This is a genomic window from Sulfurospirillum oryzae (assembly GCF_025770725.1).
Classification (GTDB): Bacteria; Campylobacterota; Campylobacteria; order Campylobacterales; family Sulfurospirillaceae; genus Sulfurospirillum; species Sulfurospirillum oryzae.
In genome coordinates, this window is record NZ_JANZKZ010000001.1 from 519,045 (window position 1) to 576,715 (window position 57,671).

At 39.1% G+C, this 57,671-nt stretch carries 59 protein-coding genes and 1 tRNA gene (2 of these 60 cut by a window edge); 17 read left to right on the forward strand and 43 right to left on the reverse strand.

The features are described 5' to 3' along the window. Positions 1–946, reverse strand: the 5' portion of a protein-coding gene (locus tag N0B29_RS02520; RefSeq protein WP_263832113.1) for an EAL domain-containing protein. It extends 359 nt beyond the left edge of the window; 946 of the gene's 1,305 nt are visible here — the first part of the coding sequence; it begins with the start codon at positions 944–946; its stop codon lies beyond the left edge, outside the window. 164 nt (positions 947–1,110) lie between these two features. Here N0B29_RS02520 and N0B29_RS02525 point away from each other — a divergent pair, with 164 nt between their 5' ends. Continuing rightward, on the forward strand, positions 1,111–1,467 hold the full coding sequence (locus tag N0B29_RS02525; protein WP_263832114.1) for a hypothetical protein: 357 nt from the start codon (positions 1,111–1,113) through the stop codon (positions 1,465–1,467). Here the strand turns inward: N0B29_RS02525 and N0B29_RS02530 are convergent. Further along, on the reverse strand, positions 1,464–1,835 hold the full coding sequence (locus tag N0B29_RS02530; protein WP_263832115.1) for a hypothetical protein: 372 nt from the start codon (positions 1,833–1,835) through the stop codon (positions 1,464–1,466). The genes N0B29_RS02525 and N0B29_RS02530 overlap by 4 nt on opposite strands. A gap of 43 nt (positions 1,836–1,878) precedes the next feature. Continuing rightward, on the reverse strand, positions 1,879–2,007 hold the full coding sequence (locus N0B29_RS02535; protein WP_263832116.1) for a hypothetical protein: 129 nt from the start codon (positions 2,005–2,007) through the stop codon (positions 1,879–1,881). Positions 2,008–2,164: 157 nt separating this feature from the next. On the opposite strand from N0B29_RS02535, the gene N0B29_RS02540 reads away from it, so the two are divergent. From N0B29_RS02540 to N0B29_RS02555, 4 genes are all read left to right on the forward strand, one after another. Then, positions 2,165–4,006, forward strand: a complete 1,842-nt coding sequence (locus tag N0B29_RS02540) for a PhoX family protein (protein WP_263832117.1) — start codon at positions 2,165–2,167, stop codon at positions 4,004–4,006. Positions 4,007–4,118: 112 nt separating this feature from the next. Next, positions 4,119–4,697: a DJ-1/PfpI family protein gene (locus N0B29_RS02545; protein WP_263832118.1), complete on the forward strand. Its 579-nt coding sequence runs from the start codon at positions 4,119–4,121 to the stop codon at positions 4,695–4,697. 53 nt (positions 4,698–4,750) lie between these two features. Then, positions 4,751–4,969, forward strand: a complete 219-nt coding sequence (locus N0B29_RS02550; protein ID WP_263832119.1) for a VOC family protein — start codon at positions 4,751–4,753, stop codon at positions 4,967–4,969. A gap of 316 nt (positions 4,970–5,285) precedes the next feature. Further along, positions 5,286–6,494, forward strand: coding sequence for a hypothetical protein (locus tag N0B29_RS02555; protein WP_263832120.1), 1,209 nt, complete (start codon positions 5,286–5,288; stop codon positions 6,492–6,494). Here the strand turns inward: N0B29_RS02555 and N0B29_RS02560 are convergent. After that, positions 6,491–7,255, reverse strand: coding sequence for a dimethylarginine dimethylaminohydrolase family protein (locus N0B29_RS02560; RefSeq protein ID WP_263832121.1), 765 nt, complete (start codon positions 7,253–7,255; stop codon positions 6,491–6,493). The genes N0B29_RS02555 and N0B29_RS02560 overlap by 4 nt on opposite strands. Before the next feature lie 108 nt (positions 7,256–7,363). Here N0B29_RS02560 and N0B29_RS02565 point away from each other — a divergent pair, with 108 nt between their 5' ends. Beyond that, the gene (locus N0B29_RS02565) at positions 7,364–9,730 is read left to right on the forward strand and encodes a phosphoketolase family protein (protein ID WP_263832122.1); all 2,367 of its coding nucleotides are present in this window, start codon (positions 7,364–7,366) and stop codon (positions 9,728–9,730) included. On the opposite strand, the gene N0B29_RS02570 is transcribed toward N0B29_RS02565, so the two are convergent. From N0B29_RS02570 to N0B29_RS02580, 3 genes are all read right to left on the reverse strand, one after another. Then, positions 9,727–10,656 (reverse strand): lactate/malate family dehydrogenase, encoded by a 930-nt coding sequence (locus N0B29_RS02570; RefSeq protein WP_263832123.1) that lies wholly within the window; start codon positions 10,654–10,656, stop codon positions 9,727–9,729. The two genes, N0B29_RS02565 and N0B29_RS02570, sit on opposite strands and share 4 nt — an antisense overlap. Before the next feature lie 70 nt (positions 10,657–10,726). Further along, on the reverse strand, positions 10,727–12,211 hold the full coding sequence (locus N0B29_RS02575) for an inorganic phosphate transporter (protein WP_263832124.1): 1,485 nt from the start codon (positions 12,209–12,211) through the stop codon (positions 10,727–10,729). Positions 12,212–12,637: 426 nt separating this feature from the next. After that, positions 12,638–12,712: transfer RNA gene (locus N0B29_RS02580), tRNA-Asn, on the reverse strand. Positions 12,713–12,908: 196 nt separating this feature from the next. Between N0B29_RS02580 and N0B29_RS02585 the strand changes: the two genes are divergently transcribed. Beyond that, positions 12,909–13,859 carry a TAXI family TRAP transporter solute-binding subunit gene (locus N0B29_RS02585; RefSeq protein ID WP_263832125.1) on the forward strand — a complete coding sequence of 317 codons (951 nt, stop codon included), beginning with the start codon at positions 12,909–12,911 and terminating at the stop codon, positions 13,857–13,859. A 3-nt stretch (positions 13,860–13,862) separates the two neighbouring features. Here N0B29_RS02585 and N0B29_RS02590 read toward each other — a convergent pair whose 3' ends face one another. From N0B29_RS02590 to N0B29_RS02630, 9 genes are all read right to left on the reverse strand, one after another. After that, on the reverse strand, positions 13,863–14,774 hold the full coding sequence (locus N0B29_RS02590; protein WP_263832126.1) for a radical SAM protein: 912 nt from the start codon (positions 14,772–14,774) through the stop codon (positions 13,863–13,865). 52 nt (positions 14,775–14,826) lie between these two features. Beyond that, a complete protein-coding gene (gene hemE / locus N0B29_RS02595; RefSeq protein ID WP_263832127.1) occupies positions 14,827–15,849 on the reverse strand; it encodes a uroporphyrinogen decarboxylase in 1,023 nt (340 codons plus the stop codon). After that, the gene (locus tag N0B29_RS02600; protein ID WP_263832128.1) at positions 15,849–16,358 is read right to left on the reverse strand and encodes a YqhA family protein; all 510 of its coding nucleotides are present in this window, start codon (positions 16,356–16,358) and stop codon (positions 15,849–15,851) included. Before N0B29_RS02600 ends, hemE begins: the two co-directional genes overlap by 1 nt. Continuing rightward, the gene (locus tag N0B29_RS02605; RefSeq protein ID WP_263832129.1) at positions 16,358–17,386 is read right to left on the reverse strand and encodes an aspartate-semialdehyde dehydrogenase; all 1,029 of its coding nucleotides are present in this window, start codon (positions 17,384–17,386) and stop codon (positions 16,358–16,360) included. Before N0B29_RS02605 ends, N0B29_RS02600 begins: the two co-directional genes overlap by 1 nt. 88 nt (positions 17,387–17,474) lie before the next feature. Next, on the reverse strand, positions 17,475–18,638 hold the full coding sequence (locus N0B29_RS02610; RefSeq protein ID WP_263832130.1) for a sigma-54-dependent transcriptional regulator: 1,164 nt from the start codon (positions 18,636–18,638) through the stop codon (positions 17,475–17,477). 27 nt (positions 18,639–18,665) lie between these two features. Further along, positions 18,666–19,058: a hypothetical protein gene (locus N0B29_RS02615; RefSeq protein WP_263832131.1), complete on the reverse strand. Its 393-nt coding sequence runs from the start codon at positions 19,056–19,058 to the stop codon at positions 18,666–18,668. Beyond that, positions 19,034–19,474 (reverse strand): LPP20 family lipoprotein, encoded by a 441-nt coding sequence (locus N0B29_RS02620; RefSeq protein WP_263832132.1) that lies wholly within the window; start codon positions 19,472–19,474, stop codon positions 19,034–19,036. Before N0B29_RS02620 ends, N0B29_RS02615 begins: the two co-directional genes overlap by 25 nt. 47 nt (positions 19,475–19,521) lie before the next feature. Further along, positions 19,522–22,053 (reverse strand): DNA gyrase subunit A, encoded by a 2,532-nt coding sequence (gene gyrA, locus N0B29_RS02625; RefSeq protein ID WP_263832133.1) that lies wholly within the window; start codon positions 22,051–22,053, stop codon positions 19,522–19,524. A 78-nt stretch (positions 22,054–22,131) separates the two neighbouring features. Further along, complete coding sequence (locus tag N0B29_RS02630; protein WP_263832134.1) at positions 22,132–22,890, reverse strand: transposase; 759 nt, start codon at positions 22,888–22,890, stop codon at positions 22,132–22,134. 85 nt (positions 22,891–22,975) lie between these two features. On the opposite strand from N0B29_RS02630, the gene N0B29_RS02635 reads away from it, so the two are divergent. Further along, positions 22,976–23,494: a hypothetical protein gene (locus N0B29_RS02635; RefSeq protein ID WP_263832135.1), complete on the forward strand. Its 519-nt coding sequence runs from the start codon at positions 22,976–22,978 to the stop codon at positions 23,492–23,494. Between the two features lie 93 nt (positions 23,495–23,587). Further along, positions 23,588–24,901 (forward strand): MFS transporter, encoded by a 1,314-nt coding sequence (locus N0B29_RS02640; RefSeq protein ID WP_263832136.1) that lies wholly within the window; start codon positions 23,588–23,590, stop codon positions 24,899–24,901. Between the two features lie 39 nt (positions 24,902–24,940). Here N0B29_RS02640 and N0B29_RS02645 read toward each other — a convergent pair whose 3' ends face one another. From N0B29_RS02645 to N0B29_RS02660, 4 genes are all read right to left on the reverse strand, one after another. Next, entirely contained in the window at positions 24,941–25,321 is a 381-nt protein-coding gene (locus N0B29_RS02645) for a helix-turn-helix domain-containing protein (protein ID WP_263832137.1), read from the reverse strand. A gap of 100 nt (positions 25,322–25,421) precedes the next feature. Next, complete coding sequence (locus N0B29_RS02650) at positions 25,422–25,904, reverse strand: ComF family protein (RefSeq protein ID WP_263832491.1); 483 nt, start codon at positions 25,902–25,904, stop codon at positions 25,422–25,424. A 102-nt stretch (positions 25,905–26,006) separates the two neighbouring features. After that, positions 26,007–27,800 (reverse strand): translation elongation factor 4, encoded by a 1,794-nt coding sequence (lepA, locus tag N0B29_RS02655; RefSeq protein WP_263832138.1) that lies wholly within the window; start codon positions 27,798–27,800, stop codon positions 26,007–26,009. Next, entirely contained in the window at positions 27,800–28,729 is a 930-nt protein-coding gene (locus tag N0B29_RS02660) for a ribose-phosphate pyrophosphokinase (protein WP_263832139.1), read from the reverse strand. The genes lepA and N0B29_RS02660 overlap by 1 nt, the downstream gene beginning before the upstream one ends. Before the next feature lie 136 nt (positions 28,730–28,865). Here N0B29_RS02660 and N0B29_RS02665 point away from each other — a divergent pair, with 136 nt between their 5' ends. Continuing rightward, entirely contained in the window at positions 28,866–29,675 is an 810-nt protein-coding gene (locus N0B29_RS02665; RefSeq protein ID WP_263832140.1) for a DUF4405 domain-containing protein, read from the forward strand. A 10-nt stretch (positions 29,676–29,685) separates the two neighbouring features. Next, positions 29,686–29,988: an EF-hand domain-containing protein gene (locus N0B29_RS02670; RefSeq protein WP_263832141.1), complete on the forward strand. Its 303-nt coding sequence runs from the start codon at positions 29,686–29,688 to the stop codon at positions 29,986–29,988. A gap of 16 nt (positions 29,989–30,004) precedes the next feature. On the opposite strand, the gene N0B29_RS02675 is transcribed toward N0B29_RS02670, so the two are convergent. The 16 genes from N0B29_RS02675 to aroQ form a co-directional block, all read right to left on the reverse strand. Continuing rightward, the gene (locus N0B29_RS02675; RefSeq protein WP_263832142.1) at positions 30,005–31,303 is read right to left on the reverse strand and encodes an L-cysteine desulfidase family protein; all 1,299 of its coding nucleotides are present in this window, start codon (positions 31,301–31,303) and stop codon (positions 30,005–30,007) included. A gap of 8 nt (positions 31,304–31,311) precedes the next feature. Further along, positions 31,312–31,674, reverse strand: a complete 363-nt coding sequence (locus N0B29_RS02680; RefSeq protein WP_263832143.1) for an EamA family transporter — start codon at positions 31,672–31,674, stop codon at positions 31,312–31,314. Beyond that, positions 31,674–32,807, reverse strand: coding sequence for a dTDP-4-amino-4,6-dideoxygalactose transaminase (rffA, locus tag N0B29_RS02685; RefSeq protein WP_263832144.1), 1,134 nt, complete (start codon positions 32,805–32,807; stop codon positions 31,674–31,676). The genes N0B29_RS02680 and rffA overlap by 1 nt, the downstream gene beginning before the upstream one ends. Before the next feature lie 126 nt (positions 32,808–32,933). Then, complete coding sequence (locus N0B29_RS02690; protein ID WP_263832145.1) at positions 32,934–33,629, reverse strand: WbqC family protein; 696 nt, start codon at positions 33,627–33,629, stop codon at positions 32,934–32,936. Beyond that, positions 33,626–34,555 carry a glycosyltransferase family 2 protein gene (locus tag N0B29_RS02695; protein ID WP_263832146.1) on the reverse strand — a complete coding sequence of 310 codons (930 nt, stop codon included), beginning with the start codon at positions 34,553–34,555 and terminating at the stop codon, positions 33,626–33,628. The genes N0B29_RS02690 and N0B29_RS02695 overlap by 4 nt, the downstream gene beginning before the upstream one ends. A gap of 20 nt (positions 34,556–34,575) precedes the next feature. Further along, positions 34,576–36,261, reverse strand: a complete 1,686-nt coding sequence (locus N0B29_RS02700; protein ID WP_263832147.1) for a hypothetical protein — start codon at positions 36,259–36,261, stop codon at positions 34,576–34,578. 2 nt (positions 36,262–36,263) lie between these two features. Then, positions 36,264–36,998: an LOG family protein gene (locus N0B29_RS02705; protein ID WP_263832148.1), complete on the reverse strand. Its 735-nt coding sequence runs from the start codon at positions 36,996–36,998 to the stop codon at positions 36,264–36,266. 8 nt (positions 36,999–37,006) lie between these two features. After that, positions 37,007–37,867, reverse strand: coding sequence for a flagellar motor switch protein FliY (gene fliY / locus N0B29_RS02710; RefSeq protein WP_263832149.1), 861 nt, complete (start codon positions 37,865–37,867; stop codon positions 37,007–37,009). Positions 37,868–37,870: 3 nt separating this feature from the next. Then, positions 37,871–38,932 (reverse strand): flagellar motor switch protein FliM, encoded by a 1,062-nt coding sequence (gene fliM / locus N0B29_RS02715; RefSeq protein ID WP_263832150.1) that lies wholly within the window; start codon positions 38,930–38,932, stop codon positions 37,871–37,873. After that, a complete protein-coding gene (locus N0B29_RS02720; RefSeq protein ID WP_263832151.1) occupies positions 38,925–39,641 on the reverse strand; it encodes an RNA polymerase sigma factor FliA in 717 nt (238 codons plus the stop codon). Before N0B29_RS02720 ends, fliM begins: the two co-directional genes overlap by 8 nt. Next, a complete protein-coding gene (locus tag N0B29_RS02725; protein ID WP_263832152.1) occupies positions 39,610–39,981 on the reverse strand; it encodes a hypothetical protein in 372 nt (123 codons plus the stop codon). Before N0B29_RS02725 ends, N0B29_RS02720 begins: the two co-directional genes overlap by 32 nt. Positions 39,982–40,003: 22 nt before the next feature. Then, the gene (locus tag N0B29_RS02730) at positions 40,004–40,876 is read right to left on the reverse strand and encodes a MinD/ParA family protein (protein WP_263832153.1); all 873 of its coding nucleotides are present in this window, start codon (positions 40,874–40,876) and stop codon (positions 40,004–40,006) included. Further along, the gene (gene flhF / locus N0B29_RS02735; RefSeq protein ID WP_263832492.1) at positions 40,857–42,152 is read right to left on the reverse strand and encodes a flagellar biosynthesis GTPase FlhF; all 1,296 of its coding nucleotides are present in this window, start codon (positions 42,150–42,152) and stop codon (positions 40,857–40,859) included. The genes N0B29_RS02730 and flhF overlap by 20 nt, the downstream gene beginning before the upstream one ends. Further along, positions 42,149–42,616: a 2-amino-4-hydroxy-6-hydroxymethyldihydropteridine diphosphokinase gene (gene folK, locus N0B29_RS02740; RefSeq protein WP_263832154.1), complete on the reverse strand. Its 468-nt coding sequence runs from the start codon at positions 42,614–42,616 to the stop codon at positions 42,149–42,151. Before folK ends, flhF begins: the two co-directional genes overlap by 4 nt. After that, a complete protein-coding gene (locus N0B29_RS02745; protein WP_263832155.1) occupies positions 42,613–43,641 on the reverse strand; it encodes a M24 family metallopeptidase in 1,029 nt (342 codons plus the stop codon). Before N0B29_RS02745 ends, folK begins: the two co-directional genes overlap by 4 nt. Before the next feature lies 1 nt (position 43,642). Next, positions 43,643–44,131: a type II 3-dehydroquinate dehydratase gene (gene aroQ / locus N0B29_RS02750; protein WP_263832156.1), complete on the reverse strand. Its 489-nt coding sequence runs from the start codon at positions 44,129–44,131 to the stop codon at positions 43,643–43,645. 116 nt (positions 44,132–44,247) lie between these two features. Between aroQ and mqnF the strand changes: the two genes are divergently transcribed. Continuing rightward, complete coding sequence (gene mqnF / locus N0B29_RS02755; protein WP_263832157.1) at positions 44,248–45,474, forward strand: aminofutalosine deaminase family hydrolase; 1,227 nt, start codon at positions 44,248–44,250, stop codon at positions 45,472–45,474. Then, positions 45,468–46,328 (forward strand): signal peptide peptidase SppA, encoded by an 861-nt coding sequence (sppA, locus tag N0B29_RS02760; RefSeq protein ID WP_263832158.1) that lies wholly within the window; start codon positions 45,468–45,470, stop codon positions 46,326–46,328. Before mqnF ends, sppA begins: the two co-directional genes overlap by 7 nt. Before the next feature lie 46 nt (positions 46,329–46,374). Here sppA and N0B29_RS02765 read toward each other — a convergent pair whose 3' ends face one another. Beyond that, positions 46,375–46,752, reverse strand: coding sequence for a hypothetical protein (locus N0B29_RS02765; RefSeq protein ID WP_263832159.1), 378 nt, complete (start codon positions 46,750–46,752; stop codon positions 46,375–46,377). A 94-nt stretch (positions 46,753–46,846) separates the two neighbouring features. On the opposite strand from N0B29_RS02765, the gene N0B29_RS02770 reads away from it, so the two are divergent. Next, positions 46,847–47,323 (forward strand): glutathione peroxidase, encoded by a 477-nt coding sequence (locus N0B29_RS02770; protein ID WP_263832160.1) that lies wholly within the window; start codon positions 46,847–46,849, stop codon positions 47,321–47,323. Here N0B29_RS02770 and N0B29_RS02775 read toward each other — a convergent pair. After that, positions 47,318–48,346: a YeiH family protein gene (locus N0B29_RS02775; protein ID WP_263832161.1), complete on the reverse strand. Its 1,029-nt coding sequence runs from the start codon at positions 48,344–48,346 to the stop codon at positions 47,318–47,320. The two genes, N0B29_RS02770 and N0B29_RS02775, sit on opposite strands and share 6 nt — an antisense overlap. Before the next feature lie 104 nt (positions 48,347–48,450). On the opposite strand from N0B29_RS02775, the gene N0B29_RS02780 reads away from it, so the two are divergent. Next, on the forward strand, positions 48,451–49,314 hold the full coding sequence (locus N0B29_RS02780) for a LysR family transcriptional regulator (protein WP_263832162.1): 864 nt from the start codon (positions 48,451–48,453) through the stop codon (positions 49,312–49,314). 10 nt (positions 49,315–49,324) lie between these two features. Here N0B29_RS02780 and N0B29_RS02785 read toward each other — a convergent pair whose 3' ends face one another. Genes N0B29_RS02785 through N0B29_RS02795 form a run of 3 tightly spaced genes read right to left on the reverse strand, consistent with a single transcriptional unit; the run spans position 49,325 to position 53,051 of the window. Beyond that, complete coding sequence (locus tag N0B29_RS02785) at positions 49,325–50,566, reverse strand: sensor domain-containing diguanylate cyclase (RefSeq protein WP_263832163.1); 1,242 nt, start codon at positions 50,564–50,566, stop codon at positions 49,325–49,327. A gap of 2 nt (positions 50,567–50,568) precedes the next feature. Further along, positions 50,569–51,078, reverse strand: coding sequence for a YfiR family protein (locus tag N0B29_RS02790; RefSeq protein WP_263832164.1), 510 nt, complete (start codon positions 51,076–51,078; stop codon positions 50,569–50,571). After that, complete coding sequence (locus N0B29_RS02795) at positions 51,075–53,051, reverse strand: TonB-dependent receptor plug domain-containing protein (RefSeq protein WP_263832165.1); 1,977 nt, start codon at positions 53,049–53,051, stop codon at positions 51,075–51,077. Before N0B29_RS02795 ends, N0B29_RS02790 begins: the two co-directional genes overlap by 4 nt. Positions 53,052–53,226: 175 nt before the next feature. Between N0B29_RS02795 and N0B29_RS02800 the strand changes: the two genes are divergently transcribed. Continuing rightward, the gene (locus N0B29_RS02800) at positions 53,227–54,219 is read left to right on the forward strand and encodes an adenosine deaminase (protein WP_263832166.1); all 993 of its coding nucleotides are present in this window, start codon (positions 53,227–53,229) and stop codon (positions 54,217–54,219) included. 18 nt (positions 54,220–54,237) lie between these two features. Here N0B29_RS02800 and N0B29_RS02805 read toward each other — a convergent pair whose 3' ends face one another. Continuing rightward, a complete protein-coding gene (locus tag N0B29_RS02805) occupies positions 54,238–56,616 on the reverse strand; it encodes a diguanylate cyclase domain-containing protein (RefSeq protein ID WP_263832167.1) in 2,379 nt (792 codons plus the stop codon). Between the two features lie 230 nt (positions 56,617–56,846). On the opposite strand from N0B29_RS02805, the gene N0B29_RS02810 reads away from it, so the two are divergent. Then, a complete protein-coding gene (locus tag N0B29_RS02810) occupies positions 56,847–57,035 on the forward strand; it encodes a CCE_0567 family metalloprotein (protein WP_263832168.1) in 189 nt (62 codons plus the stop codon). On the opposite strand, the gene N0B29_RS02815 is transcribed toward N0B29_RS02810, so the two are convergent. Then, a protein-coding gene (locus N0B29_RS02815) for an alpha/beta hydrolase (protein ID WP_263832169.1) crosses the window boundary here: on the reverse strand, positions 57,032–57,671 show its 3' portion. The gene runs 128 nt beyond the window's last position; only the last 640 of its 768 coding nucleotides appear in the window; the start codon falls outside the window, past its right edge — the gene reads right to left on this strand; it ends in the stop codon at positions 57,032–57,034. The genes N0B29_RS02810 and N0B29_RS02815 overlap by 4 nt on opposite strands.

Consider the following 57,671-nt stretch of genomic DNA (forward strand, 5'->3'; position numbering starts at 1 on the left):
AAAGCTCAAAAGTAACTCGATGTCCCATATTTGAGTCGCGCAATTTTCGGATAATAAAATCGTAAATCTCTTGGTTAATAATGTCCTCAAACGAGAGGTTGATGCTAAAGTCAAACGGATGTGTTTCAAAGACCTTAAAGCTTTTATCAATGATTGTCATCGTGATCTTGTCATACACTTTAATCATCTTCGCAACCGGAATAAAGTTGTGCGGTGAGTGGATAACCCCCTCTTCGTCAATCAAGCGGGAGAGCGCTTCAAATTTTATAATTTCATTGGTTTCATTGTCGATAATCGGCTGAAAATAAGGCACGATGCCTGAATAATCAACAATAGCTTTACGCACTTTTGTTGCATACTTGAGGTTGTTCTCATACTCTTGCGAAAAATTCATTGTGTCTTCATAGATCCAAAATTTCAACTGCTCTTTTTTGGCATATTTCAAAGCCATACTCACTTTAGAAAAGATGTCATCATTCGTGAAACTCGCACTTGAAGAGAGTGTACAATCTACATAAATCTCTGTTTGAGCATAGGCGTATTTCAAATGTGTGAGCTGTTTGGAAAGGTGTATGAGATAATTTTTAAGCAGATAAAAGCTCATTCGCTCAGGCACTAAAATAGCAAATTCATCGCCAGCAATACGGTATACTGCAACATCTTGAAGCTCAACTTTAAGTGTTTTAGCAAATGACTCTAAAATGAAATCTCCCACGACAAAACCATAAAAATCATTAAGTAATTTAAAGTTATCAATATTGGCGATAATGAGTGTGAAGTTATTGATTTCTTCAAGATCATGGCGCAATCTATAAAGGTTCGGCAAACGAGTCAGTGGGTCAGTATAAAACTGTTCTACAAGATTTTTTTGAACTTTTTTGAGTTCATTAGAGAGAAGTTTGATCTTATCTTTTTGTTCTTGCTCTTTTTCTATGCTATTCTCCATGCAAAGCCCTTTATACAAACGTGTGACAATGTGTACTAACCATTGTATCCAAAGATTAATAAATTGTAAAATTGTGACACTTTCATTGCTAAAAATAACACTCTAATGTCAGATTGAGTCTGCTTTTGCTACAATAAAATGAGATTTAACAGAGGAGGAAGCGTATGTTCAAACAAAAAAAATTTCTGCTTATTTGTGGATTTATGGTACTTTTAAACACCTACGCTATGAGTAAATCTCAAGAAATTGAAATCCCGCGCATCGCTTATAAAGATATTTATAAATACTATGTTTTAGAAGAAGGAAAACAAGCAACAACAAATTACATTATATTAAGACGTCAAAGTTTTGACACAATTTTATATATTAAAGCCGAAGTCAATTGTCCTTCACGCTATATAAGACAACTGGGAACGAGCACGAGATCGGCAAGGGAAATACAACCCGCAAATCCATCCCAATGGTACCAACCAACGATGGGTACCGTTGAGCTAGATATTATTAATTACGTTTGTCGTTAACCCATCAATTGTTCAAGGAGAGGCTTCATTTTAGCATAGTCTTCTCGTTTACTAAAGGCTTGCATCAGTTGAAGTTTAAGCGCGCTTGCTTGGGTGTCAAAAAAATCAGATGAACTTCCCGCACCTAAAAGATCCAGTCCATTTATGCCTAGCGTATTCATAGCATTCCAGACTTCTGGAGAACTAAGCGCATTGTTGGTGTCTTCTTTAATGAGTTTTGTCAGCCATGAACTATCATCTTTGTTTGCCCCTGTTGAATCATAATGAAGTAAGAAATCCTCAAAGCTTCCTTTATCACCCTTGATCGAATTATAAAGCCCATAACTGATACCGGCATAGGGATCAACTTGAAATAGTCTGTTATCCATGGAAAACTCCTTTTACATGTAAAGATACAAGCAAAAAACATACCTATTTAGAGAGTGTCGTATAGTAACCCTCATACGTTTTGCCATCCACCACGTACGAAACAAAGCCTTCTTTAGCAAAACCCCATGTTGCAAGGCATAACATCATTGTCGCCAGTAAAAAATTTTTCATCTTTTTCTCCTTAGGGTATAATTTCACTATTGTAAAACAGCTTTCTTCAAGTTTTCTATGGCATCATTGATCTAACGCTATTTTTTAAGATTGTAACATGCTTGTAACTTTTCTTCTCTACGATTGTGTTATTAAAATTTTTAGTGGAGGCTCTCTCGTGAAATCACTCAAAACACTCTGTATCTCTCTTTCTTTAGTTGCATCAAGCCTATGCGCAGGCACCAGCGTAGAATTCATCGGCATGAATGCGCCAACAACGCCTGAACAGATGGCAAAAACCTACTCGGAAGCTAAAGTCATCATCCATACACAAAGTGGTGGCAAGATCGAAAGAGCGCTTTCGTATGAAACGCTTTTTGGTGTTAAAGATAAAGTTGGCACAAGCAAAAACCCTGCTGGACAGCTTTACTCCGCTTCCATGAAACCTCTGCTCGACCCTTTTGGTAAGCCCCTCATCGCTGAGACTCCCGATAGCAACTCGCTTTTAAATGTTGAAGGCTCACTTTACCTTGTAACGCATTATGAATACGACTGGATTTTAAGCAATGGTTCTTCGGCTGAGAAAACAGATGTTTGGCATGAGCGAGCACCGATGAGCATGACACTCACATCTCTTCGTCAAAATCCTGTGGATGGCAAGCTCAAAGCTGTCGATCAATACCCCATCGATTTTTCAAAGGTTGGTGGCATCTGGATACCATGTGCAGGTTCTCAAACACCGTGGAACACTCACTTAGGAAGCGAAGAAGATTATGATCTTTTCTTTACAAAGGCAAGTGGAAAAGAGTATCAACGAGCACAAAAAGGGCTCAAAGCAATGAGTGAGCTCTACTTTGAAGGTAAAAAAGAGGCGAAAGCTTATGACTATGGCTACATCACCGAAGTCACTGTCAAACCCAATGGCAAAACCTCTGTTAAAAAACACTATGCGATGGGTCGAGCCACATGGGAAATGTCTAAAATCATGAGTGACAAGAAAACCGCCTTTTTTGGCGATGATGGCACACAAGTTGGTCTTTACATGTACATAGGAGATGGCGAAAAAGAACTCGACAGCGGTACACTCTACGCAGCAATCTGGAATCAAACCAATGAAGATAATGCCAAAGATGGCGGTCAAGCAACTCTGAGTTGGATCAAACTAGGACACGCCAGTAGCGAAGAGGTATGGCGATGGAAAGAAAATCTAAGCTTTGATGACATCTTTGAGGCGTATTCGCCCGCAGAGTATGACCCTCAAAAGCATGAAGGATTTAAAGCAATCAAAGCGGGTCACTCTGAAATTGAGTACATCAAACTCAAACCAAATATGGAACGTGCCGCAGCCTTTTTAGAGACCAGACGTTATGCCGCTTACCTTGGAGCAACAACCGAGTTTAACAAAATGGAAGGTGTTGCCTTTAACAAAAAAGATAAAAAACTCTACATCGCCATGTCTTACATCGAAAAAGGTATGACTAAAGATGCAAGTTTTGGCAAAGATGACATTAGAGTTGCTAAAAATCGTTGTGGTGGAACTTACGAGTTATCGCTAGCATCTGGGGTTTCTGACACGAATGGAGAAGCTATCAAAAGTGAATTTGTCCCAACCTCAATGTATGTCCCCGCTCCTCTTTTAGGACAAGAAGTCCCTGCCGATCTTTTTGGGAACACCTGCGCAGTTGACAAAATTGCCAACACAGACAACCTCTTTTACTCATCAGCAATGCGTACGCTTTTCATCGGTGAAGACAGTGGCGCACATGTGAACAACTACTTGTGGGCATACAACATCGACACGAAAAAACTTTCACGCATTCTTTCTATCCCAGCAGGTGCGGAGTCAACAGGATTGCAAGTGGTTGAAAATATAAACGGCTATGCGTACATCATGAGCAACGCCCAACATCAAGGTGATTTTATCAAAACCATGGACAAGGTGCTTCAAATTAAAGTTGCCCCTAAAATCGATAAATTTCAAGCACCCGTTGGTTACCTTTATGGCATACCAGGGCTTTAGTATCTGAGTATGTTTAAAACATTCTTTCATTTATGAAAAAAGTAAAAAACAGTGCTCTTTATGTAATCTCAAAATATTATAATGAAAAATATCTCATTATTAAGGAGTCATGATGCCAAAAAAAATTCTCTTTATCGTCGGAGACTATGTAGAAGATTATGAAATTATGGTGCCTTTTCAAGCGTTGGCAGCTGTGGGACACACCGTCACAGCTGTTTGCCCTAACAAAAAAGCAGGTGAGTTTATCCGCACGGCGGTGCATGACTTTGAAGGTGACCAAACCTATAGCGAAAAACCGGGACACAATTTTACCCTTAACGGTACATTTGATGCCATCAAAGCTGAAGCGTTTGACGCCCTTGTCATCCCTGGTGGTCGCGCTCCTGAGTACCTTAGACTGAATGAGAAAGTGCTTGACATTGTACGCCATTTTGCCAAAGCAAATAAGCCTATCGCTGCGATTTGCCATGGAGCACAACTCTTAGCAGCCGCTGACGTTTTAGGTGGCAAAAGTTGTTCCGCCTACCCTGCGTGCGCACCTGAAGTCACCAAAGCGGGAGGAACATACAAATCCATCGAAGTGACTGAAGCTGCTGTTGATGGAAACCTTGTCACCGCTCCTGCATGGCCTGCTCATCCACAATGGATCGCCAAATTCTTAGTCGTTTTGGGAACTAAAATCACGCTTTAAAATTTCTTCTATAGTGAGGAGTAAGTTTACTCCTCACTTTCTAAGGAAATATTATGTCACTCATTACGCACTTAGACCATCTTGTCTTAACGGTTGCAAGTATCAAGCGAAGTTGTGCTTTTTACACAAACGTCTTACAGATGGAAAAGATAGCTTTTAAAAGATTCAAAGCACTCAAATTTGGACACAGCAAAATCAATTTGGATGAAATAGGCATGAGTTTAAACCAAAAACCATACATCCAACCGCAGACTCAACCGATCTATGCTTGATCACGCACATGCCAATCGAGCAGTTTTTAGAGTATTTACATCATTGCGGTGTTGTTTGTATTGAATGACCTTTAAAATAAATAGAGCTAGACATGAACTACTTTACTGACTTTCTGTCTATTTTCGTGACCCCCGATGGGAAACATCATCAAAGTCGCTAATGAGCTAATGCCAATGTGCTAGGCAATGTAAAAAGTTAACGAGTCTTTCAATTTTAAGTACCTAATAACTTAACCAATCTACAAAAAAGAGTAAAATTAATAATTTTAAGTTATTATATTGTTCAAAATTATAATTTATTTAGAGGAGATATTATTTGACTAGTATTAATCAGATTCTTGAATCTTATATCAATCAACTTGACTCTATTTATTATTCATTACCAATAGTTATGAAAAGTACAATTGATGCTACTCAATTAGCAAATGACGGCGTCAAAATATTTCTTGAAAAATATGGAGAAGAAATTGATGATGATGATGGACACAAAAGCTTTAATCTTCCTATAAAATTTTCAAAACACATAAATAGAAAGAAAAAGAGAGTTGATCATTTAAAAATCGCCTTATCGCAATTACCAAAAAATTTTTTAGTTTCTTATGTTTCTGCATATGACGCTTTTTTAGGAAAATTATTAAGAGCATTATATACCTTACATCCCGAATTACTTAATTCAAGTGAACGCGAATTACAGTTTAAAGAGCTTATTGAATTTGCGTCCATTAATGATGCAAGAGAGTATATTTTGGAAAAAGAGATTGAATCTGTTTTAAGAAAAAGCCATGCCGAACAATTTAAATATATGGAAAACAAATTCAATATACTGCTAACAAAAGATTTAAAAATTTGGCCAGAATTTATTGAAATTACTGAAAGAAGAAATTTATTAGTACATAATGATGGTATTGTTTCAAACCAATATCTCAAAACATGTAAGTTAAATAATATCCAAACAGAAGAAAAGGTAAATAATATTATTCAGGTTAATAAACATTATTTGAAAAATGTTTATTTATGCTTGTACGAATTAGGCTTTAAGTTAGCTCATGTTTTATGGAGAAAAGTTTTGAAAGATGATTTAGAAAATGCAGACAGTAATTTAATAGATACTACTTATGAACTTCTTGCTAATAAACAATATGATTTAGCAAAAATTCTTCTTGATTTTTCATTAATAATACTTAAAAGTCATCACAGTGATGTTAACAAAAGAGTCTTACTTATTAATAGAGCTTTAGCATATAAATTAAGTGGAGACCATGAAAAGTGTAAAGAAGTTATTTCAAAAGATGATTGGAGTTCTTGTAGTATAACATTCAAGTTAGCTGTCGCTGTACTTCAAGAAAACGATGAAAAAGTTTATAAGTTAATGAAAACAATTGGAAAAGACAATCAAGAATTACCTGAACATGCGTATGAGGAATGGCCTCTATTCAGAGCTTATAGAGATAAAGATGAATTTTTAAATGCCTATCAAGAAATTTTTGGAAAAGACTTAGAAATAATTGAAAAAATTGAGATTTAACTTTTAAACAGCACGCTCATGCAGGTTAGCCCTGCCTCAGCCTTTACAAACTCACTGATATTGACTGTTTCAACCCTGTAGCCCAGCGATTTTACCAGCGCAATGCTTTTAGGAAATGCTTCGTTCATGCAAAGGATGTTGCCGATTTTCAGCACATTGACGCCAAAAGGCTCATCGCTGAGTGCTTCGATTTTAGAAAAACCTTTAAATGCTTCTACATCCACCCAGTTAGAATTGATAAAAATCGTTTGATTGTCCAATGCTGTAACGCCTGTTTTGAGATGCAAACATCCAAAAACTTTCACCGCGATGACCTCATAACCCAAAGGCTTGATGATCGCTTCGAGTGCTTGAATGCCCTCTTGATTGGTACGTGATGACTCACCTACAAAGATTTTTTTACCTACTTTCAAAACATCGCCACCTTCAATTTTTGCGGGTAATGTGATTCGCTCTATTTTGCGGTACTGCGAAAAGACTTTTCCCATAGATGCACTCTCGGCTCTGCGTGACTCCACACCCATAGAGGTCAACACGGCGACCTCATCAAAAACAATGATGGGATCTTCCACAAAAACACTATCGGGCAGTGCGATATTTTCATCTAACGTAATGACCTTTGCCCCACAACGCTCCAGCATGGAGCGATAATTTTGATGTTGAACATTGGCCTTTTCAATGTCAATCGCTTCACTTTCTAAAAACGTAAGCTCGCAGTTTTGTAAATTTGGAGATGGAAGATGGGTAATCGCCATAAGCATTTAAAGATCCTTGTGTCAGTTAAAGATAAAATGATAACACAACACCAATGTGCTTTAAGTAAAATTGAAGTAGCATAACCTTACGACTCATCTTCGCTGGAGGATACCATGAAACATGAACCGCTTTCATCATCTGAACTAGAGCACATTAACGCGTATTGGCGTGCAGCCAATTATCTTTCTGTTGGGCAAATTTACCTGCTCGATAACCCGCTGCTTAAACAACCTTTGACATTAAAACATATCAAACCGCGCCTTCTTGGGCATTGGGGCACAACACCAGGGCTTAATTTTATCTACGCGCATCTAAACCGTATCATTCAAAAAGATGATCTTAACATGCTCTTTATCGCAGGGCCTGGGCATGGAGGGCCTGCTGTGGTTGCCAACACTTACTTGGAGGGAATCTACAGTGAAGTCTATCCTGAAATCTCACAAGATGAAAAAGGTATGCAAAAACTCTTCAAACAATTCTCATTTCCGGGCGGCATTCCAAGCCATGCCGCGCCCCAAACACCCGGTTCCATCCATGAGGGAGGTGAGCTTGGGTATGCGGTGTCGCATGCTTATGGTGCGGTATTTGACAACCCTGAACTTATCGCGTGTTGTGTAGTCGGTGATGGCGAAGCTGAAACAGGACCTCTGGCTACAGCGTGGCACTCCAACAAATTTTTAGACCCAAAACGTGATGGCGCAGTGCTTCCCATCTTACACCTCAACGGCTACAAAATCGCCAATCCAACCGTACTTGCGCGCATCTCGCACGATGAGCTTGAAAAACTCTTTGTGGGATATGGGTATGAACCCTACTTTGTTGAGGGCGATGAGCCCATGGCGATGCATCAAAAAATGGCAGAAACCTTGGATGCCATAACCCTCAAAATTAAAACCATTTGGCATGAAGCCCGAAATAAAGGCAATACAAAGCGTCCTCGCTGGCCTATAATTATTTTACGTAGTCCCAAAGGCTGGACAGGTCCTAAAGAGGTTGATGGACTCAAAACCGAAGGTTCATGGCGTTCACACCAAGTGCCACTTTCCGAGCTTGATAAAAAACCTGAGCACATTACCATTCTTGAAAACTGGATGAAAAGTTATAAACCCGAAGAGCTTTTTGATAAAAATGGAAAACTTATTCCCAAGCTCGCATCTCTTGCTCCACAAGGCGAAAAACGCATGGGAGCAAATCCTCATACCAATGGTGGGGCTTTACTCAAAGAGTTACACGTGCCTGATTTTAAAAAATATGCAGTAGAGGTCAAAGCCCCAGGTTTTGTCACCTGCGAATCCACACGTACTTTAGGAAATTACCTGCGTGATGTGATGGCTTCTAATATGCAAAATTTTCGCGTTTTTGGACCCGATGAAACGGCATCCAATCGCCTAGGTGCGCTTTTTGAAGTGACTAACCGCGTTTGGATGGCAGAGCATTACGACACAGATGACCACCTTGCCCAAGATGGTAGAGTCATGGAAATTCTCTCCGAACATACCTGCCAAGGCTGGTTAGAGGGTTATCTACTCACGGGACGTCATGGCTTTTTCTCGTGTTATGAGGCATTTATCCACATCATCGACTCCATGTTCAACCAACATGCAAAATGGCTTAAAGTGACCAGTCGTGAAATCCCATGGCGTAAACCTATTGCATCGCTCAACTATCTTTTGACCTCACACGTTTGGCGTCAAGACCACAACGGTTTTTCACACCAAGACCCTGGCTTTATCGATGTCGTCGTGAACAAAAAAGCACACATCGTCAATGTCTACTTTCCACCCGATGCCAACACACTTTTATGGGTTGGGGAACATTGTCTTAAAAGTCGTGACTCCATCAATGTCATCGTTGCGGGAAAACAGCCTGAATTACAGTGGCTTGGTATGAAAGAAGCGATAGAACATTGTGAAAAAGGCATTGGTATTTGGGAGTGGGCAAGCAATGATAAAGGGGACGAGCCTGATGTGGTGATGGCATGTTGTGGCGATGTCCCAACGTTAGAAATGCTCGCAGCGGTGAGTATTTTACACGACTTGGCACCTGAGCTCAAAATTCGTTTTATCAATGTTGTTGACCTTATGGCACTTGAACCCCAAGAAGAGCATCCTCATGGACTGTCACATGAAGCCTTTAACGCCCTCTTTCCTAAAGATACCCCTACCATCTTTGCGTATCATGGTTATCCGTGGTTGATTCACCGTTTGGCGTACCGAAGAGCCAATCACGACCATTTACATGTAAGAGGGTATAAAGAAGAGGGAACGACCACAACGCCCTTTGATATGGTTGTACTCAACGATATGGACAGATTTCATTTGGTTATGGATGTGATGGATCGCGTACCTAAAATGCACGCTCATGCAGAGTCTATTAGACAAAAAATGCGCGCAAAACTGCTTGAGCATAAAACATACATTGAAGCGTACGGTCAAGATATGCCGGAGATTTTAAACTGGAAGTGGACGAGGTCGCTTTAAAGCACCTCGCGCGCCATTTTTTGCATGACTTTTGCGCTTACATGTAACGCTTCAAGCTCTTCAGGTAAAAGTTTGTAATTGAGGATTTTACTAGCCCCCGCTTTGTTTACGACAACGGGAACATTAAGCACGACATCGCGAAGCCCATACTCACCTTCTAAGTAAACACCAAGAGGAAGTACAGAGTGTTCGTTGTTGGCAATCGCACGAATGATGCGAAAAACACTTGCCGCTATGCTGTGATTGGTATTGCCTTTTTTGTGGAAAATCTCAAAGCCAGCATTGATGACATCGTGGTAAATTTGTTCTTTATCCAGCGGTGGTAAGCCATTGAGTTCACAAAACGTATCGACGTCTAAACCACAAATATTGCAAATACTCCAAGGAATCGTACTTCCTTTTCCATGTTCGCCCAAAACAAAACCATAAATATTTTTAGGGTCTATCCCTACTTTTTTACTGACAATTTTCATAAAACGTGCCGTATCAACCAATGTCCCCGCACTGATAAGGCGCTCTCTTGGGTAAAGCCCCTCTTTAAAAGCGATATGCGTTAAAACATCTACGGGGTTGGTCACCATGATAAGAATAGCATTGGGGGCATAGTGATGAAGTTCGCGCACCATACTTTTAATCAGTGAAGCGTTTTCACCTAAGAGTTCATCTCTGGTTTGATTACCTTTGAGTTGAACACCTGCGGTGATGACAATAACATCACACTCCTTGCAATCGGCATAGTCACCATGATGCAAGCGTGTGTTTCGTGCATACGTAAAAGAAGCGACATACGAAAAATCTTCGATCTCTGCCCAAGCTTTCTCTTTATTGCGATTGACCAAAGTGATTTCACTCATATTGCCAAGCGTTAAGAGGTAATTCACTAACTCAACACCAACGCCACCCGCTCCGATAATTCCTACACGCATACATTTCCTTTGAAATAATGCAAAATTATAACATCCTTTGGAGCAAGGGGTGTCTTAAAAAATAATCATCTTATTTTAGGAAAAAATTAAGCCCTAAATATATCCCAGAACCGAGTAATGCTGTAACCGGTAACGTGAAGAGCCATGAAAGCACAATGACTTTTACCGTGCCTTTTTGCACACCGCCATCAGGTTCTGCTACCATGGAGCCTGTGACTGCACTGGAGAGAATATGCGTTGTACTAACAGGAGCATGCGCAAAGTTCGCCAATAAAATTGTAATCATCGCAGTCGCTTGTGCGACAGTTCCTTGCATATAATTAATCGGCTTTGAACCAATTTTTTCACCAATGGTATGTACAATCCTTTGGTATCCTATCATCGTGCCAATTCCTATAGCAAAAGCAACCGCCATGATAACCCAATAAGGGGCATACTCAATAGAAGCGACAAGGTATTTTCGCTGATTGGCTATGTAATCAGACTTATCTTTGTCTGTTAAGAGATAAATTTTTTCAGCTTGAGCAAAGAAGTTATCTGAACATAAAATAGAGGTACGAATGCTCCATCTATCCTTAGGAGAAAGCTGTGAATACGAACTTAATCCATCAAGTTTTGAAGCAACAAGAGATGTGGTAGCGGCAACTTGGTCTACGTTACATTCTGCAATCGTATTCTTTGTTTTTAACGCACTAATGAGACGCTTTTCATTGACAAGCTGTGCAATTTTTTCATTGTTATCTGCATAAAACCGTGCTAAGTTATTGGCAGCATCTTTGGTTTGAATAATCTTATAGTGATGTGAGTTCATATCTAACGCATAATAATTTGGCAAAATACCAATAAGGATGATCATAATAAGACCTATACCCTTTTGTCCATCATTTGAACCATGCGCAAAACTAACACCTGCCCCTGTTGCGACGATTCCCATTCGCGCTAGGAAACTAGGATGTTTTCTTTTATCTTCATCATTGGGAGACTTGAAAAGTTTTGGATTGTCAATATATTTTCTTGCTAATTTCATAAGCACTAATGCAAAAACAAATCCTATAACTGGCGATAAAGCCAAGCCCGTTAAGACCGTATAAACAACTTTCCAATTCACGCTATGCGAAAGATCAAACCCATTAACAATACCAAATGTGGCACTAACGCCAATAATAGAGCCAATAAGTGAATGAGAACTTGATACTGGCAAAGCAAAATACCATGTACCAAAATTCCATATAACAGCAGAAATAAGAAGTGAATAAACCATCGCAAGTGCGGCATTTTGATTTGTTTCCACCATAATGTCGAGTGGAAGCAAGTGAACGATGGCGTAAGCAACACCGATACCGCCCATTAAAACACCTAAAAAGTTCATAATACCAGACATAATGACAGAATACTTCGCCTTCATCGAGTGCGTGTAAATAATCATTGCGACTGCATTCGCAGTATCGTGAAAACCATTAATCATTTCATAAAATAAAGCAATCCCTAACGATAAAAGCAATAAGGCTATCGTAAGAGCGCTGACATCATTTAAAGCATTCCAAAGTACAGACATATATTATCATCCTAATTGTTGTTAGTATTGTAACTTTATCTAATAAATCTAGTCAATTTGCTTTAATTGGAAATATTTTTTTGAGTATTTTTTGGATTGAAATAATAAGAGCGGTGCAATAAAATATAAACAAATGATTAAAAAGCTAGAGGTTTGGCATTTTAAAGAGTTGTTTTGGGATTTTCACATTTTGAATGTTTAAAAAACTAACATAACGCTCAGGTTGGGTAGACTGAGCGTTATGTATAAAATTGGAGATTATGTACAAAAAGGAGGTTTTTGTCTTGGTAATGAAAGTATAAACGATTATAATAAATAAGATATGAACCATTAGTAAATAAATTATAAATCATTACTAAAATTTTAGTTACTCTGAAAAATTTTGTTGATTTGTTACATTGGACTTTAGGAGATTTAAAAAAAGAGTGGCTCCGAATGCAGGATTCGAACCTGCGACCAAGTGATTAACAGTCACCTACTCTACCGCTGAGCTAATTCGGAACACTTTGAATGAGGTCGAAATTATAGTCAAAAAATACTTTATTGTCAAGATGTATTTCAAAAATACACCAAAAAGAGTTTGTACAAACAATTTTTACAAGACCTATAAATCTTACATAGTAATACATATTTATTCAAGAAAAGGTAAGAAAAAAGGTTGTACGATATGTGTGATATTTGATTTCAGGGAGTTGGTATGCATAGAAAACTTGCTACACTAGCACTTGTCGGAACGTTCAGTCTTTCTATGTTTGCCGCAGAATTTATTACTATTGGAACAGGTAGTGTAACGGGAACATACTACCCAACAGGTGGATCAATCTGCCAAATGGTGAATAAAAATAAAAAAGAGACCAATATTCGATGCTCTGTAGAATCCACCGCTGGCTCTATTTATAATGTCAATACAATTAAAGCAGGTGAACTTGACTTTGGCATTGCACAAAGCGATACTGTTTATCAAGCCTATAGAGGTGAAGGCAAATTTGAGGGAGCTGCTGCGATACCAGAGCTTAAAAGTGTTATAGCAATCTATCCTGAGCTTTTAGCCCTTGTTGTCAGTCAAAAATCAGACATCAAAAAGATAACTGATCTCAAAGGGAAAAAGATTAATCTTGATTCACCAGGCTCAGGTACACGCTTTACAGCAAATATTGTCTTTGATGCTTTTGGCATGAAACTCTCTGCTCTTGCCCCAACGAATGAGCTTAAATCATCTGATGGACCAACGCTGCTACAACACAATCAAATAGATGGTTATTTTTTTCTAGCGGGACATCCAACGGCTAACATTAAAGATGCGGCTAACGTTGTTGACATCTCTATTGTTCCTATCGAAGGCCCTAGCATCGATGCTCTTTTGAAAAAATATCCCTATTACGCAAAAGGCTTTATCTCTAAAACATTTTACAGAGGTGTTCCAAATGATGTTCCAAGTATTGGGGTGAAAGCTGTTCTTGTAACCAATAGCAAAGTAAAAGAAGAGACCGTCTATCAAGTCACCAAAGCCATTCTTGACAACTTCGAGAAATTCAAAGAACTTCATCCAGCCTACAAAACGATTACAAAACAAAGTCTTCTTGAAGGTTTAAGTGCACCCCAACATCCTGGTGCCATTCGAGCTTTTAAAGAAGCAGGACTTTTATAAAAATTAGTGTGTCGTATAAAAATCAACGCCAGCGATATGCTTTACATGTAAAACATTTTCATCGACTAAATGTTGTAGATTTTCAAGGCTTTGCTCATCAAAACAGAGCGCTATATCTTCAAAACTCTGTGGTCTGCGTTTAAGAAGTTCAAGTATCTCTTCTTTACTAAAATGGCGCTTTTGTGGAATATAGTTTTTCTTGTAAGCGATGTTTACATGTAAGCCTTGAAGCAGATTTGCAAGCTCAATCAAACGCTCGATACTCACACCTTTTACATCATACGCAGGTGGGCGATCGATAGTGCCAACATCAATACGATCGGGGTTGATGTCATGCAAAACGGCGCTTAATGCTTGAAACTCTTCTTCGGTGTCATTTAATCCTTCGACCACCAAAATTTCAATCACAAGTTCTTTTGAGTAACGCTTTCTAAAACGTTTCATCCCTTCAATAATCTCAGCTATCTCAATGCCTTTATGAGCACGATCGAGCTTTTTAAAACATTTAGGACTAACACAATCTAAAGAGAGTTTGACGATATCCAGTTTTGAGAGAATCTCTTGGATGGCTGGATCGGAAATGGTCGCACCATTAGAAAGAATAAGAAGTTTATGCTCTTTTTTTATTTTGAGTATACCCTCAACTAAGGCACCCAGTTCTGGGTAAAGAGTAGGCTCACCATTGGCAGTAAGTGTAATGACATCAATATTTTGATGCTTATGCAATGCTTCGCCAAGTGCCTCTAAAATTTCTTGAGTTGAAGGTGCCTCTTTGGCTTTATCGACTGTTTTAGCGCCTTTGAGTTCGCAGTAAAGGCAGTCAAAATTACATTGCTTGGACAAGGGACTAAGGTCGATGCCAAGAGATTGCCCAAAACGTCTAGACGTAATAGGTCCAAAAACAATGTTACTCATGGCAAAGTCCTTTACATGTAAAGAAGTTTGCCCTTAAAATAAGGGCAAACCGTTAGATTTTCGTGCGAGTTTGTACTTGTTTGATGAAGTATTTAGCGTGTTCAACGGGAATATCTGGCAAAATACCATGCCCTAAGTTAAAGATATGTCTCTCATTTTTCATAACATTGATAATATGATCAATTCCCTCATCAATCGCCTCTTTGCTGTAAAGGCGCGTTGGCTCCATGTTGCCTTGAAGAACATACTTACCTCCCAATTTTGCTTTTGCGAGCTCAATCGGCGTTGACCAATCCACACCAAAAACATCAAATTCACCATCGATTTTATCCAAATAACCACTAATTCCTTTTGGGAATAAAATAATAGGAACATGCGGGTATTTTAATTTCAAATACGCGCTAATCTCTTTCATATACGACCAGCTAAATTCAAAATAAGCACTCTCTTCAAGTGCTGCTGCCCATGAGTCAAAAATCATCACGACATTGGTACCACTTTGAATTTGACGCTCCATATAACCTTTTAGCACTTCCGTTACTTTTTTCAAAAGGGCGTGCATAAATTGAGGATTAGAGTAAATCAATTTTTTGACAAGTGCATACGTCTTAGTGCCTTGACCTTCAATCATATAAGTCGCAAGTGTCCAAGGAGCCCCGCAAAAGCCAATAAGCGCTTTATCGGCAGCCAAACGACCTCGGATCAGTCGAATTGTCTCATAGACATACTCCAACCCATCAATGGCTTTTTGCACATCAAGTTTGTCAAGGTCTGCTTGGTTTTTAATAGGGTGTGAAAAAACGGGACCTTCGCCTTTTAAAAACTGAAGCTCCATTCCCATTTCAAGAGGCACAACCAAAATATCGCTAAATAAAATAGCCGCATCCACCCCTAAAATATCAACCGGTTGCAGGGTAACTGCACACGCTTTTTCAGGGTCTTTGCAAAGAGATAAAAAATCTCCCGCTTGAGCTCTGACTTCCATATACTCAGGCAAATAACGTCCGGCTTGACGCATCATCCATACAGGCGTATAGGGGGTTTTCTTACCGAAACACGCATCCACAAAAATCATTAGTGTTTTCCCTCTTTATGTAAAAAATAAAGCCCTAGAGAGAGTGCTAAAATAGAAAATGAAAGATAGAGCATCTCTAAAGCACCCTTGTATTCAGCGTGAAGTACCCGTTGAAAAAAGCTAACAACAAGTACCATCACGATCACTTTACCAATTTTATCTTTGAGTTCGTCAAGTGAGCTCACATATAAAATCTTATCGCCACCAGAATCTTTGGCAACATCAATTTCTGAGATAAAAAGCTCATAAATACCAAAACCAAAGATCAGTAAAACAACCGCAATCAAGTAGAGATCAATAGCCCCAATAATTTCAGCAACAATATCCTCATGAAAATTTTCAGGATGGATACCTGCAAAAAAGTACTGATACGTCGTTACGAGCACATGGTACAAATCAGCACTTGCAACAAAGAAGAGTGCAAATGCTGCTAAAATACTAAAAATAACGGCCGTAAGTGTAATAAACCTACTTGACCATAGGGTTGATTCAAACAATTTTTCAAGCATTACGCTTCTTCTCTTTTAATCCATTTTTGTGCAATCCTAACAGCATTTGTTGCCGCTCCTACACGAATTTGATCCGCCACACACCACAAATGAAGTACGTTATCGCGGTTGATATCTTTACGAATTCTTCCCACATAAGTTTCATTGGTATCAGTTGAGATAATTGGCATTGGGTACTCTTTTTTCGCTGGATTATCGATAACCACAACATTCTCAGCATTTTTAAGTGCTTCAATCGCTTTGTCTAAATTGACATCTTTTTCAAAATGAATAGTAATGGCTTCAGAGTGACTTCTCATGACAGGCACACGAACACATGTTGCGCTGATTTCCATTTTTTTACCCAAGATTTTTTGAGTCTCATTGACCATTTTCATCTCTTCTTTGGTGTACGCATTGTCCATAAATACGTCAATATGAGGAATAACATTAAGCGCAATTTGATGTGCGAACGTTTTAGGCTCACATTGATCAAGTTTGAATGCAAAAAAATCTTGCATTTGATTGACGAGTTCTTCCATACCACTTTTTCCAGCACCGCTGACCGCTTGGTAAGTTGCAACATCGACACGTGTAATGTTAAACAGATCATCAAGTGGTTTTAACACTTGCACCATTTGAATGGTTGAGCAGTTTGGATTAGCGATAATGCCTCTGTTTTGCCATTGGTCAATATCCGCAGGATTACACTCAGGAACAACCAAAGGAACATCGGGGTCCATTCTAAAATGGCTTGTATTGTCAATGACGACTGCACCAGCTTCTGCTGCAAATGGAGCATAGTGTGCTGAGATGTCACCACCTGCGCTAAAAAATGCAATCTCGACATCATTCTCCTCAAAAGATTTTTCAGTAAGCTCAAGCACTTTATAGGCTTTACCTTTGAACTCAACTTCAAGTCCTGCACTTTTGCTACTTGCTAATGGAACAAGATTATTGACAGGAAAGTCAACCTCTTCTAAAACTCTACACAGCTCTTCGCCAACCGCACCAGTAGCTCCAACGATTGCTACATTGTACTTTTTCATTTCTCTTACCTTATTTTTTATGTGAGACTTTTTTAATAACCCAATAGAGTTGGTATTAAGTTATCAAAAAAGTCTATTTGTCTGTTTACTACGAACTAAACCAATTACGACTCTCTAAGAAAAGATCTTCTTTACTGATCGCTTCGGTATCACTCAAGATCACTGCACGCTCGACGACAGAGATCAACTCTCTAATATTTCCAGGCCATCGATAGGTCATTAAAGATTCGATTGCCTCTTCTGAAAAATAACGCTTTTGCAAACCATATTTCTTCGTCACACGCTCTAAAATCACCTCGCAAATAGGTAAAATTTCCTCTTTACGTTGTCGAAGCGGTGCTATTTCAATAGGAATCGTATTGAGCCTATAGTAAAGGTCTTCTCTAAAATGACCTTCCTTGATGCTTTTTTTAATATCGGCATTCGTTGCAGAAACAATACGCACATCAATTGTTAACTCTTTTGTTCCACCTACTCGAACCATGACACGTTCTTGAATCACCCTTAAAAGCTTTGCTTGAAGTGTCATTGGCATTTCACCAATTTCATCTAAGAAAAGTGTTCCACCATTGGCAACTTCAAAATAACCTTTTTTCTCCGCAATCGCATCGGTAAATGCACCTTTTTCATAGCCAAAAAGCTCGCTTTCCAAAAGGTTTTCAGGAATTGCTGCCATATTGATCGCTACAAAAGGATTTTTAGCGCGTGGGGAATTTTTATGCACGTAATTGGCAAAAAGCTCTTTTCCCACACCACTTTCACCTAAAAGAAGCACACTTACATCTGTTTTTGCCGCTTTTCTTGCAATCGTTAGTGCTTTTTCAAGCTCAGGAGAAGTAGCGATAAAATCGCCATTTTCCTCTTTAGTGCTATCGATCTTTTCAAAACTCTCTTTTACTTTAGTACGAATTTTATCGTGTCGCTTGATCGCTTCAACGAGTGTTTCGATTTCAAAAGGTTTGGTTAAAAAATCTTTCACACCCAATCGAACAGACTCAATGGCACGGCTTAGTGTCGCGTTACCCGTAATCACGATAATATCATACTGACCATCAAGCTTTTTAATAAATTCAATGCCATCCATTCCAGGCATATTAATGTCTGTCACAATCAAATCAACACTGGAATCAATCTTTTTAAGTGCATCCAATGCGCTTTTGTAGGTAGAAATTTTAAATTCTTCATACTCCCCAAGTGCTATCTCTAGGGATTTTCTCATATTTATATCATCTTCTACAATTGCGACATGCATTTTTAATTAATCCTGCCAAAAAGAGTTTTACCTAATGGCATTTATGGTAGCAAATTCATCTTTAAAGTCTACTGTAAAGCGCACCGGCTCAATGACTAACTCTATTCTATCATTGCTATGTCTTAAATATTGGTCGTCCCATGAACGAAGACGCGTTGAGAGTGGGTAAAAGCAAGGAAGAATTTTATCGAAATGCTTTCGCAAGAAAGCTTCTTTAGAAAGATTGGTACTGTTTTGTAGGGGAAGTTCACATAAAACTTGCTTCTTGCCTTCATAAGGAATCATGGCAAGAGCAATGTTTTTTTCTTCATGAATCACAACACTATTTACAGTGACAATTTTGTATGAAAACCAAAAAAGATCACTGCAAAAAAGTGTTTGCGATAGTCCAAAAATTAATAGGAAAAGAGTTCGTGCCACCTACGTGCGCTCATTGTAATTTCCATTCTAACACTGTATAACCCGTCTTTAAAAGTTGCGTCTGTTATAGCAGCATCTTTAATAAGAGCATTGACTTGTGCAGTAACACGAGAATCTTTCAACATAGCATCTTTAACGGTTTCTGTTGAATTAATTTTCACACCATAAAGTTTTTCACCAAGCTGACGGTAACCATCTGTAATTGCGGCACGTTTTGCAAGAGCAACTGCTTGCGCAGGAGACACTGTATGCAAAGGAGCAATACCTTCACCGTAAACAACAAATGATTTTTCATTGCTGAAATCATATGCTGCAGCTTTTGGATCTTTAGGCGGTTCATCCTTTTTCGCAGAACAACCCGAAACAATAAGCAACAACCCTATGCTTGCCAAAAGTGTTACAAACCATCTATTCATAGCTACACCTTTAATATTTTTTTATCTTTAAGCAACTACCATTCCAATTATTCATCACTCGGTGCATCATCTGGGATAATCAAACTACCCTCAGTTGAGCTTTCATCATCTTCCAAACCTTCGCCATCAAGTTCATCGATCTCCTCTTTCGGACAACGAGCAAGACTTTGAACAACATCTTTACCATCAACAGAAACTACTTTAACACCACTGGTATTACGTCCGGCTTTTCGGATTGTCTCCATATCGACACGAATCATTTTACCGCTACTGGTCAGCGCCATAAGGTCTTTATCTTCATCAACAATGACAACACCAACTAGATCGGCAGTTTTTGGTGTAAGTTTCATAGCAATGACACCTTTACCACCACGATTTTGCAATCTGTACTCTTCAGCGGTTGTGCGTTTTCCAATACCTTTTTCAGTCACAGTCAACAACTCTTCTTGATCATGATAGATAACAGCTGCACCTACAACACGGTCATTCTCTTCTTTAAAGCGAATACCTGTAACACCACGTGCTGTTCTGCCGATCTCTCTTGCATCACCTACTTCAAAACGAATACACATACCTTTTTTCGTTACAATGAAAAGGTTTTTAGTATCGTGTGTGACAACTTTAGCGGTTACCAATTCATCATCATCATCTAATGTAATCGCTCTAACACCAACTGAGCGGATATTTTTAAATTCGCTGAGATTTGTACGTTTAATGACACCATTTTTCGTAAAGAATGCCAATGATTTTGTCTCATCAAAGTCTGTTGTTGGAATGATTGCCATAATTTTCTCATCCGCTTGTAGCTGAATGAGGTTGACAACAGCTTTACCCTTAGCGGTTCTACTTCCTTCTGGAATTCTATACACTTTGAGCCAGTAGAGTTGTCCGCGATCAGTCACAAACATCAACGTATCGTGTGTATCGGAGACAAAGAAGCTCTCAATAAAGTCATCATCGTATGTGGTTACGGCAATTTTGCCTTTGCCACCACGTTTTTGTTTTTCATACTGTTTGAGTGGTACACGTTTAATGTAGCCTCTGTGAGTAATGGTCACAACCATTGACTCATTCGCAATCAAATCTTCCACATCAATGTCATCGTAATCATCAACAATTTCAGTAATACGTTTTGATTTGAATTTATCTTTAATCTCGAGCAATTCTTCTTTAATGAGAGCATTTAAAAGTGCTTCACTACGTAAGATGTCACTAAGACGTTGAATCTCTAGAAGTAACTCTGCAAGCTCATTCTCAATCTTATCTCTCTCAAGTCCTGTAAGACGTTGGAGTCTCATATCTAGGATTGCGCCTGCTTGAACTTCACTCAGGTTAAATCGTTCGATCAAACCATCTTTGGCACTTTTTGTATCAGCACTGCCTTTGATAAGAGCGATGATTTCATCAATATTATCAAGTGCAATTTTTAAACCCTCTAAAATGTGGGCTTTGGCTTTGGCTTTTTCAAGTTCAAAAATAGTACGGCGAATAATAACCGTTTTACGGTGACGTAAGAAAAGTTTTAAAAGCTCAATCAGTGTAAATACTTTTGGCTCTTTATTATGAATAGCAAGTAAGATAACACCAAATGTTACTTCAAGATTGGTCGATTTGTAAAGGTTATTAAGAACAATCTCGCTCATCGCTTCACGTTTAAGCTCGATGACAAGACGAATACCATCTCTATCACTCTCATCTCTGATTTCGCTAATACCTTCGATCATCTTCTCTTTAACAAGTGCCACGATCTGCTCAATCAGACGAACTTTGTTTACTTGGTAGGGAAGTTCATCAATAACGATGATGTCTTTATTACCTTTTTTCTCAATATGCACTTTTGCACGTACTTTAACACGACCACGTCCTGTTTTATACGCCTCTAAAATACCTTTTTTACCAAAAATAATGCCGCTTGTTGGGAAGTCTGGACCTTTAATAAACTCCATTACCTCATCCAGTGTTGCTTCTGGGTTTTCAATCAAAAGGAGCAATGCATCCAAAAGCTCATCTAAGCAGTGTGGAGGAATGTTTGTTGCCATACCAACCGCAATACCACTTGATCCGTTAAGTAACAAGTTTGGTACACGGCTTGGCAGTACGTCTGGTTCAATCATACTATCATCGTAGTTGGGTACAAAATCAACAGTGTCTTTATCAAGGTCACGCAAAAGCTCTTCCGCCAATGGTGTCATACGAGCTTCCGTATAACGCATCGCAGCCGCGTTGTCACCGTCGATTGAACCGAAGTTTCCTTGTCCATCAACCATCGGAATACGCATTGAGAACGGCTGTGCCATACGAACAAGTGCGTCATAAACCGCAGTGTCACCATGAGGGTGGTACTTACCGATAACATCACCGACGATACGTGCCGATTTCTTGTACGGACTGCGTGAAGAGATCGCAAGATCGTTCATCGCATATAAAATTCTTCTGTGTACGGGCTTTAGTCCATCTCGTGCATCGGGAAGCGCACGCCCGATGATAACGCTCATCGAATAATCAAGATAACTGGTCTTTATCGACTCTTCAATACTGATCGTCTTGATGTCTTGGTTCGAATCAAAAATATTATCCATTCATTAACCTTGCAATGTAAAATTGTTTGATTGTACTTTACTTTTCCTTTGGTTTCAATAGGGGTCAGGGCTAAACTTTTAACTTTTGAGTATTTTGCTTACTCCTGCAACGCTTAGAGAGAGATTTCTAGCAACATCACTTTTACTATACCCATCTTCATAGGCTTTTTTTATTGCTTCATTTCTTTGCGGTTTATTCTTTACATGTAAGAAATAATTGGCTAACTCTTTTTTGTGTAAAGGCAGGGTTTGTCCCTCTTCTTGCTTATACTTTGTTTTATGAAATGCGTCTATATTTAAACGCTCAGAGTCACTTAGAGGAATGCTCAAAAGTTCAAATAGCTCTTTAGTATTGTAATCTCGTAAAACAAATGAGTTCTGCAAAAAAGGTGGCACGGCATCTTTGAGCATGCTATACGTTGCGCAGTACATGTACTCACCGATGACTTTCGTCATTTTAGCTTTGAGCGGATTCGATTCAATGTATTTAAAAAGTGTAAAAAGATATTTGTTGTCCAAGACATACCATGACTTGAAGCGGTCTTGCCACAAATGACCTACACGGTCATGCCGTTTATTGAAATAACTTGCATACTGCGCGTTGAGCTGGCGCATACCTGAAGAGAGATTTTCACGCGAGTTTTGCACTAAAATATGATAATGGTTATCCATCAAACAAAACGCATGAATATTGAACTTATGCTCTTTAGCAGTACTTGCCATCAATTCTATAAACTTTACTTTGTCTTTTTCATCTATAAAAACATTGCTTTTGGCAACGCCCCTGTTGTAGACATGATGGTACCCTAAGCTTTCAATGCGCAATCGTCGTGGCATAAATACCCTCTTTTTTTGCTAGAATTATAACGCAGAATGTTAAAAAGTTAAAAGTTTAGCCCTGACCCCTTTTAAAGGAATTTTTGTGTTCGCTCATCTTAATGAAACCGTTCTTAAAGTCGTGATTATTATAGCTGTTCTTGTGATGTTTCTTGTTCTTTATACCACTGGTATTGCTTTTGTATTGGGTAGTTATACAACCGACAATATTATCTTGCACAAACTCGCTGCACTGATTATTATCGGGCTTTTAAGTGTACATGCGTGGTTGCGCAGATGCACGATACGAAGACTTTTACAAGAGTGTGTTGCGATTTTTTTTAACAAACATATTCATCATGAAGACAACATCGATTTTATTATTCACAATACAAAAAATCAAACCTTTGCGCAACTCTGCTTATGGTTTAATTCTGACATTTCATTTCTTCAACAAAAACTTTTAGAAAACCATGTCAAAATTGAAAATGTTGAAGATACATTAAAAACGATCGCCAAATACAACGATAAAGATATGTACCAAATCTTCCTGCTTATGATGAAATTACATGTAGAAAAAAATAGCCCCTCACCCATTTATGACGCCTCATGTTCTAGAATGTAAACGCTCTTTTGGTATTAAATTTTACACACACATGAAGATTTAGTCACACAAATTTTTGTTATACTTCACGTTTTACAAACTCAAGGATATGCAATGGCACAGCAACATACAACAACAAAGCATAAAAGACTGCTCAGTTCTCAAGACTATAAAACACTTTCCCTTTCCGCTTTTGGTGGAGCGTTAGAGTTTTATGACTTTATTATTTTTGTCTTTTTTTCCAAAGTCATTGGGATTTTGTTCTTTCCTGCTGATATGCCTGTGTGGCTTAGTCAACTTCAAACGTTTGGCATCTTTGCAGCGGGCTATTTAGCGCGCCCTTTTGGTGGCATTGTGATGGCGCACTTTGGTGATCTGTTTGGAAGAAAACGTATGTTTACGCTTAGTATTCTTCTGATGGCAATCCCCACACTTCTCATTGGTTGTTTACCAACGTATGCGGTAGTCGGTTATTTAGCACCTATTTTACTTCTCATTCTTAGAGTCTGTCAAGGTCTTGCTGTCGGAGGTGAAATCCCTGGTGCTTGGACCTTTGTAGCCGAACACGTTCCCAAAAACAAAGTAGGACTTGCGTGTGGAACGCTGACTTCTGGCTTAACGCTTGGCATCTTTCTTGGCTCATTGGTTTCGATTATGATGCAAAGTAATTTTAATGCGCTCGAGATGAACAGTTGGGTATGGAGAATTCCGTTTATTGTGGGTGGTATTTTTGGATTTATCGCGATGTATCTTAGACGTTGGCTGAAAGAGACACCTATTTTTCTTGAAATGCAAAAAAGAGAAAAAGAGGATATTTCCAAAAAACTACCGGTTTGGAATGTTTTATCAAATCATCTACCACAAACGACTATTTCTATTTTACTAACATGGGTTTTATCCGCTGGCATTATGGTCATTATCGTCACAGCACATGTCTATTTGCAAGGGCAGTTTGGCTTTTCAGAAATTGACGTTTCCATATCAAGACTTCTAGCCACTGCTGGTTTAGCACTGGGGTGTGTCTTTTACGGTTACCTCGCCGATAAATTCTCCATTGGTAAAATTATATCCCTAGGGTGTATCTTCGTTCTCATTGCAACAATAATTTTTCTCGCATCGCTTTCTTTTGGTCGTGAAATGCTTTACATCACTTATCCCATTGTTGGCTTTAGCATTGGCATTGTTGGGGCTTTTCCTTACTACATGGTGCGCGCCTTTCCTGCCAAAGTCAGATACAGCGGTGTCGCTTTTTCGTTTAATATCTCCTACGCTATCACAGGTGCTTTAACCGCTTTTCTTATCCCTATTCTTGCCAACTTTTTCAGCAAATACGCCGCAGGTTTTTATGTGATGGGGGTCTTTGTATTTGGTGCACTTCTTGGCTGGTATATTATCCGTAAAGAAAAAGAGTTAGCTGAGGATATCTAATTTTACAATCAAAGAGAGTAAAAATTTTACTCTCTTCACTTAGTTCTGCTTTAGTTGACGTTTATAGCGCCTAAAATAAAGCGTTATACCCCAGCCAAACAACGGATAAATAAACCATAGATGATGTGGATTAGTTAGTATGTTAATAATAAATAAAAGCAAATTCACCCCTATAAAAGTGATGACTCCCGTATTTTTTTCTATTTTCTCGCGAATTGGCATTGGCTTTCCTTTATTGTTTAACAACTCTTGTAAATTTTTTATGTCTATTTTGAATGCATTTGCAAGTAATTTCAAAGACTCTAAACTGACTTCATCATCCTTTTCAATTCGCTGAATGGTTCTTGTACTCAATCCTGTTATGTCGGCTAACTGCTCTTGTGACCAACCATTTTCTAACCTTAGGTTTTTAATAATCATTGGTTTCTCCGTAGAATTTTGTTTGAATTATATCGCTTTTGAGACTATGTCGGTTACGACACATAAGTGACATTTTAGACTTAAAAGAAGGCGGATGTGCTTAATTCTCTCTAGCATCTGCCAAAACAAGCGCAAACAGTACATTTACCCCATGCTGTTTAAGTGTCTCATGCGCCTCTTCCAAAGTACTTCCCGTGGTAACAATATCATCGATCAAAATGGCATCAACTTCATCTTTACATGTAAAGATGAAATCACGTTTATTGGCTTGTCGGTAGGCTCTGCTTTTACCTGAATAACTCTCATGGTTCTGCGCTCTTAAACTTCCATACATTGGCGTTAAATAAGGCTTGGTTGCTTTTGCTAGAATCGCACTGTGCGAATAGCCATGTCGCACATGATCGTCGATAGGAATTGCACAAATTCCTTTGGGTAACTCAAACGTTTTTAAAAATTGAAAGAAAGTATGCGTTCCAAGTTGCGCGAAGATTTTAGCGCCGATGTAAGTGTGCTTTGTATGAAGGAGTGGGGCTATGTCATTGTAGTTGTAAAAAGAGTAGACTTTCAGCCCACTTTCCAACACCCTAAAAGCGGGAGTTGGGGCTAAAATCGTTTGTAGGCACATTTTACAAAGTGGTTGCCAACTTAGATTTAAACAAAGATGGCAACGCATTACATGTAAAGATTAGTCGATTTTGAGAATGGTGAGAAACGCCTCTTGCGGTAATTGAACTTTACCGATGGATTTCATACGTTTCTTACCCTCTTTTTGTTTATCGAGGAGTTTTCGTTTTCGGGTAATATCGCCACCATAACATTTGGCGGTCACGTTTTTACCCATGGATTTGACGGTTTCACGAGCAATGACTTTTGTGCCAATACTCGCTTGGATCGCCACTTCAAAAAGCTGTCGTGGAACGATCTCTTTCATCGCTTTAACAAAGTCACGACCTCTGGTTTGCGCACTTACACGTGGCACAATGATAGAAAGTGCATCCACAGGCTCACCTGCAACCAAAAGATCAAGTTTGACCAAGTCACCCACTTGATACCCAATCGGCTCATAATCAAAACTTGCGTACCCTTTTGAGACGGATTTGAGTTTATCGTAAAAGTCCATCACAATTTCATTGAGAGGAATTTCATACTCCAAAAGTACACGCTCAGGACTGAGATAGTCCATTTTCTTTTGCATACCGCGTTTGTTATTCATTAAAATGATGATGTTGCCCAAAAATTCAGTCGGTGTTAACACGGTTGCTTTGACGTAAGGCTCTTGAATCTCTTCAAATTCATTGACAGGAGGAAGTTGGCTTGGGTTTTGAATATCAAGCACAGTTCCTTTAGTGGTTTTCACTTTGTACGTAACCGTAGGCGCGGTAGCGATGAGATCAAGGTCAAACTCTCGCTCCAAACGCTCTTTGATAACTTCCATGTGAAGTAAACCTAAAAAACCAACCCTAAAGCCAAAGCCCAATGCTGCAGAGGTTTCAGGCTCGTACGAAATGCTTGAGTCATTGAGTTTAAGTTTATCTAACGCGTCTCTGAGTTCTTCAAATTTATCGGTTTCAATCGGATAAAGTCCCGCAAAAACAAACTGTTTGACCTCTTTAAAACCAGCGATCGGCTCTTTCGTTTTGTTACGAAAATCCGTAATGGTATCGCCTACTTTAACGTCCCCAACATTTTTAAGACCCAGTACGACAATGCCCACTTCGCCCGTTTTAATCATCGGTGTTTTTTCAAGAACAAGGGGATGCGGATACATGAGGTTTAAAACTTCGTGTTTTTTACCTGTACCCATAACATAGACTTCTTGTCCTTTTTTGATTGCGCCATCGTAGACGCGAACGAGTGCGAGTGCGCCTAGATAATTGTCAAACCAGCTATCGTAAATAAGCGCTTTGGTAGGAGCATTTTCATCGCCTTTTGGAGGAGGGATTTTATCGACAAGGGTATCAAGAAGTTCTCTGATACCAATACCACTTTTTGCACTCACGTTCAACGCTTCCGAACAATCAAGCCCAATGGTATGTTCGATCTCATCTTTCACACGCTCAGGATCAGCAGCAGGAAGGTCTATTTTGTTGATGACAGGAATAATTTCTAAGTTATTTTCAAGCGCTATGTAGACATTTGCAATGGTTTGTGCTTCAACGCCCTGAGAGGCATCAACCACCAAAAGTGCTCCATCACTGGAAGCCAAAGAACGGCTCACTTCATACGAAAAGTCAACGTGACCTGGAGTGTCAATAAGATTTAAAATATAAGGTTGCCCATCTTTCACATACGTAAGGCGTACACTTTGAGCTTTAATGGTAATGCCACGCTCTTTTTCGATGTCCATAGTGTCCATCATCTGTGTGGTCATTTCACGTTCACTCACCGCACCGCACTCTTGGATAAGGCGGTCTGCTAGCGTACTTTTACCGTGATCGATATGAGCAATAATTGAGAAGTTACGAATATGTTTCTGCATTAAATAAAGAGTCCATTTACACTTTCATTGTGATAAACACGACGAATGACTTCCGCAAAAACAGGTGCAACGCTTAGAACTTTGATTTTTGGGTTTGCTTCTTTAAGAGGAATGGTGTCAGTTACAACTAATTCGTCTAACTCACCTTTAGCGATACGCTCGTACGCTGGACCACTGAGAACTGCGTGCGTACAACATGCCATAACGCTTGTAGCACCTCTTTTTTTCAAGACTTCAGCCGCTTTGACAATTGTTCCTGCTGTATCGATCATATCATCGACTAAAATAACATCTTTGCCTGTAACATCACCAATGATGTTCATCACTTCAGACTCATTGGCTTTTTCACGACGTTTATCAACGATGACCATATCAACACCCAAAAGTTTTGCAAAACTTCTTGCACGCGCAACGCCACCAATATCAGGGCTTGCAATAATTGGGTTTTTAAGATTTTTGGCTTTTACATAGTCGTTGAAGATGATAGAACCGTAAAGGTTATCAACAGGAATATCGAAGAAACCTTGGATTTGTCCTGCGTGAAGGTCAATCGTTACAACACGATCAATTCCCGCTGTTTGGATCATGTTAGCAACAAGTTTTGCCGTAATAGGAACACGAGGTGCCGCTTTTCGATCTTGTCGTGCATAACCAAAATAAGGCATAATAGCCGTAATGCTATTGGCAGAACTGCGTCTTAGTGCATCTGTTAAAATTAATAGCTCCATCAAATTCACATTCGCAGGAGCACAGGTTGATTGGATGATGAAAACATCTTTTCCACGCACACTCTCACTGATTTGAACACTGATCTCACCATCGCTAAAGGTCTTAATCTCAGCTGCTGAAAGAGGGAGAGAAAGATGTTTCGCCACTCGTTTTGCAAACTCTGGATTTGCCGTTCCTGCAAAGACTTTATAGCCTCTCATATTGAATATCCTTTACATCAAAAAGTTCTCTATTTTATCCAAAGGGGACTTAAGATAGCGTTAACACTCTTTTAACATTAAAGTGCCATAATATCACTATGATTTATTTATATTATAAGTAAATAAAGGAAATCTTATGTATTCACTCAGACGTTTTATCTCTTTAGAGATTCTCTTGGCATTTTTAATGATGAGCTATACGGGTATCATTCTTTTTCTTTCCCCTAAAGGCAGAGTCGCCAACTGGACAAATTGGGAGCTTTTAGGACTTGATAAAACACAATACACCAATTTACATGTAACCTTTATGGTGCTCTTTTTGGTTGGTATGCTTTTTCACATTTATCTTAACTGGCGTGCGCTCTTTATCTACCTAAGCAACAAAGCGAGAGAATTTTCACTCTTTACAAAAGAATTTATTTTGGCATTAGGCATTAACCTTCTTTTTCTCTTTGGAACACTTTATTACTGGACACCTTTTGATCAATTTTTAGACTTCCAATACGAGATAAAAGCTTCATGGGAGAAGAAAGTCGATAAAGCTCCTTATGGACATGCTGAACTCTCAACACTTGGGGAGTTTGCAGAGCGTACCAATAGTAACGTCTCTACCATCATTTCAAAACTTAATGCGTATAAACTTCAAGGTGTAACCCTTTCAAAAACCGTTGCGCAAATCGCTAAAGAAAATGGCAAATCTCCCGCTCAACTTTTTGACATCATTAACGCTAAAGCTCAAAACAATACCTTAAAAGAAGACGGTGGATACAGTAAATTAACCCTCAAAGAGGCGAGTATTCAACAGGCATTTGAGCTTGAGGAAGCATTACAAATTATCCATGAAAAAGGCTTTAATGCAACAGAGAATTCAACGATAAAAGAGAGTGCAGAAGCTTTACATGTAAAGCCTATTGAACTCTTAGAATTACTCAAAAAATCCCAATAAAGGAGTCAAGATGAAAAAAGCACTTATGCTTTTAGCAATGGTAAGCCTTGTAGGTTTAAATCTTTTCGCCGCAGATGCAACGCGTGGACCTGTTGCATTTGAAACGTACGATAAAAACAAAGATGGCGTTATTACTCAAGAGGAGTTTGATGCTGTAAAAGCGGAGCGTATGAGCGCAAAAGCAGAAGCAGGAATGCCAATGAGGAACGCTGCCAATTCACCTGATTTTACCTTTTTTGATACTAATAAAGATGGCAAAATCACAAAAGAAGAGTACCGAGATGGGCAACTCTCTCGCATGCGTTCTCGATAAATAAAGCCAAGAGGTTCTACCTCTTGGCGTGGTTTTTACTCATAATATCAATAATGACTTTATCGGTGATATACATTCCATCTTGAGAAAGTGCGCCAATATTTTTAAGAGTTTTTTCAATGTCATGCGCGATAATGCCATCGCCTCCTTGAAGAAATCTCCCAGCAGAAGCAAGCATATACGCATCAAATGCGGCGTATAGCGTAGTGGCTATCTTCATAGCACACGAAGACTTGGCACCATCACAAATGATGCCTGAAACATCTCCCAGCGTATTGCCAATAGAATGCGAAACCACTTCCAGACTTTCATCGTTCAAAAAGGCTAATGCTCCACTCACCGCTGCCGCAGAGCAAATGACGCCACAATAAGCCGAGAGTCTTCCCACGTTGCTTTTAATATGCACCGTTGCCAAATGCGAGAAGAAAAGGGCACGAAGAAGTTTTTCTTCGTTTACATGTAAAACATTCGCGTACTCGATTAGTGCTAAAGAGGAGGTCATTCCTTGATTGCCACTACCGCTGGTGGTCATCACAGGAAGAGCACATCCGCTCATCCTTGCATCACTACCTGCACTCGCAAAAGCAGCGGCACGGTTACGCACATCATTGCCGTAAAACCCTTTTTTGATGTTATCGCAGATGATCTTTCCGATGTTCACACCATAATGCCCTTCTAATCCCTCATGCGCGATGCGAGAGTTAAGCTCAATGACTTTGAGAAATAAGGGTCTTATTTTTGAGAGATCAATCGTTTGTGCTGTCTCATAAATGACGGCAATGCTAAGGACTTCACGGTCTTCAAAACTAGAGTTAAAATCAGCATCGTTACACGGACGATCTAAAATAAGTTCACCATCTTTTAGAATACGGGTAATGTTCGTGTGAGTATGTTTAATCTCAACACTCACCCAATGCGATTTACTAAACACTTTGATTTCCACATAAAGCTTTGCATCGCTCTCTACATGTAAAACTTCGATCACCTTGCGTTCCAAAAATACCTTGACATGCTGCATCTCATCGGCATCAATATCACTAATGACCATAAGATCTTTTTTGGAATCTCCTGCGATTAAACCCATTGCAACGGAGGTTTCAATACCCACCATTCCACCGCTATTAGGGACAACGACGCTTTTGACATTTTTGATCATATTACCTGAGATGCGCACTTCCACGCGCTCTATGGGCTCATCTAAAATCTCTCTGGCTTTTGCCGCTGTGTACGCAATAGCGATCGGCTCCGTGCATCCTTGAGCTGGGACAACCTCTTCAAATAAAATTGTTAATAATTTTTCTTCTACGCTCGCCACCAAAACTCCTAGCCTCGACTTGATATAAATATCCCCAGCACAATCAAGGCAAGACCAAGAATTTTATAAAGCGTCACACTCTCGCTAAACAAAAAGACCGATGAAATAAACACGACAACAAATGTAAGCCCCATAAACGGATACGCATAACTTAACTCAAACTTTGTCATCGCCGCCATCCAACACAAAGAGGCAACAAATGCGGAAATAAATCCACTCAAAATAAAAGGGTCTAAAAAAAGCTTCAATAAAAAAATCAATTTTTCTGCTGATGCATCAGGCAAATGACCATGAAACGGTATGCGCCACTTAATGACCAGCTGTCCGTACACCGTAAAGAAAATTGTTCCAAAAATGTATAAATGCGCCATTAACGTACACTCCACTTCATCAAAATCTCACAGACTGCATCAATCTCTTCAATCGTTAAACCATAATACATCGGCAAGCGAACAAGTCTTTCACTCTCTTTTGTCGTATAAATATCCTCGCCAAAGAAGTTTCCAAATTTGAGTCCCGCTGGCGCGCTATGAAGAGGAATATAGTGGAAAACAGCGCCAATATTTGCCTCTTTAAACTTCTCTAAAAGTGCTGTTCGCTCATCTAAATCTTTCACCTTGAAATAGAACATGTGCGCATTGTGAACACACCCTTCTGGAATATAAGGAAGCTCGATCAACCCTTTTTTCGCAAGGGGTTCAAGTCTTTCATAGTACGCTTTCCAACTTGACATACGGTGTGTTTGAATGGCATCGACCATCTCAAGTTCACCCCAAAGGTAAGCGGCTTGAAGTTCACTTGGAAGATAGCTACTTCCGATGTCCACCCAACTGTATTTATCCACCATGCCTCTAAAGAACTGGCTACGGTTTGTTCCTTTTTCACGAATAATCTCCGCGCGATGCGAAAAGCGTTCGTCATTAATCAGTAAAAGTCCACCTTCGCCGCCGCTGGTGACATTTTTGGTCTCATGGAAACTAAACGCACCTAAATGCCCTATGGTGCCTAGTGGTTTTCCTTTATAAGTACTCTCAAAACCCTGCGCGGCATCTTCAACCACAAATAGATTATGGCGTGTTGCAATATCCATGATCACATCCATATCGCATCCCACACCCGCATAATGCACAGGGACAATCGCCTTGGTCTTAGGGGTAATTGCTGCTTCAATCAAACGCTCATCAATGTTCATAGTCTCTGGCTTAACGTCCACAAAAACAATCTTTGCACCTCTTAGCGCAAATGCGTCAGCCGTACTTACAAAAGTGTAGCTAGGCATAATGACCTCATCAGCCTCTTTGATGTCTAAAAGTAAAGCTGCCATCTCAAGCGCATGCGTACATGAAGGTGTTAAAAGTGTCTTAGGACATTGATAGCGCTCTTCAAACCATTTTTGACAACGTTTACCAAATGGGCCATCCCCTGAAATTTTAAGGCTGCTCATCGCTTCTAATACATATTTTTCTTCATTTCCCGTTCGTGGGGGTTTATTAAAATGGATCATTATTGACTCTTAAATTAAGTTTTATAGAGTTATTAAAAACTCTTTACACGCGATCAAAGCAAAGCTTCTCACGCTACGCTAACGCTGAGTTCTCTTCGGCAGAGTGCCCGCGCACCTTTGGTGCTTTTATTTACCACCTGTACTTTTAAGATAATTTTTGGCATTTTCGCCTTCATTTAAGATCAGATCGATCACGCTTACACCATGCTCAAACGGAGGGAAAAGTTGGTGATACTCTTGATAACCACTGTAATCCATCCACTCAACCGCTATTCCCGCTTCTTTGAAGATGGACTCATCAAGATAATCACGCGCCGCTGGACCACTGAGGTACGTCGTAGCTCCCAAGTCTTGACAGAGTGCTAAAAGTCGCTCACTCTTACCATCAGCTAAGACAAATTCACGTGAGTCTCTAATAACCGTTTTGATCTCTAACATCGCGCAGATGGCATCAATAAAATGACGATTGATCTCGCTGATAGTTTCCATAGTAGCACTCATATATAGTGCTTCAAATTGCTCTTTATACGCTTTGAAATGAGGTGCTTTCGCATAATTTTGAGCAATACTTTTCCAATGGTTTACATTCCATTTTGGATCAGTAATTTTCGTCTCATTGATTTTTTGGTGCAAACTCTCTTGGCGCACAGGAATGCTGAGCCATTGAAGCCCATTTTGCGTTTTGATTTTATTGCGGTTACGCCAATCATTTTTGGTGTACTGCATATCATCATATAAAACAAACTCGTCCACACTGCCAATAATGTCAAAATACCCCTTCCATGGGATATAGTTTGATTGTAAAATTGCTATTTTTTTCATAAATTGATTGTCTCTTGAATAATATAAAGAGGTCGTCTCTTAACCTCATCAAAAATCTTGCCAATGTAAAGCCCTGTAATGCCGATAATCGCAAACAGTAGACCAAACATAAAGAACATGGATACCATCAAACTTGTCCAACCCTCAGCTGGCGTATGATAGAAAAAGTAACGAATAACAAGCCAACATGCATAGATAAGACTGGCTAATGCGATGAAAAAACCTAATTGAATAGAGAGTCTCAAAGGTTTATTCGAGTGCGAAACAATCGAATCAATGGCTAAACGGATCAATTTGGAGAGGTTGTATGAAGACTTTCCATACGCACGCGGGGCATGCTCGATTTCAATCTCAGCTTTTTTAAAACCAACCATTTGCGCAAACAGAAGAAAATCTCGGCTGTGTTCGCGGTAGCGATTAATCGTCTCAACCACTTTTTGAGCATAGATGCCAAAATTGGCAATACTATTATCATGTTTGGTCTCGGTAAAGTACTCCAGAACTCTATTAAACATTTGTGAGCCAAGTCGCTTGAAGAAACTATCTTGACGCTCTACGCGTTTACCAAAGACAATATCATAACCATCCAATGCTTTGTTGTAGAGCTTGATGATCTCTTCAGGTCTATCTTGAAGATCACAATCCATCACAACAACCCAATCACCCTTGGCATGATCAAGTCCTGCGGTAATGGCATAATGTTGACCAAAATTACGCGAAAGGTTTATCCCTTTAACACGTGCATCCTTGGCACACAACATCACTATACGCTCCCAAGAAGCTTGGGGACAGGCATCATTAACCAAAATGATTTCAAAATTATCTGTAATTTGGCTAAGTGTTTTAACCAAACGATCATACAGCTCAAAGAGACACTCTTTGCAGCCATATATAGGAGAAACGACACTAATCTTGACAGACTCCACGCGACACCTTTACATGTAAATTAGGGAGCCGTCATTATACGCTTTTTCTTCCTAGGTTCTGCTTTACTTTTTTTCACATAAAGCGGATTTTTTTCGAAAACAACAATGGTGTACTTACCAAACTCAAATTGCTCAATAGGGTCTGGCATGTTAAGGTTTTTAATGCCTACTTCAAGATCAGGAATGTCTTCATGCTCAACAAGAAAAAAGACTTTTCCATCGGTTGAATCTTTCTGATACCATCTATCGCTTGACAACCATTTGACAAGCGAAACACCTTTCTCATCAATTTCAATCGGGCGAATATCAACTTCACCATCACTAAAGACCGTATAAATATGCGAATCCCAGTAGGAAGCATAACCAAAATGTAGCCCTCTGCTTTTAAGCTCTTCGACTAAAGCAATTCGTTCATCAACTATACCACGCCACTCTTTTGGAGAGACATAATTCCACGATAATCCCATCGCCATTGTTAAACAAAACGCTAAAATAACTTTTGCCAAAGGCGTAAAGAAGCGCCACATGATGACATTACAAATGAGGATCATCATGACAAAAGGTGAGATGTAACGAATGTTGTTACGTGCTGCCCATGCGTGTTCATGCAAACTTGTGGTTGAATAAAGTATATAAATAACAGCAAACCCGACATAGGAAAAAAGTACAAAAAAGCGTTCAGTTGAGCTCATCTGATAAAAAGATTTTTTTACATGTAAGGCAGGAATAATTAAAACCAAAGGATACAGTGCTAGTTTCAAAAGCGACACAGCGCCCATTACAGAAGCCGCTCTTATCCCTTCATTCCACTCTGCTCCTATAAAATTAAGCAATCCTAAAAGTGCGTGTGCCGCATGAACAGGAAGAATTTCAAGCGAAACAAGGTTGGCGTTATTAGCACCTCCTGCTAGGTGTAAACTCTCCAAAAGATTGAAATGCGCCATTGCCGCAAGACCCATAACAAGACAAGCAAAAATAAAAATAACCACTTTTTTAACAGAGAAAAGTCGATACAAGACATGCTTAAATGTTTTGAGGCTATCCCGTGCAAAATAGATCGAAAGGGCAAGTGCTCCAAAAAACGGAACCACATAATAGACAAAAAAACGCACAGGGTTTGCAAGCACGAGCAAATAGAGCAACATCATAAAAAAGATAAAAGCCTTAATCTGGGTACTTTTGCTAATCACATGAGGGCTAAGTTTGCGAAAAATAAACATAAATGCGATCATAAAAAGAAAATACCACGTGTACGCGGCTTCGCCGAAAAGCTCTCTTAGATACATTGGCGAATAGCCAATACAAACAACCACGCCACCCATAATAGAGGAAGCGCGTGAGAGCATTAAAGAGCGCAAGAAGAAGTAGATAAAAACAATCATGAAAACACTGACTTCAAAAACCGTAAAAGCGTGCGCAAAATAACCATTTTTACCCGCAAGTACCCAAGGAATTACAAGCAGTTGCTTATAAAAAACCCATAGATCATTATTGACATACCACCAATGGCTAGGGAAAAAAGTACCCGCAACAATAATTTCTTCCGCTAAAATATTGGCAATAGCCGCATCGGAATTAAAAAAGGCACGGTAGGTCTTAAAAATATAAAAACTGATTTCATACAGCACAAAACTGAGCAGTAAAATTGCTCCTAAAAGTGGCAAATGTTTTTTCAATAAACGCTTGTAATACAATTTTTTTGTCATTCTTACTCTTGATTCGATAAAAATTCTACGGCTTTTTGATAGTAACGACTATGCTCTAAACCTTCATTTTTAAGCTCATTGATATAAAGTACTAAGCGCTCATCTATTTTAGCCACAATTTCATCCAAGTCGTCTGTTAATGTAATTAGCTCAATATCTTCAGGGCGAATCGTATGATGTTCAACCATCGTTGTCTTAATAAAATCAACAAGCTTCTCCCAATACTCTTTCCCGTACAAAAAAATACTAATTTTGGTAATTTTTCCTGTCTGCGTCAAGGTCAAAGCTTCAAAAAACTCATCGAGTGTTCCAAAACCGCCTGGGAAAATCACATAAGCCAAAGAGTATTTAACAAGCATGACTTTACGAACAAAAAAATAGTCAAAATTGAGATGCTTGGTGGTGTATTTATTGCCGGATTGCTCATGAGGAAGATTGATATTAAGCCCAATAGACTGACAATTCTTAGAATCAAATCCACCTCTGTTGGCGGCTTCCATAATGCCTTTCGAGCCGCCTGTAACAATTGAATAGCCTTTATTACCAAGCTTATTTGCAAGAGCATGCGCATCTTTGTAGTAACGATTATTGGCATGAAAACGAGCACTGCCAAAAAAAGTTACGGCGGGTCCTAAATCTTGAAGTTCGTCAAATCCTTTGACAAAATCTGACATAATGCGAAGAACACTCCATTCATTTGAGCGTTCTGTATCTTTAATATGTTTTCGCTGTTCCATTCAATCTACTATCGTAATTTTTCTAAACGTTCGCGTTTAGTGCCAATTTCACCTATTTGTACGCCAAAGTTACCATCTACAATGACCACCTCACCCATGGCAATCACTTTGTCGCCGACTAAAATTTCCAAAGGATCATTGGCTAATTGGTCAAGCTCTATAACAGAACCAATATCCATGCTTAACACATCTTTTAAAAGCATTTTTTTAGAGCCAATGCGGACGCGAATCGGAAGTCTGACATCTTTGATAAGTTCAATATTACTGAGCTCTTCTGGCGATAAATTGGTAACAACTTTTTTAGGTTCTTCAAAAACAAATTCTTGGGTTGGTGCCGATACAACAGGTGCTGGACCATCTTCGCCAATAAGAGGTGTTAGCTCATGTGTAATAGCAAAAGCAATCGTATCATGTGAATTGTGAACTGCTAGGTTATAGATAAAAAGCTTCTCAAACCCTTTAAAATCAATTGTGTTGTTTGCATCGATGTATTCGACATTATCAATATCAAACTCGAGCTTTGGCATATTTTTCTGACTACCAAGTGAACGCGAAAAAGAACTTAAAATATTAGAGATAATCTCTTTGGTCGCATCAAGATCTTCCGCGTCCATATCCTCTTTTTCATTGCCTTCTCCACCAAGCATCATGTCGCCAATAGCTGTTGCGATCGATGTTGCCATCGTCACACGCATTTTTCCGTGAAGCTCTCCGCCAACAGTAACATCAAGTTTTGCCAAAGGAGGACTGAGTTTGAGTTTACTCTCACCACTCTCTTCAGCGTTAAGTTCAACGGTAGGTGCAATGCCAGTTAAGCCCTCAATAGTAGAGACAACCTCTTGTTGTAATAATTGTACAAATGTATTCACACCTTACCCCTGTTGCGTTGTATCAAATGATGAAATTTTTGATTTTCGAATGTGTTCTAACTCTTCTAAAGCACTCTTAATTTCATCTTTATCAGTTCGAACTAAACTCTCTATTTTAATCGATTTACGGAAACGATGCAAGCCAATTTCAGCTAAAAAAAGCTCTTTTTTATCAATCATTACAATCGCTTTATCATCCGCTGGTCTATTAAGCCTGATAATATCACCTTTTTTAAGCTCTAACAAATCTCCAACACTAAGCTCGGCTTGACCAATAATGGCCTCATTGAAAACTTCTGCACGTGAAATAAGCGTATTAAGCTCTTTGTTACGGCTCTTTTTAGCACTGGTTTCACCCAGCATAATGTCACGATTGGCTAAACGTGACAGAATAGGCTCAAGGTAGATAACAGGATAACAAAGGTTAATCATACCACTGGAATTTCCAATGATAATTTCCATAACGACCATGATGACAATTTCATTCTGCGAAACGATCTGGACAACGTTTGGGCTGGATTCTTTTGTCTCAACAGTTGGGTACATATCTGTAATAGGTGCCCATCCTTCTTTAAGGCGCTGCATAATGATACGTAAAATGGCATCCAATAAATTTAACTCAATATCTGTAAGTTCTCTGGTTGCTTCATACGACTCACCAAGACCGCCAAGCAAACGATCGATCATCGGAAACGCAATGGAAGGGTTGATTTCGATAATACAGTTTCCATCCAGCGGTTTAATCGAGAAGACGTTAAAACTTGTTGGACTTGGGAGTGACATCAAAAATTCACCATACGTCATCTGGTCTACAGAATGAAGTTGAATCTCAACGATACTGCGCATAATTGAAGAGATCTGTGAAGCAAGATTTCTTGCCATCTTATCGTGAATACCTTTGACCGCACGTAGCTGCTCTTTGGAAACACGATTCGGTCGCTTAAAATCATAAAGGATAACTTGTCTGGTATCACTGCTTTCAGCTTCCGTCGAAAGGGTATCGCCCTCTTCTTCAACGACCTCTAAGAGCGCATCAATCTCTTCTTGACTTAGTATATCAGCCATGATGTATTCCCAACTGTTCTTTGATCTTTGCTAAAAGTTTCTTATGTATTTGCGAAATGCGTGATTCGCTAATATCTAAAATTTCACTAATTTCTTTAAGATTCAGCTCTTCAAAATAGTAAAGTTGAATAATCATCTGTTCACGTTCACCAAAGGTTGAAAGAATGCTCTGCACCATCTCTAAAAGTTCATCTTTTTCTACTTTTTGTGCCGTATCTTCGCCTGAGAGAATAGTGACTTGCTCATTTAATGACATGACTGAGACGATCATGGCACTATTTCTAGCTTCTGCTATTTTTTCAATATCTTCGCCGAGTACTTTTGCTAAATAAGCATCATCGGGCTCATTTCCATGCTCACCTAAATAGGCAGTAATTTCTTGATCGACCATTTTTATTAAACGGCGATTGGCTCTACTCATCGTATCTAATGAGCGTAAAAAATCCAGCATTGAACCATAGACACGCTTTTTACCATACCCCCAAAAGGAGTCATTTTGGTCTTTATCGTAACGCCTAGAGAGTTTAATCATCTCTTCTGTTCCAATAGAGATAAGATCGTTTACATCCACAGAAGCAGGAAGTCTTTCACGAAGGCGATATGCCATAGCTCGCACTGCAGGGAGATATTGCAAAACGAGTTCGTCTTGCTCTTTTTTGAGATTTTGGCTGTAAGGATTAGGCTGCTGCTTTTTTACTGTAGGATTCATTACTCTCCGTTGAGCCTTTCATTAACTTTTCATAATGTTGATTCATATTGTCAATGCTCGCCAAAAGACCATCCATCACTTTTTCCCTATTTTCAAGTTCTTGAATAAAGTAATCGCCAATATTTTCATGGTCTTTTTTGTCAAAGATAAAGGTGCTTAAACGATCAAAATCAAAGAAATTCATGACAGCCACATGGATGATGAGATAGAATACCAACGTTATTTCTAACGTGTAGAACAGTATCTCTTCTGGCTCTGAAAAATTGAGTATCGAAAACATCAATCCTATAAAAAAACCACAGATGGTGAAAAAATAGATGAAATTTTCTGATTTGACCATATAATGCCTTTACAAAATGTATCTAAAATTGCTCAATAATACGCTTAAAGAAGCTACCAAAACTCTTATTCGTATCCGTTTTAAGCACTTTTCGTTCCAATTTGTAGACTAAATTGTTGACGATGCGTTTCATGTCCAATGCTGCTAGAGAATTGGGAGCATCATTGGTAAATAAGGTACGTTGTTTAATACTCTTTGAAATCAATTTATCTTCGGGTAATTTACCAATCAAATTAAGTTTCAAACCATTACCGATGTTGGCCATAGCTACTTTATTGATTTTATCAAAAATAAGTTGCGCCTCTTTTTCACTTTTGGTCATATTTAAAATGACATGAATATTGGACTGTGTTTTACTGGTAATTTTAATCGTTGCGTACGCATCGGTAATCGCCGCAGGATCAGGAACCGTGACCACAATCACCTCATCGGCTGCTTCTAGAAAAAGCTGTATATGCCCGCCAATGCCAGCCCCTGTGTCAATAATCATAAAATCAAGATCATTAAGCACCTTGGTCTCTTCTAAAAAACGCTCAAATAAAAACTGCTCAGAGTACTTTAAAATTTCATCGCCGCTTTCGCCGGGAATGAGCAACAGATTTTTTTTAATCGGGACAATGACGTCCTTGAGTGAACACTCACCTTTGAGTACATGTAAAATATTTTTATCAATACGAACATTCAGAATGACATCAAGATTTGCCAAGCCAATATCTGCATCAAAGAGCCCAACTTTATAGCCATTGTTGGAGAGTACATTCGCCATATTGGCACTGACAGTACTTTTGCCAACACCACCTTTACCACTGGTAATAGCGATATACTTAGTATGACTATGCTCTTTTGCAGAAACTGCGCCGACTAGTTCTTGAAGTTTATTCGCCTGCGTTTCCATGTTCACCTCTTTTTTTCTCAAAGCCATCTAAAATGCATTCAACCAAAAAGTCACTCGATGCGGGGACAATGTCATCAGGAACCTCTTGCCCGATCGAAAAATAACTGACAGGCTTATCTATATCGTAAATCAAAGAAAATATCGTTCCAAAAACTTTCGTTTCATCAAATTTGGTAAAAATAAGGGTATCAATATCTAAAAAAGAGAAATTTTTATAGATCTCTTTGAGGTCCTCAAGTTTACTGCCCGCGGAGAGTACCAAATTGACATCGATTTGCAATTGTGAACTTTGCAAGAATTTATTGAGTTTAATCAGTTTATCTTTATCGTACTGTGAGCTTCCTACGGTATCGATGAGAATGACATCGCAATGGCTCAGTGATGAAAGTGCATTGTTAAAATCGTTGGGATCAACCACATCTTCAATCGGTAAGCGCATCATCTTAGCATACTGAAAGAGTTGTTCTACCGCTCCAATCCTGTAGGTATCAAGAGTAATAATGCCTACTTTGGCACGTTTTTCTTGAATGTACGAGTAGCGTGCCGCTAACTTTGCAATGGTTGTTGTTTTTCCAACACCCGTTGGACCTACAAACATGATGACGCGTTTTGATCCTTTAGGAAGCTCTGCTTCGACACGTACAGGGATGAGTTTACGAAGAAGCACTTGAAAATAACGCTTGATTGTCTCACTGTTATTTTTCATACGTACAGGCATGTGCTCTAAAGTGAGGTTCATAATGTTCTCTAAATGATCTTCACCCATACCACTAATCTTTGCCAATTTATAAATCTCTGAAAATTCAGAAGGAATCGCTAAGTTATTGCGGTGAGGTGCGCGCTCTTCCCAAAACATCTCTTGAATGAGTTTGATTTTATCGGCAAGTTTATTGATCTCGCATTTAATTTCGCCTATGCCTTCATTGTTTTGCGCTTTTTCAGCTTGTCTAGAAGCATTTGAGCTACCAATATCACCTGTTGCTTGTGCAATTTGCGAAATCTGCTTTGCAGCTTCAGAGAGGCTAAAGAGGACATCTTCGCCACTTTTGTATTTGTGCTCACTTCTTGGTTCTGGTTTTCTAGGTGCCACGGGCGGAGGGGTGGGTTGATCATCTTCAACAGCCACCACAACTTCGTACAATGCTGAAGTACTAATGGTTTTTTTGCGAATCTGTTTGGTGCTTATGACTAAAGCATTTTCGCCACACTCGTGTTGAGCCTGCTTGAGTGCTTCTGCTGGTGTTTCACCACTAAACGTATGAAATTTCACCTCTATCCTTTAAAACTTTTTAGCGTAAAGAGTGGAACGATAACCGATGCGCGTTCCTGCCATCTGGGATGTGGAACGATTAAGTTAGGTTGTTTAATCTTTTGATTATCGAAAAATATTATATCCAAATCTAGCGTTCTTGGTCCATTTTTAAAGAGTCTGACACGCCCAAAAAAATGTTCTACATGTAAAAGTACTTTTAAAAGTGCTTTCGCACTCAAAGAGGTTTGCACCACCATGATGGCATTGTAAAAATCAGGCTGATCTAAGTAGCCAAAAGGTGGATTTTTAAACACAGATGATGTCTCTTGAACATCAAAACGTGGGTCATTTAAAAACAGACGGTAAAGCTTTACAAAACGCTTCTTGACATCGCCTTGATTGCCTCCAAGGCCAATGACGGCACGGTGCGAAAAATGTGGTTTGGCTTTTTTACATGTAGGGAAAAAACGAATGCGTTCTAACTTCACCCCAAAACCTCAGCGCCGCTCTCACGCACGACAATCGTATCTTCAATGCGTACACCAAATTGCTCTGGCAGATAAATCCCCGGCTCTATGGTAAAAACCATATTTTCTTCAATAACGGTTTCGGAACGTGACCCGATGACGGGTAATTCATGAATGTCGAGCCCCACGCCATGCCCTGTGGAATGGACAAAGTAACTTCCAAACCCCGCTTTATCAATCACTTCACGTGCCGCTTTGTCAATCTCTTTGGCTTTAACACCGACTTTAACCGCTTTGATCGCGGCTTCTTGGGCTAACAACACTGTATCATAAACTTTCTGTTTAAGAGCCTCTTTGAAATGTTGCTCTTTTTCAAAATTAAAATGCTCATCGAAAAAACTAGTTCGTGTTCGATCTGAGCAGTAGCGCTGATACTTCACGCCTGCATCCAAAAGTACAAGCTCACCTTTTTGCAATGTTTTATGGGTTGGAAGGGCATGTGGTTTTGCCGCATTTTCACCTAGGGCTACAATGGGCGAGAAACTCAGCTCCAATGCGCCTCGGTATTTGAAAATAGACTCAGCCTCAAAATGCGCCATCATCTCATCTATGCCCAAACCATCATGTTTTAAAAATTCTCCAAAACGATGAAACGCATCCCTACCATAAAGTGCGGCTTTCTTGAGCAATTCAAGCTCTGCATCGCTTTTGATGATACGCTTTTGTTGTGAAAAATTAGGTTTTTTTTGAAAGTTAAGACTGAGCTTTTCACTCAGTCTTGCGTACGCTTCAACATTCCATTCTTCGGGATTATACATCAGTGATTTGATGCCGCTTTTACGGATTAAAAGACGCGCTGTTTTAAAAAGATCGCGTCTATCGCCCTCTAAAACAATTGCATTTTTAATAATTCCCGATGCCTCAGTCGTATAACGTGCATCGGTAATAAAAAATGCTTCACTTCCCAGCTTTAAAAAAACCGCATGATCGCATGAAAAGCCACATTCATGAAAGAGGGCATTTTCATCTTGAAGAATGTAATTCACGTTACGCTTGTGGTGCTTGTTGCTGTGCCGCTGCTTGAGCTTTACGAAGAGCGTCTAGCTCACCTAACATTTGCATCATTGAAATCATCGCAAGGTGGTAACCAAAAGGTCCAAAACCACTGATTTGACCTGTACAAACAGGCGCTGTCATGCTTTTTTGGCGGAACTCTTCACGTCTGTAAATATTGCTGATATGAACTTCAATCGCTGGCAAAGAAACCGCGCTAATCGCATCACGAATCGCAATAGATGTGTGCGTATACGCCGCTGGATTGATGATGATACCATCCGCGTCGCCAAGACACTCTTGAATACGATCAACAATTTCACCTTCTAAATTGGATTGAAAAAATTCGATTTCAAAACCATTTTGCTTTGCTACAGTCTCCATTTGAGAGTGAATCTCTTCAAGTTTCATACCGCCATAAATATTTTGCTCACGGTGACCGAGCATATTAAGATTTGGACCTTGGATTACGACAACTTTCATTGGTTACCTTTTGTTTAAAATTTACTCTTATTATATCAGGGGTAAGTTTAGGATACAATTACACGAATTTTTCGTTTGAAAAATGACTCTTTCAAACGTGTAAACAAAGGAAAAAAGTGACTCTTATAACCGCCGATTTTGTGCTGACATGTAACGAGGCGTTTGAGATCATCGAAGAGGGTGCGGTTTTGTTTGACAGCCACATTCTCGAAGTGGGAAAAAGTGAGGAACTCAAAGCCAAGCACCCCAATGTTACAGTGATCGAAACACCCAAGAACAGTGTCATCATGCCAGGGCTCATTAACAGCCATGTGCATTTAGAATTTAGTGCCAACCAAAGCATGCTTCGCTATGGCGATTTTATTCCATGGCTTCGTTCGGTCATTCAACACCGAGAGGAACTGAGTGCGCTTGCAACCACGGAGCTTATTACATGTAAACTTCAAGAGATGCTTAAAAGCGGTACAACTACCTTGGGTGCTATCAGCAGCTTTGGAGCTGACCTTGAAGCATGCGTTCAAACTCCTCAGCGTGTGGTTTATTTCAACGAAGTCTTAGGCTCAGTCCCCAGTGCAGTGGACGCTATGTATGGGGATTTTAGAGGGCGACTTGAAAGCTCTAAGGAGTTTACATGTAAACGTTTCATCCCTGCCGTTTCGGTGCATTCACCCTACTCAACACATCCTATTTTGGCTAGGAAAGCACTTCAAATAGCAAAAGAAGAAGGGTGTGTGGTCTCTACCCATTTCATGGAAAGCCCAGCGGAACGTGCTTGGATTGATGAAGGAAGTGGCGATTTTCAAACCTTCTTTAGTGCATTCAATCCTCATGCAAAACCGATGTGTAGTGCAGAGGAGTACCTTGAGCTGTTTTCACAAAACCCTACTCTTTTTACCCATGGAGTTCAAGCAAACGAGCAAGAGTTACATGTCATTGCGAATCAAAATGCAACGCTAACGCATTGTCCTGTTTCCAACCGACTTTTGGGTGTGGGAAAATTGGATATAAAAGCCGTGCAAAAACAGAATATCAACCTAACATTAGGAACCGATGGACTAAGCTCCAACATCTCTCTTAGCCTTTGGGATGAAATGAGAAGTAGCCTTATGATGCACCCTGAATTAGAACTTTCACACTTGGCTAAAACGCTTTTACAAAGCGTTACATGTAATGCGGCTCATGCCCTTAACGTTCCGTGTGGAAGGCTTGAAAAAGAGCTTTCGGCTGATCTTATCGTGGCAACCTTACCACAAGCGTGTGAAAGCGAAGATGTGGCTTTACAACTCATCTTGCATACGCACCAAACCCATTTAATTTTTATTGACGGAGAAAAACAATGTTAGACCTACTTAAAAAACCTTTTATCTGGATAGGTGCCGTTTTAAGCTATATCCAAAACCATTTTAAAGCAATGCTTTTCTTACTGCTTTTGGTACTCATTTTTGGATCACAAGAAGAGCTTAAAAATCCCAATCTTGCGATCATAAAAATCGAAGGTGAAATCTTAAATGTTCAAGAGATTTTAGAGGACATTGACAAAGCGGATAAAGACGAACACATCAAAGGCGTACTTTTACATGTAGACTCTCCCGGTGGTGCACTTGCCCCTTCTATAGAGCTTTCTATGGCAGTTAAACGCTTGGCACTGCACAAGCCTGTCGTGGCGTATGCAGCAGGAAGTATGACCAGTGGAAGTTACTACGCTTCCATTTGGGCAAATCACATCATTGCCAATCCTGGGGCATTTGTAGGCTCTATTGGTGTTCTTTTTCAAGCGCCTAATGTGGCGGAACTCGCTAAAAAATTAGGCATCTCAGAGCAGATTATTACCGCAGGTGAATACAAACAGATGGGAACGTTTACGCGTGAATGGACGCCTAAAGAAAAGGGTGCGCTTAAAGAGCTCATTGATGATGCGTATAGTTTATTTGTGAAAGATGTCGCTACGGCACGAGGACTTAATCTTGCAAAGCCTAATGAGTTTGCTAACGCACAAGTGTTTATTGCCAGTAAGGCACTTAACGTTCACTTGATTGATGAAATTGGCTCTGTCAAAGATGCCAAAGACAAAGTGGAAGAACTTGCTCAAGTCAAATCTGCCGTTTGGGAAAAACCTGACAAAATGGACAAATGGTTAAAAAAGTTAGAAAGTAGCTCAAAACTTCCTATTTTCAATTTGATGGGATACCTCAAATAAGCGCGTAATCGATTAGCAATCTTTCTCCTTTTAGGTTCAAAGATTGCTATCTCTTTGCTATCTGTTTTCGCATTCTCTTTCGTTCTTCATACCCCAATAAAAAAAAGATGCTTTCTTGGACATAATAAGTTATGGCTTCTTTTTCTTTTTCATCAAGCAGCTTGAACTCATAAGAACGAATTGTTTTGCCACAACCGTATAATTTTCCAAAACGATCTTCAAAATAAGCACCTCGAAACCATCCAATGTGTACGCCATTTTTACCTGTTTTCACATAACATATACCACCCACATCGGAAAAATAGGAGGTAATATATGGAGAATATTTTACCTTCACATCTTTGCCAATAAGCAACGTTATAAGCTCTATTGTCTCCAGAAACCGTTCTGCGTATTGGGATGAAATATCTTTATCGTACTGCACACCTAAACTCCCTAAAATAAATACAATTCATTATACTCCATAACTTTGCTATAATTTTTTGCTTTTGATATTTTTGTTAACGCAAGGAGAATCCATGAGCATTTATGATTTTGAAATTAAAACCATCAATGGTGACGTCATTTCAATGAGTGACTTCAAAAACAAAGTTTTACTCATCGTCAATGTTGCCAGTAAATGCGGTTTTACAAGCCAATATGAAGCACTTGAAGCCTTGTACCAAAAATATAAAGAGAGAGGTCTGGTTATTTTGGGCTTTCCCTGCAACCAGTTTTTAAACCAAGAACCTCTTGGGGAAGATGAGATTAAGGAGTTTTGCTCACTTACTTATGGTGTTACCTTTCCTATGTTTGCCAAAATTGACGTCAACGGCAAAAATACGCACCCCCTTTATAAATACCTCAAAGAAGCACAAAAAGGACTTTGGGGAAGTGAAGCCATCAAGTGGAATTTCACCAAATTTTTAGTCGATAAAAACGGACATGTGATTAACCGTTTTGCACCCGCAACGAAGCCCGAAGCACTTGAAGTCGATATTCTTGTCTATTTATAGCATTAAAGAAAATTTAACGATATAAAATCCTCCAAAAAGTAGCCATAAAAATAGAATTGCCGCTAAATAGATAGGTTTCATGCCCACATTTTTAAATTTATTGGCGCTGGTTTCCATACCTAAAGCGCTCATCGCCATCGTTAGAAGAAAGGTATCGATAGCATTGATGTCCGCCACTAAATTTAGAGGGACAAGGTTTAATGAGTTAAATCCTGCAACCCCAATAAATAAAACCGCAAACCAAGGAATCACAATTTTTGTTTTTTGCTTTTGAGTGACACTCTGCGTTGCACGTACCAACCAAAATCCTAAAATGACTAAAAAGGGTGCTAGAAGCATGACCCGTATCATCTTCACGATGACTGCTGTTTTTGTAGCTTCTGCGCCGAGTGCATTTCCAGCAGCAACAACATGCGCTACCTCATGGATCGTACCACCGATAAAAATACCCATCTGTTCAGGAAAGAGAGGGATGAACCCAGCTTTGTATAAAAAAGGGTATAAAAACATCGCTAATGTTCCAAACACCACAACCGTAGAGACAGCAATAGCGCTTTTATAGGGCTCTGCGTTAATGACAGGCTCTGTTGCTAACACGGCGGCTGCTCCACAAATGGAACTTCCCGCACTCGTTAAAATTGTCGTCTCTTTATCCAGTTTCAACCATTTTGTTCCTACAAAATACCCGATGATAAATGTAGAGCTAACAACAATAACACTTGTAAGCATGCCTGCTATTCCCACATCTTCAATATTTTGAAACGTTATTCTAAATCCATACAGAACAATGCCCAGCCGTAAAATCGTTTTGGTTGAAAATAAAATGCCAGCGATCCACTCTTTGGGAAGTTTGTTACGCAGTGTATTGGCGTAAATCATACCCAGAACAATACCAATAATCAAAGGGCTAATACCAAGGTGTTTGAAAAGTGCAAAATCTGAGAGATATATTGCACTCATAGAAAAAAGTGCTACAAATAAAATGCCACTCAAGGTATTAGTGCGATTTTCTTTTTGAAACATAGGCATCCTTGAAATTTTGAGCAAATTATAAAATCATTATTTTAATAAGTAAAATAAATTATATTCGTTATAATCATTAATATTTTTCATTAATAAGGCATCAAATGACACTTAAAGAACTGGCTATTTTTTACCATCTTTGCGAAGATTCCCATCTCTCAAACTTGGCGCAAAGGCTTGGCATCACCCAATCCGCCATCTCGCTAGCGATCAAGTCATTAGAACAAAAAATTGGAGAGCAACTTTTTGATCGTATCGGCAAAAAATTGATTCTTAATGAGATAGGAAGACTCTTTAAAGAAAAAACACACTCTCACTTTGTCGCCCTCAATGATGCGGAGGATTTTTTCAAAGACAGTAAAATTTCAGGTATCTTGAACATTGCATCCAGTAAAACCATAGGCGATTTTATGACACCCCAAATTGTCTTTGACTTTTTGACATTGCACGAACATGTTACCATTCAAAAAGACATTAAGAACTCTTCACAGATCATCCAAATGGTGAAAGATGCCGCTATTGATATAGGTTTTATCGAATCTTCTTGTGAAGATGCCGATATATGCAAAGAAGTCATTGGCGATGACCAACTCATTGTCGTCTCTGCAGATCCTTGCTTAGGGGAAGGGACTTTTTTTATTGATGAATTGTTTTTCAAAAAATGGATTTTACGTGAAAAAGGCTCAGGCACTAGAGAGGTTTTTTTAGATGCACTCGGTGTTATTGCCAAAGAGTTGAAAATCTTTATGGAATTTTCTGAATTTGAAGAAGCTAAAACTATATTGCTCAAAAATCCTCAAACCATTACATGTCTCTCAAGAGTTGCCGTAGAAAAAGAACTTTTAAGAGGCGAGTTATTTGAAGTCAAGCTTTTCAATTTAACCATTGAGCGTAAATTTTATATGATCTACAATAAAAATAAATATGCCAGTAAATTATTTACTGAGTTTAAACAGTTTGTCTGCTAAGTCAAAAACTCTAACCATTATAGAATTGAAAACTATTTTTTCCTTTTGACTTCGCAACGTACATAGCAGCATCAGCGGTACTCATAAGAGTACGTGTATCTTCTGCCCAAGAAGGGAAAAGACTAATCCCAATACTCGCACCAATTTTCACACAATGCCCATCAAGTGTGGTAGGCATCGAGAGGGCGTGAATGATTTTGGTAGCAAGTTCCTCTATAGGTTCATCTCCTGCCCTACTCTCTAAAATAATAGCGAACTCATCACCACCAATACGAAAAAAGCTATCGCTTTTTCTTAAACTATGGGCAAGCCGTTTGCCAACATCTTTTAAAAGCAAATCTCCCACGTGGTGCCCTAGCTTGTCATTGACGATTTTAAAATCATCTAAATCTATCATCATCAAGTAACAATACGAACCATATCTTGTTGCATTTTCGACGGCTTGAGTAATACGTTCTTCAAAAAAATGACGATTTGGCATACCTGTTACTCGATCATAATATGCCAATTGCTTCAAACTCAAATCGCGTTTGTTAATCTGTGACATCATCTCACCAAAAGCACGCGACAGACTCCCCACTTCATCTTTAGTCTCAATCGAAAATGTCGTTGAATCAGTTGAATAATCTTCATTTGTTGTAATACGTTGTGTCGCCGCCAAAAGGTATGTTAAAGGCTCTGTTATGGTTTTGCTAATGCGTGTTGCCACCCATCTTGCTAAATAAAATGCGATAACAGTAGCAAAGAAAGTACAAACGACATACCAATAAAGACGGTTGTAAAAACCATTGAGACTACTTTCCAAAATAAGTGTACCAACAGGCTGTGAACGCAAGAGAACAGGTTTACTAATGGTAATGGTTGTAGATGTTATGATTTCTAATGTCTGTTCAAGATTGACTGGAAATTGCTCTAAATCTTTGTTTTCTTTTTCACTTTTATGGTAATGTGCCAACATCGTTCCATCGGCTAAAATCAGATGTGCTTCCAGCATATCTTGCGCACCAACAAGTGCAGATAAAGTCTCTTCCGCTGCCTTTTTATCTTGAAAGGCAACAGCGGCAGCGGAGCTATCGCGTATAATGTCTGCTTGCACACGAATTTCTTGGAGTGTTGCATTTTGGATAGCTTTATACTCATACGCAAGCATAATGATAACAACAGGAACTAACGCTATCATAATGCCTATTACATTGGAGTAGATAAGTTTTTTTTGAATAGGTTGCTTACTTAACCACTTTTGAATAAACATGACTATTTCACTTTTTTTGCTAGGTTTAACAACCTAGAGCTTAAATTGAGATTTGCCTCTTTGAGTGCTTTAGTGTTTATGGTAAATGACAACCTCTCATTATCTTGAAGAATGACAATATGATACCCTTTTACGTTTGCGTTATCGGTTACGATCAGTATAGGCAATCCTGCAATCTCTTCTATCATTTTTTGTTCTTTTTGATGTTCATTTTCACCAATAAAAACAATATGGCATTTTTTAGCTTCTTGGGGTGATGTTATAAAAATGGTTTTAATGGTTTGCTCACCTATTTTTTTATTTTCCAAGGCATCAAGTGCGGCACCAAAAGCATCTTGTCCATAAAGACAAAGGTTAAAATTACCTTTTTGTTTCTCTTCTGGCCAATCTGTCAGCAATGCAAAATTGTAAAGATACGCTGCTTTAATGGTATATTCTGGCAAAGCATCTGCTTTGAGGATTGATGAGCATACCCCCATGATAAGTATGATAAAGGTTAGTATCTGTTTCATTTGAAGGTGTACTCCAATTGAAGCCAGAAGGTACGGCCCGATTGTTTAAGAAGCATCTGATTATCAAACTGAGGAACAATAACATCACCATAATTTTTATCAAAAACATTGTGTACCAAAAAATTCACATCAAGATTGGGAGCTATATGGTGAGCCAGTAAATTGATATTGGTTAAAACATATCCTGGAGCATACTCATCTCTAGTGGCTGTATAAAGAGGACGAGAACCAAGATACTGCATCTCTAAGCCCATACGTACCTGTTCATTTAATACAGGAGTTGAAAGATTAAATTTCGCAATATGAGAAGGCGCATTAACAAGCGTTAGTCCTGTATCTTTTTCTTCGGCATTTTGCCATGTAAAACTTGTACGAACACGCGTGCCATCATTCCAGTGTTTTTCAAGCTCTATCTCCGCTCCACGTGTTATGATATCTGGCAGTATGGTAGATCCGATACGATCACTAATGTGGTAACGATACAACGAACCAAGTAATTTTGTCTCATATCCAAGTTTTTGCTCTAGCACAAACTCTAATGCTCTTGACTTTTCTGGATTTGTATAGACTTTATTTGTGTTGGCTCCGTCCTGAGGTGTTGCTTGACGATTTGATTTTCCAGCGGAGAGTTTTAAAACAGTCGTATTCAAAGGTTTCCAAATTACTGCAGCATGTGGAGAGAGCGCATGTGTATCATTGTCGCTATTTTCATAACGCGCTCCATAATTAAAGCTTAGGGTTCGCGTAAGTGAAAAATCATCATAGACATAAAGACTGTATGTTTTTCGAGGATTAACTTCACCAGAAGAAGGGTATTCTATTTCATTAGTTGTTGTGTTGGTATAATAATCATACCAACTCCATTCATAATCATGACGGTACTCTGTACCCAAAGAGAGCACATGATTATCAAACCAAGTCCCAATAAGTTTTACATCACCACCATTCCAACGTGCATTTATTCCCCCATTATAAGTATCGCCATAGCTAATCCAAGATGTCGGATCAAAAGTTTTATAAATATACGCTCCTGCCCAGATCGAAGATGAGAGCTTTGTATTTTTCGAAAGGTCTACATCATACTTCAATCGAACAAACTGATTTTTATCGGTACCATGTAAAGGGTCGCCATCTATCGCTGTAGACGGATACGATGGAATATTAAGATTTCGTTTGACATAAGCAGCCATGAGGGAAAAATTTTCATAACTTGCTTTAAAAAGTAAACGTTTGTTGTCTTCAGCATTATCGCCTTTTTGCTCAATTGTACCTAAGATACTATCGTTGTATGAGAAGTCACGACCATGAGTGCTAAACGTCGAGACAGAGAGTAAAAAATCCGCCCCATTTTCAAATCGCTCACCTACAGTAGCTCGTTGCTGATGACTTTTGTAACTCCCATAACCTAAGGCTACTTGCGTACCATCAAAATCACTCCCTTTTTTAGTGATGATGTTAATAGCACCAAGAAGAGCGCCATTGCTATAACCTGAACTACCACCTCCTGGAATATACTCAACCCGTTCAATCAACGCAACATCTAAAATACCATCATTACCCAAATACGCCTGACCATAAAAACTATCATCTGCACGATACCCATCAATAAGCACAATAATACGCCCAGCGTATTCACCTGGGCTACTAAAGCCTCGTCCAGCAAGGAATGAGTATTCATAATCGTGCGATACGCTTAACCCACGCATACTGGACAAAATATCACCTAATGTACGATACCCATAATCTTTAATATCTTGAGCAGTAACGATAGAAACAGCAGAAGTGGCATTACTAATTTGATTGGCAATATGGCTTGCGGGAATGTATTTTGTTTCTACAAGTTCTTCAAGAGGAATCGTCGTCGCATCCATAGACTTATTGCTTTGGGCCATCAACGATGTTACTAACAGTGGTAATAACAGAGAAAAGCTACGTTTTTTAGCGTGCAAACGTACCTTTTTTTTGTATGACATCACTCAACCTACTTGTATTTGTATTGTATTTGAAAAATTACAGAAATATCTTCTTGCAAATACTAATAATTCTAACAAAACAATGGTCACATAACAGTCACTTCCATTGAAGCATCCCGTCACTATTGAGTGATTTAGTCATAAAAACTTTGCTATAATGGTAAAAAGAGAAGCTATGAAAGACCTTATCCAAAAACTCCCCAAAGCAGAACTTCACCTGCATATCGAAGGTTCACTTGAACCTGGGCTTATGTTTGATTTAGCCCTTAAAAACAGTATTTCTATTCCTTATAAAAGCGTTGAAGAGGTTCGTAATGCCTATAACTTTACCTCATTGCAATCGTTCTTAGATATCTACTATGCGGGGGCAAATGTACTCATAACTGAATCTGATTTTTTTGATTTGACATGGGCATATCTTCTTACATGTAAAGCGCAAAATGTTGTTCATACCGAGATTTTTTTCGACCCTCAAACGCATACTAACCGAGGCATTGCATTTAAAACGGTGGTAGAAGGCATCACAAAAGCACTTCAAAAAGCTGAAAAGGAACTAGGCATTAGCTCTTTTCTCATTATGTGTTTTTTACGCCATCTGAGTGAAGCAGAAGCCTTTGAAACCTTGAAGCAATCGTTGCCATTCAAAGATAAAATACTAGGGATTGGACTTGATTCAAGTGAAGTGGGACATCCACCATCCCAGTTTGAACGTGTCTTTGAAGAGGCACGAAAAATTGGTTATAAAATCGTTGCTCACGCAGGCGAAGAGGGTGATAGTTCCTATATTTGGGAAGCAATCAATCTTTTACATGTAGAGCGAATTGATCACGGCATTCGCTGTGACGAAGATGAAAAACTGCTCGATTTTATCATCAAAAAGCAGATACCCCTCACTGTCTGTCCACTCTCCAATGTAAAACTTAGGGCTGTCAAATCAATGGATCAACACAATATCTTAAAGCTTTTACATAAAGGTGTTTTAGTTACGGTCAATTCGGATGATCCAGCTTACTTCGGTGGGTATATCAATGAGAACTATGAAGCACTTGAAGAGAATCTACATGTCAACAAAGAAGAGCTCAAAACGTTAGCCAAAAACAGTTTTAAAGCTTCATTTTTAAGTGAAGAGAGAAAGAGACACTTCATTGAGCTTATAGCACAGTATTAAAAGGGCAAAACTGCCCTTTTAGAGTTTTGATTCACAAAAAGATACAACGTTTTTCCCTGCTTCTTTAGCTTTGTACATTGCAGCATCTGCTTGTTTTAAAAGATCGTCAAGGCTTCCTTCTTCACTATTAAAAACCAATACACCAATACTCGCAGTGCAACTATGTTCAACAAAATATTCTTCATTTCTATTATGCGATACATTAAGCATGTAAAGCGCTGACAAACTCTGGCGAATTTTTTCTGCTACCTTTTGTGCTTGCCAAACTGATTCGTTTTTCTCTTCATGAAGTGCGTTGAGGATAACAACAAATTCATCCCCTCCAAAACGTGCTATGGTATCTATTTCACGGACACACAGTTTGAGTCTATCTGCTACCTGACACAACAGTAAATCACCAATGCTATGTCCATGCGTGTCGTTAAGTGATTTAAAATTATCCAAATCAAGGAAAAGCAGTGCTGCGTATTTATGATTGCGTTTTATTTCAGCTAACGTATAATTTAAACGCTCACTTAATAAAAGACGGTTTGGCAATTTCGTTAAAGGATCGTAAAATGCTAATTGCTGCACTTTTTCTTGCATTGTTTTTCGCTCAGTGACTTCTCTTGTAATGCCATGAAAGCCTATGATTTCACCTTTATCGTTTCGTTCTGGTTTTGATATAATCTCACCCCAAATCAACCTACCATCTTTACATTGGTGCTGAATTTCATACGTCACAAAATCTGTATGAATTCCTTTTTGTTCCGCTTCATATCGTTGCTTTAATTTTTCGGAGATTGTTGCAACTCCCTCGGCAGAAAACATTTCAAAAGCATGATGCCCTATCACTTCATCGGCTCTATAACCTCTAAATTTCTCATCAGCTGGGCTAATATAGGTGATCACCAAATTACGATCTGTTTTCCAAATAACGTCGGTGACTTCTTCGGTAAGGCGTCTATAAAGCTCTTCACTCTCTCTTAGTTTTGTCGCAACCATGCTCTTTTCAATCGCAATACTCGCAAGATTGGCGGATTGCTCTATCAGGATTATATCGACCTTGGTAGGAGATTTAGGGTTTGCATGATAGATCGCAAATGTTCCCAATACACTTCCATCAGATGATAAAATCGGTTCTGACCAACACGACTGTAGTCCTGCGCGTAATGCTATCTCTTTGTATGCTTTCCAATAAGGATGTGTTGCTATATCTTCAACAACCACGCGCTCTTTAAGATACGCGGCTGTTCCACAAGAGCCTACTCCTCTACCGATCTGAACGCCTTTTATGGCTTCATTGTAAAAATCAGGTAAGCTTGGTGCGATCACTTGCGAAAACAGTTGAGCTTCTTTATCAAGCAAAAGAATGCTGCAAAACATGCTGGGGTTTTGTTCCTCAACTTCTTTTACAATAGTCCCTAAAACTGTAGACAAAGGTACCATCTTTGCAATCATTTCTAAAATATTATTTTGGTAATGTTCACGCATCTCCGCTGCTTTACGATTTTTGATTTCACATCGTAATCTGTAATACCAATAACCAAAAAGCATGAATAAGCCTATAAGCCCTACGCTGTATTTGAAAATGGTCTCAGCACGAATACCTTGTTCTATCCTCATGCCAATCCAACGATTAAAAATAATATCTGATTCTTCAGCCGAAATAGAAGCCATAGCTTTAGTCATGATTGAAGCAAGTTCAGGATGGCTTTTTGAAAAGGCAAAACGATGCTGACTTAAAAATTCTGTTTGACCCGAGATACGAAGTTTTGTAAGACCATTATTTTTAATCACATAGTTAATAGCACTCATATCACCGACATACGCATCTGCTTTTCCATCTATCACCAAGTTTAAAGCATCTAATATATTATTGGCTAAGACTAACTGTATTTTGGGGTATTTTGTTTCGATTAGCTCTTGCGTAAAGTAGCCTTTTTCAACAGCAACACGCTTTCTTGCTAAGTGCGCTAAACTACCTATAAATTCACCTTCGCCATTGTCGACAATCATGCTCTGAGTATCGCGATAAGGCTCAGAAAAGATAAAATATTTTAAACGCTCGGGTGTTTGAACGATGCTGGTCAAAACGTCTATTTCACCTTTTTTCGCTAGTTCAACAACCTCAGACCACGATTTTCCTTTAACAATTTCAAAGTGAATACCTAGTTTTTGTTCCAAAAGATGTAGGTAATCAACTGCCATACCAACATAATTTCCATTTTGATTGACCCATTCATAAGGAGCATACTCAGAATCCATTCCAACATGTATGGTTCGATGTGTTTGAAGCCATGCTTTTTCACTGTCACTGAGTTTGAGATTGTTGGTTGTTGATACAGAAGTAGGCTCCGCAAAAAGACTCAAAGGTATTAACAAAAAAATAAACAGATGAAAAAGAGAAAACTTCATGATTGTTCTCGTCTTTATGGTGTACTCCTCATTAAAAGTAACTCCTTAATTTAACTCAGTCTAGTTTAATTGTACTTATCAAATGTTTTAAGAAACCTGAATCTTTAATGAATTATCACTCTTAATAGCATTGTCTATTTGAGGGTTTAATGGTTAAGCCTACATAACAATTTTTCAGAGGGAATACTCCTTGCAACTGAACATCATTGTCACAACTAAAGGAGTACAAAATGGATGAAAAAGAGCTCAAAAAAGAGTTAGCAAGACTCAAGCGTTTAGCGGTTGAAATAGCCGGTGAAATTCACGATATTGTCGAAGATACGCTTTGGGTAAAATATAATGAACTTCCCATTCTTTCAGCAAAGATAGTCGAAGCCATCAAAGAGGCAGAAGCGTTTAAAGAAGCGCACCGTCTTTAATGTGCGAGAATCCAATTGGAAATTTTCGTAACCGCTTCTTGCTCAACACCATTAAATCCATGATACCCAAAGGCATTACAAGGATCGCCCTTTGTTTGCCCGCCTTCAATGGCTAAAAGCTCTTTGGTAGAGGTCGATGTCAATTTATTCATTAACGAAGGGGTAAGGTCAAACGAACAGAGAGAGCAACCATCGTTTCGATGATGCACCACCAAAACCGGCATTTGAAGTCTCTCTAGCTTCATTTCTGGCACCGCATTGCTTTTAGCATCGCTCAAAATGGAAGAAGTCAGCACGATACCATGAATATCGCTTGAATTTTCGGTTGCAATGTACGCAACCGATTGTGTGCCTCGACTTGTCCCCACAAGCCAAATGGGCGCCGTTGTTTGTGTTTTAACCCACGCAAGAACAGCGTTTATATCTTGTACATGCTCTTTGGTTTGACGAAACCCACTCAAGTAAGGCTCATGTTGGCGATCGCTTGGTGCGTCCACGATGACCACCATCAACTCCTCTTTAGCAAAAAGCTCACGGCTGCGCGTTAAAAAATTACCCTCACCCCAGCCAAACTTTCCCTCACTTGAGAGTTGAAGACCACCATGCCCTCCTGCAAAGAGAACCACAACAGCCTTA

Coding starts and splice junctions, on each gene's coding strand:
- N0B29_RS02780 (WP_263832162.1), top strand. CDS start 48,451: ATGACACTTAAAGAACTGGCTATTTTTTACCATCTTTGCGAAGATTCC.
- N0B29_RS02565 (WP_263832122.1), top strand. CDS start 7,364: ATGAAACATGAACCGCTTTCATCATCTGAACTAGAGCACATTAACGCG.
- N0B29_RS02570 (WP_263832123.1), bottom strand. CDS start 10,656: ATGCGTGTAGGAATTATCGGAGCGGGTGGCGTTGGTGTTGAGTTAGTG.
- N0B29_RS02610 (WP_263832130.1), bottom strand. CDS start 18,638: ATGCATGTCGCAATTGTAGAAGATGATATAAATATGAGAAAATCCCTA.
- N0B29_RS02795 (WP_263832165.1), bottom strand. CDS start 53,051: ATGTCATACAAAAAAAAGGTACGTTTGCACGCTAAAAAACGTAGCTTT.
- N0B29_RS02630 (WP_263832134.1), bottom strand. CDS start 22,890: ATGCCACGACGATTGCGCATTGAAAGCTTAGGGTACCATCATGTCTAC.
- N0B29_RS02770 (WP_263832160.1), top strand. CDS start 46,847: ATGAGCATTTATGATTTTGAAATTAAAACCATCAATGGTGACGTCATT.
- N0B29_RS02575 (WP_263832124.1), bottom strand. CDS start 12,211: ATGTCTGTACTTTGGAATGCTTTAAATGATGTCAGCGCTCTTACGATA.
- gyrA (WP_263832133.1), bottom strand. CDS start 22,053: ATGGATAATATTTTTGATTCGAACCAAGACATCAAGACGATCAGTATT.
- N0B29_RS02805 (WP_263832167.1), bottom strand. CDS start 56,616: ATGAAGTTTTCTCTTTTTCATCTGTTTATTTTTTTGTTAATACCTTTG.
- N0B29_RS02590 (WP_263832126.1), bottom strand. CDS start 14,774: ATGAGTAACATTGTTTTTGGACCTATTACGTCTAGACGTTTTGGGCAA.
- N0B29_RS02785 (WP_263832163.1), bottom strand. CDS start 50,566: ATGTTTATTCAAAAGTGGTTAAGTAAGCAACCTATTCAAAAAAAACTT.
- N0B29_RS02550 (WP_263832119.1), top strand. CDS start 4,751: ATGTCACTCATTACGCACTTAGACCATCTTGTCTTAACGGTTGCAAGT.
- N0B29_RS02700 (WP_263832147.1), bottom strand. CDS start 36,261: ATGACAAAAAAATTGTATTACAAGCGTTTATTGAAAAAACATTTGCCA.
- N0B29_RS02660 (WP_263832139.1), bottom strand. CDS start 28,729: ATGAGAGGCTATAAAGTCTTTGCAGGAACGGCAAATCCAGAGTTTGCA.
- N0B29_RS02790 (WP_263832164.1), bottom strand. CDS start 51,078: ATGAAACAGATACTAACCTTTATCATACTTATCATGGGGGTATGCTCA.
- N0B29_RS02605 (WP_263832129.1), bottom strand. CDS start 17,386: ATGAAAAAGTACAATGTAGCAATCGTTGGAGCTACTGGTGCGGTTGGC.
- hemE (WP_263832127.1), bottom strand. CDS start 15,849: ATGATTTTTGTGGATGCGTGTTTCGGTAAGAAAACCCCCTATACGCCT.
- N0B29_RS02545 (WP_263832118.1), top strand. CDS start 4,119: ATGCCAAAAAAAATTCTCTTTATCGTCGGAGACTATGTAGAAGATTAT.
- N0B29_RS02640 (WP_263832136.1), top strand. CDS start 23,588: ATGGCACAGCAACATACAACAACAAAGCATAAAAGACTGCTCAGTTCT.
- N0B29_RS02620 (WP_263832132.1), bottom strand. CDS start 19,474: ATGAATAGATGGTTTGTAACACTTTTGGCAAGCATAGGGTTGTTGCTT.
- N0B29_RS02705 (WP_263832148.1), bottom strand. CDS start 36,998: ATGGAACAGCGAAAACATATTAAAGATACAGAACGCTCAAATGAATGG.
- sppA (WP_263832158.1), top strand. CDS start 45,468: ATGTTAGACCTACTTAAAAAACCTTTTATCTGGATAGGTGCCGTTTTA.
- N0B29_RS02800 (WP_263832166.1), top strand. CDS start 53,227: ATGAAAGACCTTATCCAAAAACTCCCCAAAGCAGAACTTCACCTGCAT.
- N0B29_RS02560 (WP_263832121.1), bottom strand. CDS start 7,255: ATGCTTATGGCGATTACCCATCTTCCATCTCCAAATTTACAAAACTGC.
- aroQ (WP_263832156.1), bottom strand. CDS start 44,131: ATGAAAGTTGTCGTAATCCAAGGTCCAAATCTTAATATGCTCGGTCAC.
- N0B29_RS02720 (WP_263832151.1), bottom strand. CDS start 39,641: ATGAATCCTACAGTAAAAAAGCAGCAGCCTAATCCTTACAGCCAAAAT.
- N0B29_RS02530 (WP_263832115.1), bottom strand. CDS start 1,835: ATGGATAACAGACTATTTCAAGTTGATCCCTATGCCGGTATCAGTTAT.
- lepA (WP_263832138.1), bottom strand. CDS start 27,800: ATGCAGAAACATATTCGTAACTTCTCAATTATTGCTCATATCGATCAC.
- N0B29_RS02535 (WP_263832116.1), bottom strand. CDS start 2,007: ATGAAAAATTTTTTACTGGCGACAATGATGTTATGCCTTGCAACATGG.
- N0B29_RS02645 (WP_263832137.1), bottom strand. CDS start 25,321: ATGATTATTAAAAACCTAAGGTTAGAAAATGGTTGGTCACAAGAGCAG.
- N0B29_RS02810 (WP_263832168.1), top strand. CDS start 56,847: ATGGATGAAAAAGAGCTCAAAAAAGAGTTAGCAAGACTCAAGCGTTTA.
- fliM (WP_263832150.1), bottom strand. CDS start 38,932: ATGGCTGATATACTAAGTCAAGAAGAGATTGATGCGCTCTTAGAGGTC.
- rffA (WP_263832144.1), bottom strand. CDS start 32,807: ATGATCCATTTTAATAAACCCCCACGAACGGGAAATGAAGAAAAATAT.
- N0B29_RS02585 (WP_263832125.1), top strand. CDS start 12,909: ATGCATAGAAAACTTGCTACACTAGCACTTGTCGGAACGTTCAGTCTT.
- N0B29_RS02670 (WP_263832141.1), top strand. CDS start 29,686: ATGAAAAAAGCACTTATGCTTTTAGCAATGGTAAGCCTTGTAGGTTTA.
- N0B29_RS02525 (WP_263832114.1), top strand. CDS start 1,111: ATGTTCAAACAAAAAAAATTTCTGCTTATTTGTGGATTTATGGTACTT.
- N0B29_RS02600 (WP_263832128.1), bottom strand. CDS start 16,358: ATGCTTGAAAAATTGTTTGAATCAACCCTATGGTCAAGTAGGTTTATT.
- N0B29_RS02775 (WP_263832161.1), bottom strand. CDS start 48,346: ATGTTTCAAAAAGAAAATCGCACTAATACCTTGAGTGGCATTTTATTT.
- N0B29_RS02680 (WP_263832143.1), bottom strand. CDS start 31,674: ATGGCGCATTTATACATTTTTGGAACAATTTTCTTTACGGTGTACGGA.
- N0B29_RS02725 (WP_263832152.1), bottom strand. CDS start 39,981: ATGGTCAAATCAGAAAATTTCATCTATTTTTTCACCATCTGTGGTTTT.
- N0B29_RS02690 (WP_263832145.1), bottom strand. CDS start 33,629: ATGAAAAAAATAGCAATTTTACAATCAAACTATATCCCATGGAAGGGG.
- N0B29_RS02665 (WP_263832140.1), top strand. CDS start 28,866: ATGTATTCACTCAGACGTTTTATCTCTTTAGAGATTCTCTTGGCATTT.
- N0B29_RS02730 (WP_263832153.1), bottom strand. CDS start 40,876: ATGGAAACGCAGGCGAATAAACTTCAAGAACTAGTCGGCGCAGTTTCT.